Source organism: Belnapia arida, from assembly GCF_016773205.1.
GTDB classification, from domain to species: Bacteria; Pseudomonadota; Alphaproteobacteria; order Acetobacterales; family Acetobacteraceae; genus Belnapia; species Belnapia arida.
Map to the genome: position 1 here is coordinate 1 of NZ_JAETWB010000008.1, position 54,623 is coordinate 54,623.

Below are 54,623 nucleotides of genomic sequence, written 5' to 3' on the forward strand. Positions count from 1 at the left end.
CTGCGCATGCTGCTTGATCAGGAGATGGAGGCGCGAGGGATCAGAGACCCGGTTGAGATTGGGGCCGTGGCCGGGCTGTCAGCTATGGATGCTGAGAAGCTGTTGACCCGACGGCAATGGCGAGCTGGCGACCTGGCACTGCTGGAGCGGATCGCAGCCCGGCTTGGGGTGCATGTGCCGGAGGCGTAGCTCCTGGACGAAGGCTTTGAGAGGAGGCCATCCGGCCCCGGCCTGCCCTGACTGCAAATGGCCGGGGCGGTATCATTTGCAGCCAACACGCCCCTTCCGGCTCTCGAAGAGGTGGATAGCCAGCGACCCATTGACCGTAAATGGATCGTTAAGTTCGGAGAGCCACACCTCGCTACATGGCCCTCTTCCCGGATCCATCCCCGCCAGCCGCACGCCCTGAGCTCGAGCTGACCTCGGCCGAGAGCACGCTAAGCCTGCGCAGTCTCGTTCCCTGCGACAGCGCTTTGAAGGAAGCCAAGTGGCCGCTCTGGCGCCGGTAGATCGGGTGAGCAGCAGCATGGTCTATCTCGACAAGGCGACCTTCGATGCCGAGCTCGACCGGCTTACCGGCGTCTACCTCAAACTAAGAGTGGCGGCGCAGAAGCAGGGCATCGAGATCGAGATGGCCGTCCAGCAGGCTTTCGAAAGCGGCCAGCTAGCCGCCGAGGATCATGAAATGCTCCGGCTGCTGCTGCTAGGCGGCCTCCGCGACGGCGCCAGTCCGAACGACTGAAGTGCGATAAGCGGGAGCGTTTACCGCATGTGAGGCCCAGCATCAGTCGCATGACGTAACTTCGCTTGGTAACGCGGCAGCCCTTCGCCCATCTGACGCCAAAGCTGCGGAGGCGCGCATGACTGGGCCAAATCCTCGCTTTAGCCAGCAGAATAGCCGCGCGCAGGGGGCCGCCCAGGCGCTATGGCACCACAAGGCGATTGAGCGCTTTGCTGCCGCCGAACACGTCATACCGCCGCAACCCGAGGCGCCTCGGCTGCGCGTGCTGCGACCGGCGATGCCATGGGATCTGGTCGGACTGTGGCGAACACCGCAGGACGAAGCGCTTGAGATCCAAGCCGGGCACTAGCAGGGCCTATCGCATGCGAGGCAAGGGGTGTTGGCGAGTTGTTGGACTTCCTCCCTAACCTCAAGGTCGCCCAGTCGCCTGGGTGGCCTTCTCTTTGCCCAAACGCTGAATGCAGCCGCCGCTTAGCCCTTCGCCAGCACCGCCCCGCACATAGCCAGCGGCTAACCTGCGGAGCGCGGGAGCGCTTAACACAAGGGAGCTGGCGCTGCCGCAATCAGGCTGCGGGCAAGGAAAAGGCCGCCCCCACCCCCGTTGGGCGGCCTTAGTAGGGAAGAACAAAGGGATTTTCCTGCCAACGCCTTTCCAGCCGGGCGGGTTTGTGAGCGTTCCACCATCAGGCTGCGCAACGGGCAGAAAGAGGCCCGCTCTCCTCCCCCGAGGAAGAGCGGGCTAAGGACGCTACCGAAGGATGAGGTTGTAGGAACCTCGCTCTCTACAACTACAAATAGTCCTTTGCGTTTCATGTAATATTATTGGTTGCATACACCTGAGCAAATCACGCATCGCAGGCGAACAGTGCTGCCGCATTCCTCTTAGCGGCACAAAAAGAAGCCCGCCCTCTGACACGGATGAGGGCGGGCCAAGGTTGGACCCCTATGGGGAGGGAGGGCGGGATACGATGCCCGCTTCCATAACTTATGGTTTAAAGTCCGGTTCCAAAAAATTGCGCCTATGGCGTGCCTACACCTATCGCAGGTCAGCCATACGCCGCCGCTAGGAGCGGCGTCTCACACCCGGCGCCATGCCCGGAGAGCGTCCAGTGAGGGTCGCCAAGGCCGCCGGAGGAAGCCTCAAACGGTTCCTGCTACTCCCTGACGACCATGCCCATCGTCTGCGGCAGTCGGCCCTCGCGCTCGATCGTCTCCAGCGACCGATCGTCCACGGCTAGGCTTAGGGAAACCCTGCCTCCGCAGCGGCATTTCAGGCGCTGCTCGAGCTCGCCGGCCGTCGCCGTGCCCGAGCCCATCATCTGGATGGCCGGCTGAATGCCGATCATGACGCGGCGCTGGCACTGCCGGCAGCTGCCCGAGAAGTAGTGGATGTGGACGTGGGGCAGGTAGCACCGGAGGCGAACCGTGCCGTCTGGGCCGAGAGGGTCCGGGTCGGGGACAGGAGCAGGCATTGGGGAACGGTAGGGGAACGCGGGCGGGAGCGGCAACACCGCAGCCTATCGGTCCTGGTCGGACCAGTGTGGCCCCTTACACCACCGACGAGGCGGCGGCGCGGGCCCTGCCGCCAGGTTTCGAGAGGATGCCCATCACCCCCCCACGGGCTGGATCTACGCGCCGTGCCGCCGCTCTGGCGTCAGCGAGGACGGGCAGATCTATCCGCACCACGGGCAGTGGGGGCGGACCCTGCTGTTGTCCATGTGCGGCGGCGTGGTGCGGGCCTGGGCGATGCTGGCGAAGGGCTGAGGAGGCAAAGGAAGGTAGCGGCGCCGCCACCTTTCGCAACGTCACGGCGCTATGACGATCTGCCGTTCTGCGTTCCCAACCTCGCGCCGGCGCAAGGTTTCTATAGCGTCAGCCGCCCTTCTGGAGGGTGGCGTGCCTGCGCTGGTAGCGGAGGCGCTTTCGGGCGGTCTTTCGGCTGTGTTTTGGTCTGACGCGCACGGCGGTACATCTCCTGCATAAGTTGGAACGTCAGAAATCAGCAAGGCAGTCTTCGTTCCCAACCTCCCGGCGCCGGGAGGCTCTGTCATTCACGGCGCACCGCGTGGCTGACCGCGCCTTAGTCCCCTTCAACCTGCCAAGTGCCCCGGCCGGGCTGCTCGCCACACCGGTCGCGGAACCTGTAATCCGGTCGGTACGTTGCATTGCAGCATGCAGGGCGAGGCCGGCTACGCGAAACCATCTCAATCCAGATCGAACTCCGGCGCGCCCAAGGGCGAGTGAACGCCGGTGTCGCGCCATGGCGGTCCGCGACCTCGTGCTGCCGTTCATCCACGCGAACGGGAAAAAGCACCAGTATGGGTGCGCAGGGATGGTGGGGCCGTGCCACCTAACAACCTGGGAACATGAAGCGCTCCGCTTTGTGCACCGTGAGCCGTTCGACCCGTTCGGAATGCGTGCGGCACCTCAAAACGGCGCGGCACGGCCGCTCGTGACGCATACAAACTCGTTGCCTTTCGGCCTGGACGTCTGGAGATCTGGCCGAATGCTCAACCTGGCGTGGGATGAGACTTCCATCGTCGTGTTCAGCTTCCGGCTCGGTGTATGGGAGGCGGAGGCTCTGGCCTTAACTGGGCGCGACGCCGATTAGCTCGGCCAGTGGCTGGTTAGTCCGGCACCTTCACCCTCAGCCAAGCCGCCGCAGCCTCGAGCAGCGCCACATCGCCCTCGCGCCATTGGTGCCGGGTCAGCAGCTTGGTTGCCGCGGCCGTCGGCATCCCCAGCGCGGCGGCGATCGCGGCGGGCGTGGTGATGCCCCGCTCATCCAGCTCGCGGCCGATCGCCATCTTCAACCGGATCATGGTCAGTCGATCGGCAGTCCGACGCCGGCGCTCCTCAGGCGAGATCTTCGGCTTCGGGGTCGGCATCTGGTCGGGCGGCAGGCTCATGTCGTGGGTATCGACCGCCGTCACAACCAGCGCTAGCCCACCACGAGCAACGGACCAGCCTTAACCCTTACTGCCCGCAACAACCGTCATCGAGAGCGCTGCCATGCGCTCTGCCACCGTCAAAGGCTGTGGTGGCGGCGGCAGGAGCCAGCTCAGGCTCATCAAGCCGATCGACACCAAGGCTGTGTGGCACCATGCAGCCAGCTGCCATTGCTGCAGTTCCCGGAGCCAAGCGAGATGCGCGTGGGTGAGGCGGATACTGGCTGGACCGGGCAGTAGGTCGATGTATGGATTGGCCAAAGCGCCCTCCAAGCTTGCATCGGGCACCAAAGGAGAAGGTGCCCCTATTCGCCTATACGCACCAGCGACCGCGGCTTGGCTGGCGAAAAGCACAGGGCGTGGTGCGACGGGCAGTAGGCGCTGCCAGGCTTCACCGGCCTGCGGCACATTCCTTCCGCCGTCAGCTTGTCACCCTCGATGTATTGGCATTCTTTCACCCATGCAGGCGTGGGCGACGACGCAGGCGGGAAGGTTGGGGGCAATGCCATCGAACACCTTGTCGGTTAAGCCTCGGTCAGATCGTTGGCGCTGCAGGCTAAAAGGTCTAGTCACGACTGCTCATAGATCCAGCCAAACGATAGGTAGCTTGGTACTCCGGATGCAATCTGAAGGGGGGGCGATACTGTCGACACCCCCCGCCCTACGATTTGGCCGTCATGGCATAACCCATTGATTTCGCCGGATCTGTTCGTTCTGCCGGATCCGGGTCGTCAAAAGAAAGCCGCCCTCCTATGGAGAGGGCGGCTCAAGGCGACAGAACTGCTTGGAACACCCCTCCAACGTGGCCACCGCTGGCCAAGCTCAGGAGCGTTCCGCCAGCAGGCTATGAGGTCGGAATTGCCGACCCCATCCGCCGCGCCGCCCTCCAGGACAGGGCCAGCTTGGCGACGTGCAGCGCCAGCCACTCGGCCGAGACGCCGGCTAGGTCGCACCAGCGCGCCCGGAAGGGGCGGCGGCTCACGCCGCTCCTCTGACCGCTTTCGGCACCCGCACCCCCAGCCGAGCCGCTACTGCCTCGAGCAGCGCCACCTCACCCTCTTTCCAGAGGTCCCGGCTCAACAAGGCGGATGCTTCGTCGGGCAGCATCCCAAGGGCGTTGCCAGTCGCCTCGGGCGTGGTGATGCCCCGGGCTTCCAGCTCGCGGCGGATCGCCTCCCGAAGGTTGTCGGCCTCGGCCAGCTCCACCCGCCACGTGAAGGTCTCCACGCGATCCCGGATGTCCCTCAGCCGGTGCCAGAGCTCGCCGGCCAGGTAGTTGAGCGCGATCGCCTCCGGGCTGGTCTCGCCGGCGCTGGCCTTCACCACCAACTCCAGGGCGTGCACCGCGCCCCAGGCGTCGTCGACCACCTGGGACATGTCCTCCACGTCCGAGCGGGAGATGTGTGCACGTGCGTTCATGCCCTCCCCCTGTTCAGCGCCCGCAGGTCGCGCAGGCAGGACCGCAGCAGGTCCGCTTCCTCGCCACAGAGCGCGGTGGCGCCGTTGGCCTCGAACCACACCATCGCCGCGGCGAGCTTGGTCTCCAGCTCGGGCAGGGACCGCGCTGGCGCCTCGGCCAGCCGCTCTGTCGCCTCGAGCTGACGCTCGCACTAGGCCTCGCAGCCCGCGTCGCCGAGGCCGTTGCTGAGGCTGGGATGCCGATACGGCTGGTAGGCCTGCCAGGCCGTGGCGAAGGCCTCAGAGGCGGGTGCGGCCACCACGGCGCCGGCGGCCGCGGTAGGCAGCGCAGCGGCGCTGGCGAGCAGCGCGCGGCGGGATGCGGTGCTCATGCCGCGCCTCCTGTCAGCCGGGCTATGTCCAGCGCCACGTCCAGGGCGAGGCGATGATGCACTTCGGCGTTCTCGTCGAGGCGCTCGGGGTGCGTGGGGTCGCCGGTGATGACGCGGAGGACGGCCGCCATAGCCGCCGCCTTTGCAGCCAGCCCCTCGGCCGTGGTCGGGGCGATGCCGCAGAGGGCCCGGGCGGCCTCGTGCCAAGCCGCACCGGTGGCCTCGATCTCCGGCCAGGGCGTCGCGGCATTGGCCTCCTGGGCCAGCACGGTGGCGTGGATGGCCTGGAAGCGGTCGATGGCCTGCAGCAGCCCGCCGTCGGTCACGGCGGGCGCTGTGGTGCGTCTTCTGGCGAGGAAGGCCGCAGGCTCATAGCGGGGGCTTGCAGGCTGCTAGGCGCCTTCCCCTTGGATGCCTAGCCTAATGCACCTCAAGACCACCAGCGAGGCCATGCTGAGGCGGCCAGGGCAATTGCCGGGTCCCGGGGGCCCTCATTGTGTTCCAAAGGCGCTGGCGGGCTCCATAGCGGCCCCAGCGTGGTTACGGCAGGGCCTCGACACGCGCGTACGCGATCGCGCGTAGTGGTGCCGAAACTCCGCGGCGTAGTCATGCCAGAGCGGCGCCAGGGCGGAGAGGCACCACCTCGGCCGAGGCCGGCGGGGGGATCACTCCCGCCTCGCGCAGCGCCTTCAGCGTGGCGCGGTCCATCTTCCGGAGGTCAGGACCGAACAGGTGCTCGCGCGCTGCTTGGTCGAGCATGACGGCGCCGATGGTCGCCTGCTGGCTCGTGTCCCAGGTCGCCGCGTCCGCCTCAACCGCCGGCACGCCCCCCTCGCCCATCGGCAAGCGGACGGCCAGGCCGGCCTTCCGCAGGCGCGACACCGGCAACAGTAAGGTCAGCGGCCCGACCGCCAGCCGGACCATGGCGACGGGGTTGCGGCGCTCCCCGGGCGGCACGTGGACGGAGAGGACGCGCGGCGTCCAGCTGTACGTGGCGTTTAGCGAAAAACGTATCAGCCTGGGTGTCGGATGTGGCTCAATCCCTTGGCCCAACGTGCGGCGCAAACCAAGGGAGGACCGGAAGAATGCTTTCGAGAAGGTTTTTCGGTTCCTGCGCTGTCTGTAGCGCCATCGGTCTCGTCGCCTCCCGGGCGGAGGCGCAACCGCAGCCTCGCGGGCAAATTCCTGCCGAGACTGCCGGCTTGAAGGCGACGATCCTCCGGCGGGCGGACCTTCCTGGTGGTGCCCACGAGGTCGTCCAGATGCTCGTCGAGGTCGCCCCAAACGTGGCTTCCCCACGCCACACCCATCCGGGCGTTGAGAGCGTAGTGGTGCTGGAGGGGAGTGGCGAACAGATGATTGACGGCCAAGCCCCTATTCCGCTTTCAGCGGGCGCCACTTGGCAGGTCGCCGCCGGGGTGCCGCACGCCGGGCGCTACGGACCTCAAGGATGCAAGTTCATCGTCCATCTGTCGGTCGAGAAGGGCAAGCCTATGAGCGCCCCGGCGTAGAGGCGCAGCGGGACAAGGACGAACAGGCTCTAGGGCGAGCGTGGTTTGCGGCGTCCCCAGCAGGACCCTGGCCCTGGCTGCTGCCTCCGGGTGGTTGTTCCTGTCGATCTCTTCGATGCCGGCCGGCTTCAGAGCAGGTGCTGGACAAACCAGTCGCGCGCCGCCGCGCTCGACACCTCGAAGCCGGAACCCGTGTAGGGGTCGAAGTGCCCGCCTGGCATCAACACCAGCCGCTTCGGCTCCAGTGCCCGGTTGTAGGCATCAAGCGCCAGGTCGGTGGGAGTTAGCGTGTCCTCTGTCGCCACAATCATCAGCAACGGGGTCGGGCTGATCCGCGTCACCCAAGTGCCAGGCTCATATTCACGGAGCATCTCAGCACTGCGCAACGTCACCTCGTTGCGCCAAGCAGGGGCGATGTCCCGTGTAGCTGCGAAAAAGGCCCATGCATCCGGCCCCGGCAATGCACAAGGGGCGGTCGGATCTTCGGCTACGACGGGGAGCACGGTCGGCGCTAAACCGCGGAAACGGGCTTCCCGGTCAGCGTCAAAGCGATTGCGTAGAGCCGACACGAGATCCGATCGGATGCGGCGGCTCGATCCCACTGGGCCACTGATTGCCGGCACCTGCGACACGACACAGCGCACACGCCGGTCGATGGCGCCGAGCATAAGGACATGCCCCCCACTGTAGCTAGTGCCCCAGGCGCCCACGCGGCCCCGATCCAGCTCCGGCATGGTTCTGGCGTAGGTGATGGCGTGTCGGTAGTCGCGGACCTGCTGAACGGGGTCGATCTCTCCGCGCGGCTCGCCGTCGCTGGCGCCGAAGTTGCGGTTGTCGAAGACAAGCACGGCCAACCCCGCGGCAGCCAAGACCTCCGCGTAGCGGTCTAGGTACTGCTCCTTCACGCCCGTGAAACCGTGCGCCATGACAACGACAGCGTGCGGCCCGGTTGCGCTATCAGGAAGATGTAGCCAGCCGCGGAGGATCGTCCCCTCGGCGTCGAACGCGATGTCACGCCGCATCGGTCCCTCCCTACGTCTTCCCATGCAGCATCTCACGCCATCTCGCGTCGGCGGCGCAAGCATCTAAGGCACAGGGGGCCGGCGCCTACATGGCTCCGGCATCGTCACCCCTCGCCACCAGCGCCGTCCAGCCTCCAGCCTCGGCATCAGCCGGTCGGCCTGTGAACAACGGTGCAACAATGCCTCTTGCACCTCCGTTCTGACTTCCGATAAGAGAACGAACGCGCCTTCTTGATCTGCCTGTCGGCGCTGGTCGGGCCGCTTCTAAAGCGTGTTAGCGCCTCCTGTTTGGGAATTGGCCGAGGTGTTAGAATGCCGCTTCAGCCCTGGCGAACGGGCCTTCGATACCTTGTTCAGCTTCCGCAGCTCCGGCCCGAACAGGTGCTCCTGCGCCGCCGGATCCGTCATCACCGCGCCGACGCGCCGCCGCGCAGCTACCCGCCGGCGAAGGCCGCTCGCCACAGTCCATCCAGCCACTGCACCTGGTCCGCCGGCAGCCGCACCGATCCCGCCTGTCCATGGAGCCATTGCCGGAGCCGCTCGAGCCGCACCCGGTCTTGCAGCGTCACCGTCGGCCGCGCGGCCAGCAGCGCGATCTGCTTCCGAGCCGTGCGCGGCGCCAGGTTGGCGAAGGTGAAGACCGGCGCCGCCTGCCGCTTCGCCGCGCTGGTGACCAGCGCCGCCAAATCGTGCCAGTCGAGGCCGCCGCGCTTCAGGGTCAGGCCGATCGCCCGCGCCGTCGCCACTACCTCGCCCGGTTGGTCGCTGCTGAGGAGCGGCAACAGCTTGGCCAGCCGCGGGCCAATCGCTGAAAGGCTCGCCGTCATGGCGTGGCTCCCTCCTGAGCCAGTTCGTCGAGCTCGCGCAGCAGGGCGTTGAGGGCTGCCATCTCGCGCCGAGCGGCACCACGCTCTCGGGCGGCTTGGCGGGCCTCAGCGTTGCGGCGGCCGTGCACGAGCCGGGCCTTCTGGCTGCGATCCAGACCAGACGCCGTAACCGGCCCGCGGGAGGCACCGCCATGCTTGTGGCACCGTCCGTTCCACATTGCTGGGGCGCAGCAGGGTCGCCCGTCGCGCCTGCGTCTGGCGCCGCATCGGGGAGCAGCATTAGCCGCAGCCAGCCGCTGAATGTTCATTGCCGTACAGTGCATACAGGAGTGCGGTTCCTGAGGTTGATTGCTCATTTCCGTTCGCCCCCCTGGTTCACCGTGCCAGCCACCACCGCCTGCCCGCCCTCCGACACCGCGACGTGCTGCACCACCACCGTCTGCCTGCCACCGTTCCGTAGCCGCTCCAGGGTGAGGGCAGCGCGCCCGAAGGCATCCATCATCCGAACGGAGGCGGTCGCCATGCGGGCAGCTTCGATGCTCTGCACCTGCTGCCGCCCAGTTTTGTCCCAGGACTGGCAAAGGCTGGCAAAGTAATCCGCCTTGGCCGCGAGGCGCAGCGCCATGGCATGTGCCGTCGCCATCTGGTGAGCCAGCATCCGCTCCACCCCGTTCTAGGAGCCGATCGTCTCGGCCGTGTCCACCGCGAGCGCGAGTGTATTCACCTCGCTGACCAGTTCGAGGCGTTGCAGACTGGCCTCGGCCGACAGCATGTCGCCACGCTGGTAAACCGTGTCGCGCAGGCCAGGCCGGCTGGTCAGGGCACCCCCGCGGTTCACCAGGAACTCGCCGCCGTTGCCCGCCCGGAGGGCGTGGGTTACGTGCATGGTAGGTTCGAGCAGATCGGCCGCGCCTGCCTCCAAGGTAGCGACCTCCTGTTCCAGGCACGCGGCCTCCCGGCTGTCCTCTGCCCGCGCCAAGCCGAGATAGCCTGAGCCGATGATTTGGCGTCCACCGAGGATGCCACACCAAGGTGCTAGGTTGCTTATTCCGCTAGCGTGTGGTGGGTGCTTTCTTCTGCTCCTCCACACTTTGCTTACACTAGGGTGCATCAGCAAGGGTCGCCGGCAACACCGTAGAGCACGCCCAAACGGCAGTGAAAGCAGTATTATGCCGATTTCGATACATGAGGCCGTGGGGAGCCGCGGCCATGCGTATGTGACGGCTGATTTTGCCCGCGTACCCAGCCTAGTTGCGCCAGAGGCTGTCGAACTGGATCTTCCGATGCTAAGACGACATGCTCAACCACTGCTGCCATGCCTGGAACAAGCTCAACGCGCAGCCCTGGACCGTCATGGCCATCGGACGGTGCGCAGGGGTTTTGGTCAGCAGGACTTGGTATTAGAGTGGCTTCTGAGCCCTCTATTGGCACTTTCTCGGGAATGTATCGCCAGTAGGAACAGTTGTTGCAAGAGGACGAACTATGCCCATTGAGAGAACAGACGCTGGGATTTGGGTTGTAGTCGGGGATACACTTCGGACGCCTTGGGTTAAAGAAAAGGGTAAACTTGCAGTTGATCACTTAATACCGCACATTTGCGCTCTAATTCGTCCAGGCGATACAGTTATAGACGTAGGAGCTAATATAGGTGATCACACGATTTCGTATCTTGATGCAGTTAATAAAAATGGAACAGTAATTGCATTTGAGCCCGACCCAGAATGCTATGCATGTTGTGTTTTGAATTGCGGTAAGTTTGAGGATTTCTACTGTGCCGCGGCCACTGATCGACGTCGAAAGGTCGCTTTGAAAACTGTTTCCAATCGAGGTGAAAATCACATTGAGCTTGATGGCGCTGGGGTTGATGGCTTCCCTATAGACGATCTAAAACTCGCACGATGTGATCTCATTAAGATTGATGTGGAAGGTGCCGAACTACTGGTTCTCAAAGGATCAGTTGAAACTATCGTAAAAAACAAGCCGATCATTGTATGTGAGTTGGTTGAAGGTCAATTATCGCGGTTTAATACTTCAATTGCTGAAGTTAAACATATGCTTGATCTTCTTGGATATTCTGGATGTCCGCTCATCAGCGGAGAGGATAGGGACTGGGTGTTTCGTCACACTAACCCTATTTGACGTGGATTGTGTAATACCGCTGAGCCTTCGAAAGTGAATTTCGTAATCCAGGGAATGCGGTGAGTGAGCGGATGCGCTTTGGCGTCAGCGCATTCCAAGCCTCGCAGCAGACCTGGAGAATGGCGTCGTAGCTGTCGAGCAGGCGATGGAGCCCGGGCTGCGGCCCTGGACTACAGCCGGATGGGCGCGGCGGAGGCCGAGCTGGCCACCGAGGCCGAGGGCTGGCTGGTGCAGGCCGAGAGCGCCGAAGCCGCGGAGGACGCCGCCCTCGCGGCTGACCGGCGCGGCTACGACATGCCGGCTTGGATGCGCGACAAACAGCGACGCCTGGAGCGGATCCGGGCTGCCAAGGCGGCGCTCGAGGCCGAGGCGCAGGCTGCCGAAGCGGCAAACCTGGACCGCGGCACCAAGGCCGACGGGTCGCCGTGGCGGCGCCGCGGCCGCAAGCCGCAGCACCAACCTGGCGTGCCGAAGCCCAGCGTTCAGCGCAACTTCACCGATCCGGAGATCTGGATCATGAGGGACCGCGACGGCTTTGTGCAGGCCTACAACAACGCCCAGGCCGCGGTGGGGACGCCAAGGCGCAGGTCATCGTGGCGCATCACCTGACCAACAACGCGTCCGATCACGACGTGCTGGAACCCCTGCTCGATGCGGTCCCGCCAACACCGAAGCCATGCCGACCGAGGTCTCCACCGATAACGGCTACTGCTCCGAAGCCAACCTGGCCGACTTTGCCGAGCGTGGGATCCGCGGCTACGTCGCCACCGGCCGTGCCAAGCCCCCGACGACGGCGAGGACCGACGTCGAGGTCTATTGGTCTCGGCCATGCGGCTCAGACACGCCGGCCGGCGCAGCCGCTACTGATTATGCAAGCAGGTCGTCGAACCCGTTTTTGGACAGGCCAAGGGATCACGTGGGTCCCGGCAGTTCCTGCTCCGCGGCCTCCAGAAGGTAAAATACGAATGAGCGCTGGTCTGCACCGCCCATAACCTCACCAAGCTCGTCAGGGCAGCAGCAGCCTAACGCTGCAGCGGCCGCGCGCTTGCAATGAGTGCCTATCGGTCCCCAGCGGCGGCAGTCCGACATGGAGTTACCGGGACGGTCTTCTAACGCTTGCCCTCGCTTGAAACCATCGTGGCGAGGTCGTGAAATCCATGCCCTTATGCTGCAGGGTCTGGCAGATGGCCCGCGCTGTCGCCATCGCTTCACCGGGCTGGTCACTGCTCAGTAACAGCAAGATTTTGGCCAGCCGCGCGCCGATGGCTGAAAGGCCAGCATTCATGGGCTGGCACTTCCCTCCTCCAAATCCTCGAGTTCGCGTAACAGGGCACTCAGGGCTGCCATCTCGCGCCGGGCTGCACCACGCTCTCGGGCGGCTTGACGGGCCTCGGCCGCGCGAAGGCCGTGCACAAGCCGCGCCGCACGGCTGCGCTCACGGCCCGCCGGGGTCGTCTGCCCCTTGGCCTTCCCGCCATGCATCCGGCACCGGCCGTTGAGCATCGCTGGGCCAGCGCAGGGTGTGCAGCGTCGGGTCTTAGCCCCGCAGCTAGGCGCCAGACGAGCTTGCGTCAATCGGGACAGGCAGGTGCACGTCGCATGGGGTTGATTGCTCATTTCCGCTCGCCCCCCTGGTTCACCGTGCCAGCCACCACCGCCTGCCCGCCTTCCGACACCGCGACGTGCTGGACGACGACGGTCTGCTTGCCGCCGTTCCTGAGCCGCTCCAGCGTCAGCAGGCCGCGCTGGAAGGTCTCCATCATGCGGGCTGAGGCGGCGGCCATTCGGGCGGCCTCGATGCTCTGCAGCTGCTGCCGGGTCTGCGGATCCCAGGATCTGATCCCGCCGGCAAAGTCGCCCGCCCGGGCTGCGAGGGTCATGGCCAGTTGGTGCGCGGTCGCCATCTGGTGTGCGAGCATGCGCTCGAGGCTGTTCGCTGCCTGGATGCTCTCCGCCGCGTCCACCGACATCGTCAGGGTGTTGGCGCCGGCGGCGAGGTCGAGGCGCGCCACGCTGGCGTCGGCTGCCAGCATGCTAGGCCGCTCCTTCACGGTATCGACCAGCCAGGGCCGCTCCCGGCGGTTGGCCGCGCTCTCGACCACCATCTCGCCGCCGTTGCCCTGCGCCGGCGGGGTGCTGGCGTGGTTCCTCGGATCCAGGATCGCATCGGCCCGGGCCTCCATCCCGTCCGCCTCGAGCTCCTCAAACCGGGCGCCGGTGTGGTCGGCCCACTCCTCCCGCATGATCGGCGCCATGGCTCGCTTGCGGCGGGCCTGGGTCTTCAGCCGGACCGCATCGGCGGCCGTCGGCTGAGGCGGTGCTGGCGGCGGGCTGCCGCCATCCTCGGACATGATGAGGGACACGCTGGGGTCAGGGGCTTGGGTCATCGGAAGGTTCCCATCGTGACCTGCAAAAGGGCGGGCAGGGTGTCCGGCTGCAACAGGTCCGGCCCGGCCGGAGTGGCGTAGAAGTCGGCCATCACCGTGCGCTCGGCATCCAACTCGGGGTCCGGGGCCTGTAGCGCGTCGAATGCCTCCTCAGCCGCCCGTAGGAGGAAGGCGACGCAGGCTTGGATTTTCGGATGCGGACCCTGCCCCCTGCTAAAGTAGCTAATCCTGCTAATCCGGCAGGCGCCGAGGGGGTTGGATTAGCAAGTTTAGCAGGATTAGCAGGGGGGTACCCCTGCTGAACCAAATCCAGCGCCGCCCAGGCATCGAACACGACAGCGCTCACGGCAGCATCTCCCAGGCGTCACGCCGGGGCGCACCATCGAGTTCAGTACCGGCCGGAAGCCGCCGGACTAGGTTATGGTCCTCCAGGATACCGATGATCCGTCGCGCCGTGCCGTTGTCGCGCACCGCACTCGGGCCCCGCTGGTAGATTTCCGCCAGATGGCACCGAAAACCTGGCCGGGCCTGCCACCACTCGAGCAGCCGCGCCGCAAGCCGCAGGTCCGTCGACACGGTGCTCGCCCCCTGCAGTCTCAGCATCTCGGCCGCATAGTGCTGGGCCAGGGTGATGCCGCACGCCATCATGGCGGCTGGCACCTCCACGGCGTCCGGATCGTCATAGACGGTCAGGACCGCTGCGAGGCGCCCGGCATGCTCCCCGATTTTGGCGCCGAAAGCCTTGATGGGGGCGTATGCTCCGCCGGGCAGCAGCGCGACCTCGGCCACATCGTGGAATTGGATCCAGATCCGGGCGGCGTCCGGGTGCAGCCGCAGCACCGGCGGGTCCAGCACGCTGGCGTCGTCGGCCTTGGTCGCAGGTGGGCGCCGCAGCAGGTGATCCAGGCGTTGGCCGTAAGCCTCAAGCGCCGCCCGGCATTCCGCTGAGGCATCCCGGAACAGCCGATGGCCCGCCGTGCTTTCCGGGGCCACCAGGAGGGTGCGAGCCAACATGCCGATGCCGTCCAACATGGGATCACCGAACAGCTTGTCGGCCACCACCGGCTGCAGCATGACATGGGCGGTGCAACGCCGGCCGGGAAGGAACGACGAGCCGGTGCCCACCCGGGTGCGGCGGATCGGGTCGCCGTCCCAGAGCGTGTTGAACAGCGCGCCGGTCCGCATCCGGCTTTCGTCGTTGAAAGCTGCCCCGCCGAGCAGGATGCCGCCTTCAGCCGTGAACACGCCGGCCCAGGGGCGACTGTCGCGCAGATGTAGAACCAACGCCTCGGGCGTTGGATCGGCCACCAGCAGCATCGGGTGCGGCGGCGGCTTAGGCTCCGATCCGACCTGGTCGAGCCCGGCGCGGATCGCGGACCGGTCGCCCTTCGACTTCTTCTTCGCCGCCTCGCGCGCCTCCTTCCAAGCCTCCTTGTCGTTGACGAAGCTCTGCATCGCGGCGTCATGCTCGCCCCGCCATGCCTCCTCTATTCGATAGACCGGCGCGAGCGCCAGCTTATCGACGCTGGTCTTCCGCTCGCCGCTGTCCGCCACCGACACGAAGATGGCGGTGAGGGGCTTTCGGCCGCCACCCGGCAGCTCGACATCGCGCTGGGCCTGGGTTGCTAAGGCCGCAGCCGCCAGCACTGAATTGGCACACATGGCGAGCGGCGCCTGCGTCCGCATCTGAATGGCCTCGGCTACATCCCGAAGCGGTCCAAGGGCGGCAACAGGGAATTCAGGCGCCGGTGGTACCGGCCGGAACAGCGGCAGCTTGTCACGCGGCGCGAGGGCTGCACGGGCGGCGGCGACGTACTCGTCGTGGAAGCCGCGGGGTCCGGTGGTGCCGTCCATCATGCGCACTCCACAATGCCGCGGGCGATGCCAGCGGATGCCGTCTTGCGGGCGTTCGCCGCGTCTTTGCCGCCGCCGCTCATCGCCGCATGGGCCAGTGCATCGGCCGCGGCTGCGCGCCCCAAATCGCCCGATGCGACCATCTCGCCTGCGCGGCAGGCGGCCCAATAGAGCGTGCAATGACGGGTGCCCTCGGCTGCCTCGGCCACGGTCCGCAGCAGCGCGGCGAAGCGCGCCACGGTCCTTTGCTGCCCGCCGTTGCTCCATTGCCGCATTGCCGCACCGGGCGGTGGAGGCGGTGGTCGCTGGTACATTTCCAGGAGTGGTGGGATCGCCGCGGTGCCGGGTACCGTCAGCAGCCGGGACGGCATCGGGTCAACGGCGCCATCGGCGAAGATCGGGGGCGCGGTGTAAATCACTTGCGCCGGCCGGAAGCAGGTCGGGTCGAGGCCTGGCACCTCTGCCAACCATGCAGCGAGGTCGGCGCCCCAGCACGGCCGATCCAGCAGAAACCACAACCGGATGCGGATGCCCGGCTTGATGCCGTGCGATCCGGTGGCTTGCACCACGCATCCAGCGCAGCGCAGCTCGGGCGGCAGTGTCGGGACGACCGCCGCATAGCAGGCGGCGAGGTCGCGCGGGTCGCATCCGTCCGGCAGCGGCGTGCCGTCGATATCGAGTGCGACGAGGGCGCGCGGCACGTTGCGCAGCGTCGGCACCTCGCCCGTCTCCGGGTCAAGGTGTAGCAGCCGCCGGACCTTCAGCATGCGTGACAGATTGGCGGGCGCGGCGCGGACGATGCAGCAATCCCTCGCCTGGACGAGATGGGCCAGTAAGCTCCTCACCTCGCCCAGCGTCCGCACGGCTGCGGGGTGCATGTCATAGAGGAGCGGAAGCTGCGCCGGCACTGGATCAGCACCGGGGTGGATGATCTTGCAGAGACGCGCGCCGGGGGCGTGCAGCAGGTTCGCGCACCAGGGGTCCATCGGGTCGATGGCGGTTACCTCGGAGTTCATGGACGGCTCCCGAGGTTGCGGAGCGCAGCCAGCGCCTCCTCCATGGACGTGAAGGCGATCGGCACGGCACGGGGGCCTGGTGGGAGGATTGCGATGCGGGCCTCGCCATCCGTGCCGCACAGGGTCTCCAGCAGGATCAGGCGAGCCTGCGGGACGACAGCCTGCTGCGGGGCGCTCATGACCGCACCGCGCCGGGATGGGAGGCTTCGATGAGGTCGATGACCGCGGCGGAGAACCTGTCGGCGGTCGGACGGTCGGTCCATTCGAGGATTGGGTTGTACTTGGGCTTCCCCGTGGTCGGGTCGCGCATCACCTGGCCGTCGCGGCCAATCATCGGCTTGGACGGCAGGTTCGCCCACGCTTTGCCGTTCGCGGCATGGACGACGATCTCATGGACGATCAGGCCGCTCGACAGCTTCACGTCGGCGAAGCCTCGTAGCGAATTCTGCACCCTGGGCTTCCAGCCGATCAGGGCGAGGCCGGCGGGACGGGTTTTAGTGTCAGACATAGTCGCCTCCTACAGAGGCGGCGCTGGATTTTCGGACTGGATCGGCTAAAGTGCGGGCGGTCCACCGCATCTAGAGCCTTCCGTGGCCCGTTCAGCGCCGCCGCTTATGCGGTTGTTGAACGGGTTGCGGGGCTTTGGTGATGGCGTGGGTCACGGCTCGGCACCCACCAGCGCGCGGAGGCTGGCCGCATCCACCAGCGTCCTCCCCCCAACCCTCACCAGCCGCAGCCGGCCGGCATGAGCGTGGCGGTAGAGCGTGCTGCGGGACAGGCCGGTGATATGGGCCGCATTATTGAGCGTGTGGGTCAGCGGGGGCTGCAAAGAGCTTGGCTGGCGCTGGTGTGGTTCGGCAGGTCGAAGCTGCATGGTGTTGCCTCACTGGACGTGGCGCGGCATGTGCCGGCCTGGGCAGCGTTGCGTCAGACCGCACCAATGTCCCGGCGGATCTCAGCGGCGGAACCGGCGGAACTCAGTCGGGGATTGCGCCGCCGCTTGGCGCCAGTACGTCCACTTGCTTTTCAATGGTGCGGTCTTCGGGGTCGGTTTCCATGTTCTCACCGACCCATTCCTTCATGTGCCGGTTCAGCGCACTCCGCCGTGTTTGCCGACCGTGGAGAAACACGAACCGCACAATCTCTCGGTGGAAGGGCGGCCAGTGATGGGTTGGTTTGCGGCCGCCTGCACGTCGCATGCCGGCCGGTACGGCGATTTGCGGCATTGGCGCCTGATCGCCCGCCGCAGGTTCCGCCTGGGGGCGCAATCTCAGCAGCGCATCGGCGGAAATGACGACGCCGTGGAATAGCGGCGGCGCCGAGTGCCGCGCATCGGATCGCAGGCAGGGCAGCAGCGCAAGGTCGCGGTCGAAGGATACCGGCGCCGCGCACAGCTCGGGCGAGATGCGCTGCCGCGGAGCGATAATCGCCTGCGGTTCCGCCTCGGGGCGGCCGGGCCACCCAAACAGGAGAGCGCTGCCATCGGCACCCCGCCGCAGCAACTCGCGCTCCGCCGCAGCCAATGCCTCCATGTCGGCATCGACGTAGCCGTCCCAGCGCGGATCGGCACCAAACATCCGTACGTGACGCTTTTTCAGCAGCCTTGCGGCGCATCGGATGAAGCGGTCGAGGTCTGCCGCGCTACCGCGTTGGGCCGCTCGTGCTCCCAAACGCGCCGCTAGGGTCCTAACCTCATCCCTCACGCTTGGTGGCACCTCGTCAGGTCTGAGGCCATTCTCAGGCGCACCTGCAAGGAAGCTATCGAGGCTGCCAGGTTCGGCACCTAGCTGCTCCAGCCATTGCAGCACCTCAGCCCGGGTTAGGCGGTCGCTAGCCCCGATGAACAGGTATTGATCCCATTCCGAACGCGGCAGCGAAGTACCGAAGGCCAGCCATGCCAGCGCCGCGTCCACCGTCTCCCAGCCATACGGCAAGTAGATCGGGGTGTAGGGGGGCAGCAGGAAACGCGGAGTGGGTGTGCTATTGGCGTCAGCAACCATGGTCGTGCCCCTCCTTTGGGCGCGGGTGTGGCCAGGCCGTGGCGGGTGGGCTCAACACCCGCTTCGGCCGCTTCATCGCCGGGAACCGCCGGGCCCGGATCACCTCAGGCCGGGAGCAAGGCGCCCAGATTGGTCGCCTGCCTTGCGGGTCGCCGTGTCCGGGACAGCCCCGCCGCACCATTCGGCCCACGCGTTCATCAGCGGCACCCGCCGGTCGAACAGGTCGGAACGGCGGTAGGCCCCAGCCACCTTGTTCGCGTCCTCATGCGCCAGCGCTTTTTCCGCCGCCTCGGCATCCTCTGGCCGGGTGTCATCCACCCAGGTGCGGAAGGTGGCGCGGAAGCCATGCGGCACCGCTCCCCGCCCGTCCGCGTCGCGCCATGGCAGCGGGACACTCTTCGGCCGGTCGGCGTTCATGCGGCGGATCACGGCGGACAGCGCCATGTCGGATAGTGGCGTGTCGCGCTTGGCGCTGGGGAAGATCAACGCATCGCCCATGAGGCCGGCGATTTGCGGCACAGCCTCAGGTGTGGCCGTTGCGCCTGTCATCGTGGCATAGGCTCTTGCCAGCACAGCCACAGCGGCTGGCGATAGTGGCACCCGATGCGGCTGCACATCGGCTGCCCGCTTCGCCTTCATCCGCTCGCCCGGCACCGTCCACACCGGGCCGCCGTCGAATGAGAGTTCCGACCACCGGGCTCCACGCACCTCGCCAGAGCGCAGCGCCGTCAGCAGGCAGAAGCGCAGCGCCAGTGGGGCCAACCCCTCCATGCCGTCCAGGGCCTTGAGGAAGGCCGGCACCCTCTGCCAGTGCAGCGAAGGTTGCTTGCGACCACCGGGCAGAGCGGACAGGCCGGCATGGCGCAGCATTCGGGCATCAGCCGGGTTGTCGCTGGCTCGCCAGCCATGGGCAGCGGCGTACCGCAGCACCGTGCCGATCCGGCGCAGCACCTTGCGGCCGGTGGCAGGGCGGGAGGTCCACACGTCATCCACCGCCCGCAAGACGGCCGCCCGATCCACCGCGGCAACCGGCAGGTCGCCTATCGTCGGGAAGGCATGGCGCTCAAGGGAGGTTCGCCAGATGTCAGCGGTGCGGCCGTGCTTCCAGCCTGGCGCCTGTGCTTTGATGCAGGCTTCCGCCACCGCCTTGAAGGTCCGGGCGTTGGCGTTGGCGACTGCAGCCTGTGCCGTCTTCCGCTCGGCGGTCTCCACGTTCCGTTTGACGACAGGGTCGATGCCCTCTCGCGCCAGCCTCCGGGCAGCAAGAGCAGCGGCTCTGGCGGCGGCCAGCGTCACCACCGGATAGCCGCCCAGCCCCATGTCCCGGCGTCGGCCGTCCACCGTCAGGCGGCAGAGCCATATCTTCGCGCCGCTGGGCCGCACCTCCAGCAGCAGGCCATCGCCATCCGAGACGCGGTAGAGCGTGGCACGCGGCTTCAGCGCCTCCAGCGTCTTAACGTCCAGAGCTTTGCCGTTGCGCTTCATGGTCGGAGCCTTCATGGGGGCTAGTCCCCACATCCAACCACACTAGACCCCACACTCCGCGCGCACCAACCTGAAACAGCGTGAACCGGCACGACCCAATGGCTGGAGTGTGTGACTAGGTTCTAGAGCGGTCGGAGCTCCATGTTGAGACAGCCTGAACCTATGCTTTGGTGTCCCTATGGGACGCCAGCGAGCTTTCCATCTGAAACCAGATAGTCGGTCGGCGCGAGCTTCGAGGGTTGCAAGCGGTCTTGCAGCAAACTCGCCGCCCGGCGAGAGCCTTCGGGCTGGTTCAGCGCGCGCTCCTAAGCCAGCCGTAATACACCCAAGGCCACCGCAGCAGGGCGATGGTTGCAGGATGCAGCAGCTATCCCCGCCAGCATGAAGAATGCGCCGCGGCAGACGAATGCCGGCACTCGGCCCTCCCGCCGCATCCGCTTTTCAAAGGCTGCTCACGGAGCAGATAATTGGCAGGCAGAATACAGCTTGAGTAAACATCTACCACTCCAGACAATCGGCGTATTTTGTCGATTGACATACCAGTCGGCTCGAAGAATATCGTTGTTCATTCTGGGGTTGAAGACTGTGCGCCTGCCGCTTGCTCGATCAATGATAACAGCTTTTGTAGCCATCCTTGCTGTTCCGCCAGCGCTGGCGCAGGAACGTCCACCGGCCATGCCGGCCCGTGACGTGACCGTTACGTACAAGGTCGATGAGACGCCGCCTACAGTAGACACTGTTGCCTGGCTCGCGTCCGAAGGTCGTATCCGGACGGATGGCCGGAGTTTGATCAACCGTGTAGCCCACATCATCGACACCCGAAGCGGCAATGTCGTTGTTCTCGTCGATGCGGACCGTACCTACCATGACCTGGGCAGAATGGCGGCCGTGATGACCCAGGATATCGTCCTGATCCGCCTGGACAGGAAGATAACACGCGAGGGCGTCGATACCGTTGCCGGGCATGCCTGCACTGTTTGGCGGATCGAGACGGACGACGGAAACGACCCGGACGAAGCACGGCGTGCCTGCATCACGGCAGACGGGGTACCGTTACGGCTCATCGAGGGCAGCGGTGCAGATGCATCCACGCTGTATGTCGCAACCCGCGTCACTTACGGGCCGCAGGACCCTGCGCGATTCCAGCGACCGGCAGATTATCGACCGATCGGGGCGGTTCCGGCGGCGCCGAGGCGGTAGCCAGGCCTGCTGATAAGGCGCCGCCGCCGGCGGTCAGTCCGGGTTTGCCTGGAAGCGGCACCGCAGCCGGACCATGGCGCAGAGCCCTCCTTCGCTCAGTCGAAGCAAGCATCCCTTCGGCGGGCGACTGGACCCGGTTCCGGGACAGGTGGTGCCGTTTAGGGACGACGTAGCGCAAGGCGAAGCGCGGGTGCAATTCTCCTGCACCCGCGCCGCAGGGGCCTCTGCCGGCAGCTAACGACGCATACCTGTAATGTCCTGCTTCGCCTCGGTCGTCATCCGGGCGAGACGCCGCGGCACCGCATGGCCCAATGATGGCGAGGTACCAACTCCCCATTCCGGAACCCGGATATCCGATGCCACCGAACGCCCAACATTCCCTGCCCTCCTAGGTACCAGCGAGCTTTCCCCTTCCCCAGAGCCCCTGTGTGAACCGGCCCCGCGGGGCCCGGCTCATGGCCGGGCCGCCTGCGCCGCGCCCTCTACCGGCCGCTCCCGGCGGCGCGCCAGCGCCCGCGCCACCACGTAGAAGACCGGCGTGAAGACCAGGCCGAACAGCGTCACCCCCAGCATGCCGTAGAACACGGCGACGCCGAGGCTCTGGCGCATCTCCGCCCCCGCCCCCGTCGCCACCGTCAGCGGCAGCACGCCGAGGATGAAGGCGAGGCTGGTCATCAGGATCGGCCGCAGCCGGGTCCGCGCCGCGGCGACGGCCGCATCCCAGCGGCTCATCCCCTCATCTTCCGCCGCACGGGCGAATTCGACGATGAGGATGGCGTTCTTCGCCGCCAGCCCGACCAGCACCACCAGCCCGACCTGGACCAGCACGTTGTTGTCGAGCCCGACATGCTTCACGCCGATCAGCGCCGCCAGCACCGACATCGGCGCGATCAGCACAACGGCCACCGGCAGCAGCCAGCTCTCGTACATCGCCGCCAGAACGAGGAAGACGAAGACCACGGCGAAGCCGAAGGCGATGGGCGCGGTATTGCCGGCGATGCGCTCCTGCAGGGCCAGCTCCGTCCACTCGTAGCCGAAGCCCTCCGGCAGGCTCGTCTTCAGCACCTCCTCCATGGCGGCGATCGCCTGGCCGGTGGAGACGCCCGGCAGCGCCGCCCCCTGCAGCTCGGCCGCCGGATAGAGGTTGTAGCGCGGCACGCGGTAGGGGCCCGAGGTCTCGCGGAAGGTGGCGAGGCTGCCGAGCGGCACCATCGACCCGTCATCGGCACGGGTGCGGAGCCGTGCGATGTCCTCCACCGCCATGCGGTGCTGCATGTCCGCCTGGGCGGTGACGCGCCAGGTGCGGCCGAGCAGGTTGAAGTCGTTGACGAAGGCGGAGCCCATATAGACCGCCATCGCCTCATGCACGCGGGAGATCGGCACGCCGAGCATCTCCGCCCGCGTCCGGTCGATCTCCGCGTGGATCTGCGGCGTCGCCGTGTTGAAGAGGCTGAAGGCGAAGGCGATGCCCGGCGTCGCGTTCGCCGCCATCATCACCTGCTGCGTCGCCGCCTCCAGCGCCTGCGGGCCACGGCCGGCACGGTCCTGGATCATCAACTTGAAGCCGCCGCCCGTGCCGATGCCGGGCACCGGCGGCGGCGGGATGACGAGCACCTGCGCATCCGGGTCCGTCGTCAGCCGGCGCTGGAGGTCGGCGAGGATGCCGTTGCCGGTCAGCCCCTCATGCGTACGCGTCTCGAAGGGCTTCAGGCTGGCGAAGACCACGCCGGTATTCGGCGCGTTGGTGAAGGTCGCGCCGTCGAAGCCAACGAAGGCGACGGCGCTCTCGACGCCCGGCGTCGCCAGGATCGCATCCGACGCACGCCGCACCACCGCATCCGTCCGGCTGAGGCTGGCACCCGGCGGCAGCTGGAAGGCGGCGATGAAGTAGCCGCGGTCGAGCGGCGGGATCAGCCCGGTCGGCGTCGTCAGCACGGTCTGCCCGGTGAAGGCCAGCAGCCCGCCATAAACCAGCAACAGCAGCACCGGCAGCCGCACCAGCCGCCGCGTCAGCCCTCCATAGCCAAGCGAGAGCCGGTCGAAGACCCAGTTGAAGCCGCGGAAGAACAGCCCGACGGGCAGCAGCCAGCGCGAGCGCGGCCCATGCCCGTGCGGCTTCAACAGCAGCGCCGCCAACGCCGGTGACAAGGTGAGCGAGACCAGCGCCGAGAGCAGCGTGGCGACCGAGATCGTCGCCGCGAACTGCTTGTAGAAGGCCCCGGCAATGCCGGTGATGAAGGCCGTCGGCAGGAAGACCGCGACCAGCACCAGGGCGATGGCGATGAGGGCGAAGCCCACCTCGTCCATCGTCAGCCGCGCCGCCTCGAGCGGCGACATCCCCTCCGCCATGTGCCGCTCGGCATTCTCGACGACGACGATCGCGTCGTCGACGACGATGCCGATGGCGAGGATCAGGCCGAACATGGTCAGCGAGTTGAGCGTGAAGCCGAGCGCCAGCAGCACGCCGAAGGTGCCGATGATGGAGACCGGGATGGCCAGCAGCGGGATCACCGCCGCCCGCCAGTTCTGCAGGAACAGGATCACCACCAGCACCACCAGCGCCACGGCCTCGGCGAAGGTGTGCACCACCGCCTCCATGCTCTGGGCGATGAAGCGCGTCGGGTCGTAGACCACGCTGTAGCCGATGCCCGACGGGAAGCCCGGCGCCGCCTCCTCCATGGTCGCCCGCACCGCGGCCGCCGTCTGCAGGGCATTGCTGCCCGGCCTTTGGAAGATGACGATGGCCGTCGCCACCTGGTTGTTCAGCAGCGCGTTGATGGTGTAGTCGGCCGCGCCGATCTCGGTCCGCGCCAAGTCGCGCAGCCGCACCGGCGCGCCGCCCGCCCCCGTCGCCACCACCTGCTCGTCGAACTGCTCGGGCGAGGCAAGCCGCCCCTGCGCCTGCACGCTCACCTCGAAGGCGCCCGCCTCCGCCGCGCGCGGCGCCTGGCCGATGGCACCCGCCGCGACCTGCGCATTCGCCCGCTGCAGGGCCTGCACCACGTCGCCCGGCGAGAGGCCGCGCGCCGCCGTGCGGTCCGGGTCGAGCCAGACGCGCATCGCATAGTCCCGCGCGCCGAAGACCTGCGCGTCGCCCACGCCGTCCAGCCGGGTCAGCCGGTCCTTGATGGCGAGCGTCGCGTAGTTGGAAACGTAGTCGGGGCTGCGGCTGCCATCCGGCGAGATGAGGTGCACGACCATCAGCAGGTCGGGCGAGGCCTTCTTCACCGTGATGCCGAGGCGCCGAACCTCCTCCGGCAGCCGCGGCTCGGCGATGGCGACGCGGTTCTGCACCAGCACCTGCGCCTGATCGACATCGACGCCCTGGCGGAAGACGACGCTGATCGTCACACGCCCGTCGCCGGTCGATTGCGAGGAGAGGTAGAGCATCCCGTCCACCCCGTTCACCTCCTGCTCGATCGGCCCGGCGACGGTGCCGGCGATGGTCTCGGCGGAGGCGCCGGGATAGAGCGCCGTCACCTGCACGGTGGGCGGCGCGATCTCGGGATACTCGGCGATGGGCAGCCTCAGCGCGGCCAGCGCGCCGATGAGGGTGATGGCGATCGACAGCACCGCGGCGAAGACCGGGCGGTCGATGAAGAAGCGGGCGAGGCGCACGGCACGGGGCCTTTCAGGGTGCGGTTATTGCGCGGCGGCGAGCGGGCTCGGGCCGATGCGGCCCTGCTCGATGGCGACCTTGGCGCCTGGCCGGGCGCGGTGCAGGCCGCCGATCACCACGCGGTCCTCCGGCGCCAGCCCGCTGCGGACGACGCGCAGCCCATCGACGAGCGGGCCGAGCTGCACCGTGCGCGGCGCGACGGTGCCGTCCGCGCCCACGGTCAGCAGCATCCGGCCGGACTGGTCCGCCATCACGGCGGCATCCGGCACCATCAGCGCCGGCACCTCCCCGGCCTGCAGCCGCAGCCGGGCGAAGCTGCCCGGCGTCAGGAACAGGTCCGGGTTCGGCACCACGGCGCGACCGCGGATGGTGCCGCTGCGCGCGTCGAAGGCGGTGTCGACGAAGTCGAGCCGCCCCTCATGGCCGAACTCCGCCTCGTCCAGCAGGCGGAGCTGCACCGTGGCGCTGCCCTCGCGCAGCCCGCCCCGCGCCGCCCGGGCGAAGCGAAGATACTGCGCCTCACTCGCATCGAAGCTGGCATAGACCGGGTCGAGGGTGAGCAGCGTCGTCATCAGCGTGGTGCCCTGCTGCACCAGGTTGCCGGCATCGACGCGGCGGTCGCTGATGCGGCCCGGCCGCGGCGCGCGGATCTCGGTCCATTCCAGCTCCAGCTCCGCCTGGTGCAGGGCGGCGCGGGCGGCGGCGATGCCGGCCTGCGCCTCGCGCAGCGTGCTGCGGCGGGTATCCATTTCGGATTCCGGCGCGAAACGCTGCTGCACCAGCGGCGCGTAGCGCTGCACCTGCTGCTCGGCGAGGGTCAGGCGCGCCTCGTTGCGCGCCAGCTCGGCGCGGGCGGTCTCGACCGCGATCCGGAAGGGCCGCTGGTCGATGGTGAAGAGCAGGTCGCCAGTCCGCACCAACGCGCCGTCGCGGAAATTCACCTCCGCCACCTGCCCCGAAACCCGCGGGCGGATTTCGACCCGTGCGGAGGGCTCGATGCGGGCGGTGTGCTCGGCCCATTCGGTGATCTGCCGGGCGAACGGGGTGGCGACGACGACGCCCGGTGCCGGCGGGCTGCCCTGGGCGAGGGCCGGGGCGGACAGGCCGGTGCCGGCAATTAGGGCAAGGGTGGCAGGGGCAGGAAGAGTACGGGCCAGCCAGCCGAGCCAAGGGCTTGTGCCCTTTATCGCAGCAGGGGCCTTGCGGGGATCGGGGAGCATCACTTATCTCCGGGGCCGGGTATGTTACCGACCGGTTCGTCCCTTATAGTAAGTGACCGGTCGGTATCATCAAGAGGCGATTTTGCGGTGCCGCATGGTTCCGGCATTGCGAGAATGGGAGTGACCATGTCCACCGCGACCGCCGACAGGCCGAAAGCCGCCCAGCGCATCCACAGCGCGGCCAAGGACCTGTTCCACCGCCAGGGCATCCGCGCGACGGGGATCGAGGAGGTCTGCCGCGTCGCCGAGGCCACCAAGATGAGCCTCTACCGCAGCTATCCGAGCAAGGACGCGCTGGTCGCCGCCATCCTCGAGGAGGATGCCGCCGCCTACGACGCCTGGTTCGCCGAGGCCACCGCCCTCGCCACGACCCCGGCGGAGAAGCTGCGCGCGGTGATCGCCGCCATCGCCGACAAGCTGGAACGCCCGGATTATTGCGGCTGCCCGCTGCTGCTGGCCCAGGCCGAGTTCCGCGACCCCGGCCACCCGACCTTTCGCCTCGTCGCCGCCTACAAGTCGCGCATCCGCGACCAGCTCGCCGGGCTGGCGCGCGAGGCCGGCGCCGCCGACCCGGTGCTGCTCGGCGACACCCTCGCCATGCTGATCGACGGCGCCTGGTGCAGCCTGCCCTATATGGGCGGCCCGCAGGCCGCCATCGTGCTGCGCCAGAGCGCGGCGGCGATCCTGGGCGCCTTCTGCAGGCCTGCCTGAGGCGGGCCTGCCCGGGCGCCTACTCCGCCGCCGCCGCCAGCCCGCCCCGCGCGGCGATCGCCGCCCGCGTCGCCGGCAGCAGCTCGCGCCCATAGGCCTCCGCATCCTTGAGCGGATCGAAGCCGCGGATGAGGAAGGTCGTCACCCCGAGCGCATGGTAGTCGGCCAGCGTTTCGGCGATGCCTTCCGCCGTGCCGACCAGCCCGGTGGTGTTGGCGCCTGCGCCGACGGCGGCCGCCACCTCGGTCCAGAGCCGCGTATCGCGCACCCGGCCGCCCTTCGCCGCCTCCAGCAGCCGCTGCGAGCCGACGCTCTGCGGCTTCGGCCCGCCGCCGCCCACCGCATCGGCGCGCAGCTCGCGGATGCGGGCGATGATGCGGTCCGCCCGCGCCCAGGCCGCCTCGTCACTCGCCCCCAGCACCGGCCGGAAGGACATGCTGAAGCGGACCGAGGCCGGATCGCGCCCCGCCCTGGCGACGCTCGCGCGCACCCGCCCGATCGTCTCCCGCGCCTGGTCCAGCGTTTCGCCCCAGAAGGCATAGACATCGGCGATGCGCCCGGCGATGTCGATCGCCACATCCGAGGAGCCGCCGAAGAAGACCGGGATATGCGGCCGCTGCACCGGCTTCACCTCGGAGAAGCCGCCCTCGAAGCGGTAATAGGTCCCCTCATGGTCGAAGGGTTTGCTCTCCGTCCAGAGCCGCTTCAGCAGCGTCGTGTATTCCTCCGAGCGCGCATAGCGCTGGCCGTGGTCGAGCCAGTCGCCATCCTTCCGCTGCTCCGTCGGGCTGCCGCCGCTGATGACGTGGATCGCCGCCCGCCCGCCGGTCAGCTGGTCGAAGGTGGCGAACTGCCGGGCCGCCAGCGTCGGCGCTATGAAGCCCGGCCGGTGCGCCACCATGAAGCCGATGCGCTCCGTCCCCGCCGCCGCATGGCTGGCCACCAGCAGCGCATCCGGCGAGGTGCTGCCCCAGGCGACGAGGATGCGGTCGAACCCTGCCGCCTCATGCGCCTGGGCGAAGCGCCGGATGTAGCCGGGGTCGACCACCGGCCCCTGCGGCGGATGGATCTCGGACTGTGCCCGGTGCGCGATCATCCCGATGAATTCGAGCGGATGGGTCATCCTGGCGTCTCCCGTTCAGGCGATGTTGAGGCGGCGCAGCACGCGCCCGATGGCGGCATGGTCGGCAGCGACGCGGCGGCCGAGCTCCTCCGGCGCCACCGCCTCCGGCTTCAGGCCGAAGCGGCGGAGCGCCGCGGCAACCTCCGGCTCCGCCAGGCTATCATTGAAATCGCGGTTGATGCGGGCGATCACCGGCGCCGGCGTCCCACCCGGGGCGAAGAGGCCGAACCAGGTTCCTCCCGGCCAGTTCCGGCCGATGCCGAGCTCGGCGAGGTTCGGCAGGTCCGGGAAGGCATCCCAGCGATCCGGCCCGAGCGTCGCCAGCGGCCGCAGCCGCCCCTCCAGCGCATGCGGCGCCGCGATCGGGTCGATGATGACGTGGGAGTCGCCGGCGACCACGCTCATCGCCGCGGCGGCGCTGCCCGGGAACGGCACGTGCACCGCCTCGATCCTAGCCTCATCGGCCAGCAGCGCCCCGCGCAGGTGCCCGGCCGAGCCGATGCCGGCCGAGGCATAGTTGAGGAAGCCCGGACGCCGCCGCCCGAGCGCGATCAGCTCGGCGATGCTGTGGACGGGAAGGGCCGGATTCACCGCAACGAGGCCGTAGGCCTCGCCGGCCAGGGCAACCGGCGCCAGGTCGCGCAACGGGTCGTAGCCGACATGCGACAGGTGCGGCGCGATGGTGAGGTTGCCGGCCGAGGCGTTGAGCAGCACGTGCCCGTCCGGCTTCGCCTCGGCCACCATCCGGCTGCCGACCGCGCCGCCCGCCCCGGCCTTGTTCTCGACGATGACGTTCACCCCGAGCCGCGGCGCGAGCGCCCTGCTCATGGTGCGGGAGACGTTGTCGTTCGTCGCCCCCGGCGGGAAGGGGCAGACATAGCGGAGGGCGCGCTCCGGGAAGCCCGGGGAAGAGGCGCCCGCATGGGCGATGAAAGGCGCGGCGAGGCCGGCGCCGAGCAGCAGACGGCGGGAGATCATCGGAGAATGTCCTGAAGCAGCGCGGGTGGGCGGGCGAGATTCGCCGCCGCCAGCCCGCCGAGTACGATGGAAAGGGCGAGGAGGAAGCGCAGCGCGAGGCTCGTCATGCCCGCCCCTCCCCGAGCGCCGCGCGGCCGGCGGCGAGATGCGCCGCATCCTCGGCCGGCGCGTGCATTCGCGCGCATTGCACGTCGCGCCAGTGCCGCTCCAGCGGCAGGGCCCGGTCATGCGCGTGGTTGCCGGCGAGCAGCGTCGCCTCCTCGACGGCGCGCACCGCATTGCCGGCCAGCACCACCTTCAGCACACCCGCCTCCGTGGTGGCGGGCGGCAGCCCGGCATCCGCCGCGGCGGCCAGCGCCCCGGTGATGCGCGCATTGGCGGCGAGCAGCCCCTCGATGCGCCCCACCGCCTCCTGCACCCGCGCCAGCGTGGCGAGCGGCGCGCCGAGGCTGCCCGGCGCCCGCGCCCTGACGAAGCCGATGATCCAGTCCCGCGCCGCCCGCGCCACGCCGGTATAGACCGCCGGCACAAGCACCGCGTTCCAGAGCATCTGCACCGCATCCGGCGCCGCCCGGCCCTGCGGGGCGAGGCCGATCGCGTGGTCCTCCGGGATCTCCACCTCGTCGAGCACCACGTCATGGCTGCCCGAGGCGCGCAGGCCGAGATGGTCCCAGGTCTCGACGATGCCGACCCCCGGCGCCTCCGCCGGCACCAGGAATCCGCCGACCCTCGGCTCATCCTCATCGGTGCGGGCGAAGACCTCCATCCAGCGCAGCCCCGGCGCGCCCGTCGCATAGCGCTTGCGCCCGGAGATCACCCAGCCCTTCGCGGTCCGCCGCGCGACCGTCGCCGGCAGCCCGCCCCGCGTCGGGGAGCCGAGTTCCGGCTCCACCCGCAGCGCGTTGATGAGCGCGCCCTCGGTGACGGCCTCCCGCTGCACCCGCTCGCGCAGCGCCTCCGGCCAGGCCGGACTGCGCGCCAGGGCGGCGTGCTTCAGGTACTGCATGGCGAGCACCAGCGCCGTCGCCGGGCAAGCGGCGCCGGCCTGCTCCACCGCCTCAGCGGCCAGCCGCAGTCCGCCGCCCCCGCCGCCGAGCGCCGCCGGCACGGTCAGCCCGAGCAGCCCTGCCCCGCGCAACGCGGCGAGGCTGTCATGCGGGAAGCTCGCCCCCCGGTCATGCCGGACTGCGGCCTCGGCGATGCCCGGCAGCAGCCTCGGCAGCGCGGCGAGCGGATGCGGCGCCGCCGTCATCGCTGCATCGCCCCCGGGCGCCCCACGGGCCGCGCCCCGCTGTTGCGGCCGACGACGAGGCCGGCGACGCGCTCCGCCTCGGCCGGGCTCGGGAAGGTGGCGCCGTCGATGTCCTCGACGACCGGGTCGGTGGCGATGAACCGCCAGGCGGCGGCATGGGCGACGGCGACGCCGAGGAAGCGTCCCTGCACCTCGATGGGGCGTGACGTATGCATGGATATGACTCCCGGCGCGCAGGCACGCGCCGATCGGGATGGCTAATGGAAAGGCGAGAGGGGCTGGTGCTCAGCGCCGACAGCGCATCCCGGGACAGGATCCGGCGGGGTGGCGCTTTAGCCCTTGGTGACGCGGTGCAAGCTGCATCGTTCAAAGTCCGCGGGGCCGTCGCGGGATGCGCCGGCCACGGGCTTATTTAGCGATAATCAAAGGTTATTAGTCAATCACAAGAACCACTATTCATGACGCGTCTTTTCAACTCCGCGCGACCTGCACTGGCCCATCCGGCCGTCGCGGCATCGAAGCGGTCCTCGCTGCCCATCACCATGCGCAGACTTGTCCAGGGCCATATAATCTCTTGAATTGCAGGCACTTCGGAAGGACCGGACCAAGCAGGCCATGACTTTCGCACGCTAATCCAGGCTTACATCCGCCGCCCGCGCGACCGCGGTGAATTTCACCAGCTCGCTGCGGATATAAGCCTTGAACTCCTCCGGGCCGAGCGGCGCCGGCGTGCCGCCCTGCTCGGCGATCCGCGCCCCGAGCGCCTCGCTGCGGACCAGCGCCAGCACCTCCTCCGCCAGCCGGCCGATGACCGGCGCGGGCGTCCCGGCCGGCGCCACCAGCCCAGCCCAGCCCAGCATCTCGAAGCCCGGCAGCCCGGCCGCCTCCGCCACCGTCGGCACCTCCGGCATCTGCGGCATCCGTGCCGGCGAGGTCACGCCGAGCGCCCGCACCCGTCCCGCCTGCACATGCGGCAGGGCGGAGGCCAGGCTGTCGAACATCAGCCCCACATTCCCGGCGATGAGGTCCGCCATGGCCGGGGCCGAGCCACGATAGGGGATGTGGTTGAGCTGGATGCCCGCCCGCTGGCAGAACCCCTCCGCCGCCAGATGCAGCGAGCTGCCCGGCCCGCCGGAGGCGTAGTCCAGCGCCCGCGGCGCCGCCCTGGCCCGCGCGACCAGCGCCGCCAGCGAGTCGATCCCGGTGCCGGGGTTCACCACCGCCACCAGCGGCGTGGTGAAGACCAGAGCCACCGGCGCGAAATCCCGCTCCACGTCGTAGGGCAGCCGCGCTATGACCGCCGGGTTGATGCTGAGCGGGCCGGAGCTCGCCATCCCCAGCGTGTAGCCGTCGGGCGCCGACTTGGCGATCATCTCCATCCCGGGCAAGCCGGCGCCGCCGCTGCGGTTGTCGACCAGGCAAGGCTGGCCGAGGCGCGGGCCGAGCTGGTCGGCCAGCAGGCGCGCCATGAGGTCCGTCGCCTGGCCGGGCGGGAAGGGCACGATGATCCGCAGCGATCGAGCCGGCCAGGCCGGCTGGGCCTGGGCCGGGCAGGACAGCAGGGCGAGGGCGGCGAGGGCATGGCGGCGGTGCATCCGCTCATGCTCCCGCAGCGCCCAGACGGTTGCAACCGCGCCGGCCGTTCCGGCCGTGTGCTCGGCCTGGGGCCGCCGCCCGCCCCATGCCAGTCTCCTGCCATGCCGATTCGCCGCCGCGCCGCCCTCGCCCTCCCCTTCCTCGGGCTCCTTCCCGCAGGCTTCGCCCGCGCCCAGCCCCCGGCCGCGCCGCCGCCCGTGCTCTTCCTTCACGGCAATGGCGACCACGCCGCGCTGTGGCAAACGACCCTCTGGCGCTTCGAGTCCAATGGCTGGCCGCGCGAGTACCTCCGCGCGGTGAACCTCCCCGACCCGCTCGCCCGCGACGACGACGCCGTGCCGCAGCCCATGCGCAGCGGCAGCGTCGAGCAGACCGAGCGCCTGGCGGAGTTCGTCCGCATCTTCCGCGCCGAGACGGGCGCCGCCCGCATCGCGCTGGCCGGCAACAGCCGCGGCGGCAACCCGATCCGCGACTTCACCGTGCAGCAGGGCGGCGCCTCGCAGGTCTCCCATGCCATCCTCTGCGGCACGCCGAACCGCGGCGTGATGGACTGGCCGGAGCGCGCCGGCAACGAGTTCAACAGCCGCGGCCGCTTCCTCAGCCGCCTCAATGCCGGGCCGGAGGACGTGGTGGAGGGGACGGCCTTCCTCACCCTGCGCAGCGACAGCAACGACCTCTACGCCCAGCCCCGCGCCATCTGGTCGCCGACGCCGGACCGCCCGACCGGCACCGATGTCGACGGGCCCGAGCTGCGCGGCGCCACCAACTTGGTCCTCCCCGGCCTCGACCACCGCGAGGTCGCCTATCACGGCCGCGCCTTCGCCGAGATGGCCCGCTTCGTCGCCGGCCGCGCCCCCGCGCGCATCGCCGTGCTGCCCGAGGCGCGGCCGACCCTCGACGGCCTCGTCACCGGCACCCCCGGCGGCGTGCAGACCAACCGCCCGGTCGAGGGCGCCCTCGTCGAGGTCTTCCGCACCGACCCCGAGACCGGCGCGCGGATGGGCGAGGCCATCCACCGCCGCACCACCGCCGCCGACGGGCGCTGGGGGCCCGTCACGGTCGAGGCGGGCTGGACGCTGGAGGTGGTGGTGGCCGCCCCCGGCCACCCCATCACCCACATCTACCGCTCGCCCTTCCCGCGCTCCTCGGCGGTGATGCATCTCCGCCCCGCCCGGCCGCTGACCGAGGCCGACCGCGCCGCCGGCGGCGTGCTGCTCCTCACCCGCCCGCGCGGCTATTTGGCCCTGCCGCGCGACGCGATCCTGCTCGACGGCGCCGTGCCCGCCGACATCCCCCGCGGCATCGCCCGCGCCGCGACGGCAACCCTCCGCCTGCCTGCCGGCGAACTCGGCCGCCCCATCCCCGCCCTCTTCAACGACGAGCGCATCGTCGCCCGCGCCTGGCCCGCCGCCGAGGGCCGCATCGCCGTCGCCGAACTGACCTGGTAGCCGCACCGCTTGACATAGATAGCGATCGCCATCATTAATCGGGGCGGAGGTGGCGATGCGCGTCAGCAAGGCCCAGGCCGCGGAGAACCGGGCGAGGATTCTCGCCGAGGCCGCACGGATCATCCGCGAGACCGGCATCGCCGGCGCCGGCGTCGATGCCCTGACGCGGGCCGCCGGCCTTACCCATGGCAGCCTTTACAGCCAGTTCGGCTCGAAGGAGCGGCTGGTGGCCGAGGCGCTGGAGACGGCCTCCGCCGCCAGCGGCGCAAAGCAGGAGAAGGAGTTGCCCCCCGGCCGCGGCATCGGCCGCTTCGCCGCCCGCTACCTCTCGCCCGAGCACCGCGACCGGCCCGGCCAGGGCTGCGCCCTCGCCGCTATCGGCCCGGAGGCCGCCCGCCAGGGCGAGCCCGTCCGCGCCGCCTATACCGCCGGCCTCCGCCGCATGGCCGGCCGCCTCGCCGCCGCCCTGCCCGAGGGCACGCCCGACCGCGAGACGGAAGCCCTCGCCGCCGTCTCCACCCTGGTCGGGGCGCTCATCCTCGCCCGCGCCGTGGACGACCCCGACCTCTCCGACCGCATCCTCGCCGCCGGGGTGGAACACCTCGCCGCCCCCGACCAGGGATAGGCCCGGTGCTCGCCGCCCGCCTCGCCCCGGCGCTCGCCCGCCGCGGCATCCATTATGGCTGGGTCATGGTGGCGCTGACCTTCCTGGTCTCGCTCTCCTCGGCCGGCGCCATGGGCATCCTCGGCGCGCTGCTGCTGCCCTTGCAGCGGGAGACGGGCTGGGACACCGGCGCCATCTCCGGCGCGCTGGCGCTGCGCCTGCTGCTCTTCGGGATGATGGCGCCCTTCGCCGCCGCCCTCCTGCAACGCTACGGCCTCCGCCGCATCGTGCTGGCGGCCCTTTCCTTCGTGATCTTCGGCTGCCTGGTCTCGACGCGGATGACCGCCCTCTGGCAGCTCTGGCTCTGCTGGGGCGTGCTGACCGGGCTGGGCACGGGGATGACCGCCCTCGTCCTCGGCGCGACCGTCGCCAACCGCTGGTTCGTCCAGCGCCGCGGCCTGGTGCTGGGGATGCTGACCGCAGCCAACGCCACCGGCCAGCTCGCCTTCCTGCCACTCGCCGCCTGGCTCGCCCAGAGCGAGGGCTGGCGCGCGGCCATGATGCCCGGCCTCGCCGCCTGCGCCCTCTCCGGCCTGCTGATGTGGCTGCTCGGCCGCGACCACCCGTCCGAGCTCGGCCTCAACGCCTATGGCGAGACGGCCGCCGCCATCGCCCCGCGCCCCGCCGCGCCGGCCGGCAACGCCGTCCGCAACGCCTTCGCCGCCCTCGCCGACGCTGCGGGGACCCGCACCTTCTGGATCCTCTTCGCCACCTTCCTGATCTGCGGCCTCTCGACCAACGGGCTGATCCAGACCCATTTCATCCCGCTCTGCTCGGATTTCGGCATGGCGGAGGTGGAGGCCGCCTCGGTGCTCGCCATGATGGGCGCCTTCGACTTCGTCGGCACCATCCTCTCCGGCTGGCTGTCGGACCGCTACGACAACCGCAGGCTCCTCTTCTGGTACTACGGGCTGCGCGGCCTCTCGCTGCTCGTCCTGCCGATGAGCAGCTTCTCGCTCTACGGCCTCTCGCTCTTCGCCGTCTTCTACGGCCTCGACTGGATCGCGACCGTCCCGCCGACCGTGAAGCTCGCCGGCCAGGCCTTCGGGCGGGAGCGGGCGCCGCTGGTCTTCGGCTGGGTCTTCACCGCGCACCAGCTCGGCGCCGCCGTGGCCGCCCTCGGCGTCGGCCTCAGCCGCGACGCGCTGGCGAGCTACCTGCCCGCCTTCTACACCGCCGGTGCCGCCTGCCTGGTCGCGGCCCTGCTGGCGCTGACGATCCGGCGCCCCAGCCCCGCCGCGGCGCCGGCCGCCGCCTGACCGCCGATGCGGGGACAGGCGCCCAGGCTGCGGCCTCAGCGCGCCGTGGCCAGCCCCGCCATCGTATCCGCCAGCTGCCCGAGCGCCGCGCTCATCGCCGCGACGAGGTTCGGCATCCCCTCGCCCGCCAGCGGCACCTCCGCACGCTGCACCCGCGCCGCACGCGTCGCCCCGCCCGGCGGGCGCAGCGCGAACTGCGCCAGCAGCACCACCCGCGGCCCCGGCCCCGCCTCGAAGCGCTGGATCTCCGTCTCGATGATGAGCCCGGCCTCGCCGCGCAGCGACCCCGTCTCGGTCAGCACCGTGCTGCCGGCCAGGCGCTGCATCAGGTCCTCGGCCAGCACCCGCGTCACCATGTCGCCGAAGGGTTCCGCCCAGCGCGCGCCGAGCGCCTGGAGCTGCGACTCCGCCAGCGCCCGGATGATCTGCGAACGGTCCAGATAGGCCGGCACGCCGACCCGCCGCAGCTCGATCAGCCCCGGCGCCCTGGCACGCGGCACGCCCGGCACCGCGACCAGCCGGTACAGCTCCGGCTCGGGCGAGGCGCAGCCCGCCATCGCCAGCCCGGCGAACAGGGCCTGGCGACGCCTCATGGCGCGCGGCTCCCGCTGCGGCCACGGATCAGCGCCTCCGGGTGCCGGTCGAGCAGGTCGGCAAGCTGGCGGACGGAGCGCGCCGCGTCGCTCGCCTGGTCCAGCACCCGCGCGACCTGCCGGTTGATCTCGCTCTGCGCCCCGTAGCCGCGCTCGATCGAGGTCATGGCGCTGGCGGCCCGCCCCACCGCCTGGTCGAGATTGCCCGCGATCCCCGGAAGCCGCCGCAGCAGCGGCGCCAGCCCCTCATCCGCCCGGCGCAGCAGTCCCTGCGCCTGGTCCAGCACGCCGGCCAGCCCCTCCACGGCCCCGCGCAGTTGCGGGCTGCCCGTCACCGCGTTCACCGAGCCGAGGATGCCGTTCAGGTTCCGCCCGATCTCGTCGAAGGGGATCGACTGCAGCTTCGCCGCGATCCCGCCCGCGCTCGCCAGCACGCTGTCCGCCCCCATGGTCGGCATGACGATCTCCTCGCCCACCAGCCGCACCTCGTCCGGCGGCGCGTCGGCGAAGAAGTCGAAGGCGATCACCACCTGTCCCGTCACGTAGCTCACCGTCTGCAGCCGCCCGCGCAGCCCGTTGGCGACCATGCGCCGGGCGAAGGCGATCACCTCGTCCTGCGAGCGCCCCGTCCGGCCGGAGGGATAGGCGATGCGGTCCGGCTCGATGGCGATGTGGACCGGCACACGGAAGGTATCCGTCGCCTGGTCGTATTCGAGCGCCCGGTCGAGCACGCTGCCGATGCGCAAGCCCCGCATCTCCACCGGCGTCCCCGGCTGGACCCCGCGCACGGACTCGTTGAAGTAGAGCAGGAAGACCAGCCGGTCCTTGGTGGTGGCGGATACCGCGGCCTCGAGGCTGTCGTAGAGCTCGAAGCGCGTCGCATCCGGCGCCGGCGGCTCGTCGCGCACCTCGTGCGGCGTGTCGAAGGCGATGCCGCCGGCAAGCAGCGCGCGCAGGCTCTCCAGCTCCACCTTCACCCCCGACCCGCCGAAGCCGATGGTCACGCCGGAGATATTCCAGAAGCGCGAGCCCTCGCGCAGGTAGCCGTCGAAGGGCGCGCGGACGAAGGCCTGGACCGTGACGTTGCCGTCGAGCCCCGGCGGGTCGATGTCGAGGATCTCGCCCACCATCACGTCGCGGAAGAACACCGGCGAGCCGCGGTCGAGCGAGCCCACGCGCCGCGCCTGCAGGGTGAAGACCCGCCCCGGCTCGTCCGAGCGCACGCCCGGCGGGTTGTCGAGGCCGCTGAACTCGCGCCGCGCCTCGCCCTCCCCGCCCGGGTCGAATTCGATATAGGCGCCGGAGACGATGGTCTCGAGGCCGGAGACATTGCCCGCCGTCAGCCGTGGCCGCACCACCCAGAAGCGCGCCGCCTCGGTCAGCCGGCCCTCCACCGTCCGCGTCATGCGCAGCCGCACCTGCACCTGCTGCAGGTCGCCCGAGAGCTCGATGCCCTCCACCGTGCCGACCTGCACCGCCTTGTAGCGCACCTGGGTCTGCCCCGCCGTCAGCCCCGCCGCGTCGCGGAAGATGACGGTGACGAGCGGCCCGCGGTCGGAATAGGTCCGCCAGCCGAGATAGCCGGCGATCAGGATCGCCGCCAGCGGCACCAGCCAGATCGGCGATATCCTGCGCCGGCGGCGCCGCAGCTCCGCCTCGGCCGCGCCGTCCTGCGCCCCGCTCATGGCCTGCGCTCCTCCGCCGCATCCCACATCAGCCGCGGGTCGAAGGCCTCCGCCGCCAGGATGGTCAGCACCACGACGCCGGCGAAGCAGGCGGCGCCGAGCCCGGCACTGATCGAGGCGACGCTGCCGAAGCGCACCAGTGCGATCAGCACGGAGACGACGAAGATGTCGATCATCGACCAGCGCCCGATCGCCTCGACCACGCGGTAGAGCCGCGTCTTGCCGATGAGGCCGTGGTCGGAGCGCCGGTGGATGCCGAGCAGCATGATGGCGAGGCCGATCAGCTTCAGCAGCGGCACCGCGACGCTGGCCAGGAAGACGACGAGGGCCAGCGGCCAGAAGCCGGACTCGACGAACTCCCAGGCCCCGCCGAGGATGGTATGCGGCCCGCCGCGGCCGAAGGTGACGATCTCCATCACCGGGAAGGCATTGGCCGGGACATAGAGCACCACCGCGGCAACGATCAGCGCCCAGCTCCGCGCCACGCTGTTCGGCTTGCGCACATGCAGCGGTGCGTCGCAGCGGAGGCAGGCCTCGCCCGGCCGCGCCGGCACCACCACCCGACAGCAGTCGCAGCCGATCAGCCCGGCTTTCTCCTCCGGCCTGCGCTCCGGCGCGGAAACGGCCCCGCGCGCCTCCAGCGCCTCCCACACCCGGTCGGCATCGAGCCGCGCGTTCAGCGCCACCTGGGCGAGGGCCAGCGCCGCCAGCCCATAGGCGGCCGGCCCGATCTCCACCTGCGCCAGGTCCGCAAGCCGCGTGTAGGAGACCAGCACGCCGAACAGGAAGACCTCCAGCATCGCCCATTGCGCCAGCCGCTCATGCCAACGGAATGGCTTGTAGAGCCAGCGCGGCGCCTCCCGCAGCCGGAGGCCGCCGAGCACCGTCAGCAGCAGCAGCAGCCGCATCAGCGGCACCGCCACCAGCGTCAGCAGCACCAGCACGGAGAGCAGGCCGTAGCCGTCCTGGAGGAAGGCGAAGGCCCCCGTCTCGACATGGCTGGAGCGCAACTGCCCAAGCAGCTGCAGCCCGAGGAAGGGCATCGTCATCGTCACCGCATAGAGCACCAGCCCGGCAATGCAGAGGGCGAAGGGCACCTCCAGCGAGGCCGCCGCATGTCGCCGCAACACAGTCTCGCAGCGCGGGCAGCGCGCCTCCTCGCCACGGGCGAGCGGGCCGATCCGCACCATGCTGCCGCAACCATCGCATTCCCGGAGGGTCCGGGGCGGCTCGGTCGCCTGCGCCGCCGTCACCGCTCGGCCTGCGCCGGGGTGGGGTGGGGCTCGGGTCGGGATCGGAGGCGCATCGAGGTCAGCCTGAGGCAGGAGGGATCGGCAGGCGAACGGTTCGGCGCCGCAGGAGTTGCAACGGGGGCATCGCCTGAACCACTGGGTTACTATACGCAACCCGATGCCGCCATGGCCGCGCCCGCCAAGCCCGGCGGCACCCGGTCAGGACAGGTCGTGCAGCTCGCGGCCGAGCGGCGGGCCGAGCCGGAAGTCGAGGAAGCGCACCACCAGCCCCGCCCGCTCCGGCGTACAGCACATCGGGCCGACGACATAGGAGGCCGCCCGGGGGAAGGGCGCCAGCCGCACCAGGCCCCAGCGCCGCCCATCCGCCGAGGCCTGCAGCCGCAGCACCCCCGCCGCCACCGTCAGGCGCAGGCGGAGATCGGCCGGGTCGCCGGCATAGGGCCCCGTCGCCCAATCCGAGCGGCCGATCGTCAGCACGCTGCCCAGCATCGCCTGGCCGTCGGACAGCTCGATCCCGGCCTTCAGCCAGTGTTGCTCGTCAAGCCGCAGCATGATCCCGGCCTGGTCGTAGAGCGCCCGGTAGTCGGCCTGCACCCGGAGCTCGGCGGTGAAGTCGCCCGCCGTTGCGAGGCCGAGGAAATGGCCGCTGTCCCGGGTGAAGCCGTAATGCGTCTCGCGCCAGAAATCCGTGCCGTGGTCGGTGACGACGCGAAGCCCGCCCGCCTCGAACCCCCACTCCGCCGGCTCGTTCAGCCAGGTGCCGCGCTCCAGCATGAGACCTCCCTTGCCGCCCGTCCCGGCGCCGAGGGATAGTCGCCCCCTCGCTCAGGATCATCGTGATGGATACGCACCAGCCTCCCTCTTTCCTCACCCATGCCGAGCGCCTCGACCGGCTGGCCGCGCTCGCGGTGCGGGTCGGCCTCAACCTGGCGCCGGGGCAGGAGCTGGTGATGACCGCCCCGGTCGAGGCCCTGCCGCTCGCCCGCCGCATCACCGAGCAGGCCTACAAGGCCGGCGCCTCGCTCGTCACCTGCCTGCTCGGCGACGACCAGATGGCGCTGGCCCGTTACCGCCACGCCCCCGACGAAGCCTTCGACACCGCCCCCGGCTGGCTGTTCGACGGCATGGCGGAGGCCTTCCGCCGCGGCGCCGCGCGCCTCGCCATCGTCGGCGACGACCCTTCCCTCCTCGCCGCCGAGGACCCGGCGAAGGTGGCGCGGGCCAACCGCGCCCGCTCCGTCGCCTACCGCCCGGCGCTCGAGCTCATCACCGCGACGGCGATCAACTGGACCCTCGTCGCCAGCGCCACCCCCGCCTGGGCCACGACCGTCTTCCCGGACCTGCCGGAGGAGGCCGCCCTCGCCCGGCTCTGGGACGCGATCTTCGCCGCCTCCCGCGCCGACGCGCCGGACCCGGCCGCCGCCTGGGCCGCGCACAACGCACGGCTGATGACGAAGCGCCGCGTGCTGAACGAGCGCCGCTACGCCGCGCTCCGCTTCCGCGGCCCGGGGACCGACCTCAAGGTCGGCCTCGCCAAGGGCCATGCCTGGATGGGCGGCCTCTCCACCGCGAAGAACGGCATCACCGGCAACCCCAACATCCCGACCGAGGAGGTCTTCACCACCCCGCACCGCGCCGTGACCGAGGGCGTCGTCGCCGCCACCAAGCCGCTCTCCTACCAGGGCACGCTCATCCGGGACATCCGCGTCCGCTTCGAGGCCGGCCACATCACGGAAGCCCATGCCAGCACCGGCCAGTCCGTGCTGGAGCGGATGATCGGCACCGACGAGGGCGCCCGCATGCTCGGCGAGGTGGCCCTCGTCCCCGCCTCCAACCCCATCTCGCAAAGCGGCCTGCTCTTCTACAACACCCTCTTCGACGAGAACGCCGCCAGCCACATCGCCCTCGGCCAGGCCTACTCGAAGTGCTTCGTCGACCAGAACCTGGACAAGGCCGCGCTCGATGCGGCCGGGGCGAATACCAGCCTCATCCATGTCGACTGGATGATCGGCTCGGCCGAGACCGACGTGGACGGCATCGATGCCGGCGGGAATGCCGAGCCGCTGATGCGCGCGGGCGAGTGGGTCAATCCAGGCTGAGCCCCAGCCCCTTGATCAGCGGCCAGTAGATCGCCCGTTCCGCGGCGATCATCGCCCGGTGCTCCTCCGGCCCGCCGGTCAGCGGGTCGAGCCCGATCTCCCGCATCCGCGCCTGCACCGCCGGCTCCGCCACGCTCGCGGCAAGATCCGCCGAGAGCCGCCCGGCGATGTCATCCGGCGTCCGCCCCGGCGCCGTCAGCCCCTGCCAGGCATAGGCCTCGAAGCCGGCGAGCCCATAGGCCTCCCGCGCCGTTGGCAGGGTCGGCAGCCCCTCCAGCCGCGCCGCCGAGAGCAGCGCAAGGGGCTGGACCTTGCGGGTGCGGATCACCTCCGCCCCCGCCGCCATGTCGAGCACCGCCGCTTCCACGGTGCCATTCATCAGGTCCGTCATCGCTGGCGCCAGGCCGCGATAGGGGACGTGGTTCAGCCGGATGCCGAGGTCCCGCGCCAATCGCTCCATCGCCAGGTGATGCGGCGAGCCGATCCCCGGCGAGGCATAGTCGACCATCCGCGTCCTGGCCGCGGCGAGGAAGTCGGCCGGCGTCGCCGCCCCGCCCTGCGGCCGGGTGCAGAGCACCAGATGAAACCGCGCCATCAGCCCGAGCGGCCGGAGCCCGGTATCCGCGTCGAAGGGCAGCCGCTTGTAGAGCGCCGGGTTGAAGACCAGCGTCTCGTTCCCGGCCGTGAAGACCGTGGTTCCGTCCGGCGCCGCCTGGGCCGCTGCCTCCGCCGCGATATTGGTCGCCGCTCCCGGTCGGTTCTCGATGATCACCGGCACGCCGAGCCGCGCGCCCATGCTCTGCCCGACCAGCCGCGCCAGCACATCCGTCCCGCCCCCCGGCGGATAGCCGACCAGCCAGCGCACCGGCCGGTCGGGGAAGGCGGCCAGCGCCGGCGCGGCCGAAGCGGCAAGGCCGGCCGCCAGCGCGGCACGGCGGGTGATACGGGTCATGCGGCGAAGCTCCATCCCTTGCCCCTTCGTATCATGCCACCCGCACCGGCAGCGAGAGGAAGCCCCGGAACCGTGCCCGCCCGCCCCGCACCGCCTCTCCCACCGGCCCATACCCCGGGAAGCGTCGGAGGAAGGCGCCGATGGCGATCCGCCCCTCCAACCGCGCCAGGGTCATGCCTGCGCACATATGCGGCCCGCCGGCGAAGGCGAGGTGCCGGTTCGGCTGCCGCCCGACATCGAGCCCGTCGGGATTCTCGAACCGCGCCGGGTCCCGGTTCGCCGCGCCGATGCAGAGGGTGAGCAGCGTCCCAGGCGCCACCGCCACCCCGCCGACCTCCGTTCCCGCCACGGCCCGCCGGTTGCCGAGCTGGTTCGAGCTTTCGTAGCGCAGGAATTCCTCGATCGCGGTCCCGATCAGCCCCGGCTCCGCGAGCAGCCGCGCCCGTTGATCGGGGAAGCGCATCAGCAGCTCCAGCCCATTGCCGATGAGGTTCGTCGTCGTCTCGTGCCCGGCATTGAGCAGGAAGATGCAGTTGTGCAGCAACTCCGGCTCGGTCAGCCGCTCGCCATCCGCCTCGCCCTCGATCAGCCGCGTCAGCACATCGGTCGCGGCATCCCCCGGCCGCGCCCGCCGCCGCGCGACGAGCCCGCGCAGGTAGTCGAGGAAGTCGCTCACGGCGGCATTCCCCCGCGTGGCCGCCTCCGGCGTCACCACCGGCTCCAGCGCGCCGAGGATGGCGAGCGACCAGCCGCGCAGCGGCCCCCGCTCCTCCACCGGCACGCCGAGCAGATTGCCGATCACCTCGATCGGGATGGCCGCCGCGAAATCCTCGATCAGGTCGGCCTCGCCCCGCTCGGCCACCGCATCCAGCAGCCGCCCGACCAACGCATGCAGCCCCGGCTCCATCGCCGCAATCGCCCGCGGCATCAGCGCCCCCGCGATCAGCCGCCTGACCCGCGTGTGCAGCGGCGGATCGTTGAAGACGAGGCTTGTCGTGTGATGCTCGTAGAGCGGGCTCGCCCCGTATTTCGGCCGGAACTCCTTATGCTTATCGGAGGAGAAGATCCTGGTGTCCCGGTAGATGCGGTCGAGATCCGCCCAGCGCGTCAGGAACAGCGAGCCATCCGCCAGCCGCTTCACCGGCTGGTGCTCGCGCAACGCCCGGTAGACCGGGAAGGGGTCCGCATAGAAGGCAGCATCGAGGCGGCGAAGGTCGAAACCCTCGGCCAGGGCAGGATCGGCGGTCATGCCCAGAGCTTAGAGCCCGCTCCGGGAGGCAGGAAAACGGTTTGATGGCCGGGGACCGCGGAAAGCCGCATCCCCGGTTCACGCGAGGCGCATCTGGCGCGGCTGGCTGCCCCAGACGGACCAGCCAGGGGATTCCGGAGCCACGGGGCGGCTGGCGGTGCTGTTGGGGAACCGAACCGCATCGCAACACTTATGGTCTGCGGCCGGCGCAATCGGTCTCTATAGCGAACAATGGAGCATTAGCATGAACAATATCATCTACATCGTTGGCCTCGTTGTCGTTGTCGTGGCGGTACTATCCTTCTTCGGGCTGCGGTGAACGCCTGAAGTCCAAACGGGACCGCAGACACCGGATCGGCGCCTCGAATGCGACAGCAGGCGCGGGATCGGGTTTCTGCCTCGATTTATGACTTGGGACTAATTGAACGGTATTCGTGAAGCGGCAAAGCGGGACTGACAGGAGACGTTGACGGCCCGCCTTCGTCGCTCCAAATGTCCCGCGCGAGGCCACGTCCTCCCCCTTCGTGGGTTCAGGTCCGGGACGGCCCGGCAGCTTGTTCGCAGGAGGCTGCCGTGGCTTGGATCATTCTCTTCATCGCGGGTCTTTTCGAGGTCGTCTGGGCCTCCGCCATGAAGCAGTCGGAAGGCTTCACGCGCCTCTGGCCCTCCATCGTCACCCTGGTCGGAATGCTGGTGAGCTTCGGCCTCCTCGCCTGGTCCATGCGGGTGCTCCCGCTCGGCACTGCCTACACCGTGTGGACGGGCATCGGTGCGGTGGGGGCGTTCATCGTCGGCATCGCTTTTCTCGGTGAGGCTGTGAACCTGCCGCGTCTGCTCGCGGCCGGGCTGATCGTGAGCGGCATCCTGCTGATGAAGCTGTCCAGTCCCGCCTAGCGCATCGGGGCACGCGGCCACCGCCACGGGACGATGGGGACCGTCTGCCCCGCCGTCTGGATCGAGGCCGCAGCTGCCGGCGCACCGCCAGGCGAAAGGCGCTCGACAGGGAATCCATGCAACTTCAAGATTCTAGGCTCCTCCGAGTCGCGGTCCTGCATGCGATCCCTGCGCAGCCACCAGAGCGAGCTTCTCGCCATCGTCCAGGCCATCGCCGCGGGCGAGGCCGGGGGGCTGCGCGACATCCTCGCCGCGGTCACGCCGGGCGGCGGCAAGTCGCTGCTGCCGGTGCTGGCCGCCAATGCGCTGATCGGCGCCGGCCTCTGCGAGCGCGTCTGCTGGGTGGTGCCGCGCGACAGCCTCCGCCTCCAGGCGGAGGAAGCCTTCGCCGACCCGGCCTGGCGCACCGCCCTCGGCCATGACCTGTCCGTCCGCGCCGCCGACAACAGCCCGGGCGACCCCTGCCGCGGCCTCGCCGGCTATGTCACCACCTACCAGGGCATCGCCGCCGCGCCCGACCTCCACCTCGCCGCCTTCCGGCGCCACCGCTACCTCCTCGTCGTCGACGAGGTCCACCACCTCCCCGCACTGGCCGAGGCCGATGCCGCCGGCGGCCGCGACAACGCCGCCGACGCGGCCGCCGCCTGGTCCGCCCCGATCGAGCCGCTGCTCTCCCTCGCTGGCGTGCGCCTGCTGCTCTCCGGCACGCTGGAGCGCGCCGATGGCCGCCGCATCCTCTGGCTGCCCTACCGCCGCGCCGCCGGGGGGAAACAGGAGGTGGACCTCGCCGCGCCCGGCTGGGCCGTGGTCGGCTACAGTCGCGCGCGCGCCTTGGCCGAACGCGCCGTCCTGCCCGTCTCCTTCGGCGCCCTCGACGGCGAGGCCGCCTGGCTCGGCCCGGAGCCGGAAGGCGGCGGCGAGCGCCCGCGCCTCGGCCCGCACCGCCTCCGCGCTCCCGCCCCGCATGAGGCGACGCGCCCCGCCCTCTTCACCGCGCTCCGCACCGGCTTCGCCGAGGGGCTGCTGCGCCGCGCCTTCCTGGCGACGCGCAGCCTCCGCGCCGAGCGCCGCAGCGCCCTCGGCGCCGCGCCGGGCGAGACGCCGCGCGGCCTTGGCAAGCTGCTGGTCGTCGCCCCGGACCAGCGCGAGGCGCGCCGCTACCTCGACCTGCTGCGCCACTGGGTGCCGCCGGGCCAGGGCGGCAGCGTGGCGCTCGCCGTCTCCGACGAGCCAGGCGCGCAGGAGACGCTCGCCGCCTTCCGCCTGACGCCGGAGCCCTCCATCCTCGTCACCGTCGCCATGGCCTATGAGGGCCTGGATGCGCCGGAGGTCGCCGTGGTCGCGGCGCTCACCCATATCCGCTCCCGCCCCTGGCTGGAGCAGATGGTCGCCCGCGCCACCCGCGTCGATCCGCGCGCCGGCCCCTACGAGTCCCAGCGCGCCCTGGTCTTCCACCCGGACGACCCGCTCTTCGCCCGCTTCCGCTGGCGGATGGAGCGCGAGCAGGGCACCCGCGCCAAGCCCGACCGCCGCCCGCCCCGCCAGCCGGCGCTGGCCCTGCCCGACTGGCTGGAGGACGAGCTGGCCGAGGCCCGCGAGCGCCAGGGCATCATCCCGCTCGAGAGCAATGCGCTGACCCTTCGCCTCAGCACGCTCCGCCCCGGCCCCGACCTCGCCGCCGGCCTCGCCGCCGCGCGCACCCCGGAGGAGGAACAGGGCGACCTCCTAACCCCCTCCCGCGCCGAGCGCCAGTTGCGCCACCAGCTCGGCGACCTGGTCGCGGCCCAGGCGGTGGAGGATTCGGCCGAGGGCCTGTCGGGCGCCATCCCGCGCGGCGCCAGCCTCTACCACGCTTACAATGCCGCCTTGAAACGCGTGCTCGGCAAAGGCCGCGGCGAGATGTCGGTGGAGGAGCTGGAAGCCGCCCGCGCCTGGCTCGGCCGCAACCGTCTGCGCGAGCATCTGCACCTGCTGGAGGGCGACCACCGCTTCGGCTGGGCCGCGCGCCAGCGCCGCGACTGGCGCCCGCCGGTCGGCCGCAGGGCGGCGCAGTGACCACCTTCTTCACCGCCGACACGCATTTCGGCCATGCCGGCGCCCGCGCCCTCTACCGCCGCCCCTTCGCCTCGGTCCCGGAGATGGACATGGCGATGGCCGAACGCTGGAACGAGGCCGTCTCCCCGGATGACGAGGTCTGGCATCTCGGCGACTTCGCCATCGGCCCGAAGCCCGAGGCGCTCGCCGCCCTGCTTGGCCGCCTGCACGGCCGCAAGCACCTCGTCACCGGCAACAACGACGGCCCGTCGACCCTCGCCCTGACGGGATGGGCCAGCATCCAGCCCTATGCGGAGCTTTCGCTCGAGGGCCACAACCTCGTCCTCTGCCACTATGCCTTCCGCACCTGGCGGAACATGAGCCGTGGCTGGCTGAACCTGCACGGCCACAGCCACGGCCGCCTCAAGCCCCTGCCGCGGCAGGCGGATGTCGGCGTCGACGCCTGGGACTTCCGCCCCGTCACCCTCGCTGGGATCCTCGAGGCTGCCCAGCGGAAGCCGGCCCGGCCGAAGTCCTGAACAAGGCCCCCGGCGGGACATTTGCGACAATCAGCGCGGTATTTGTGACTTGCATCACATCGCCCCGCGATGACCCGGGCTTACCTTCCCCGCCATCGGAACAGGCGGCGGGCAACAGGCCGGTCGCACCAATAACGGAGAAGACCCATGTCCGCCTTTCGCCGGGTGCTGATCGTCGAGGACGATGCCATGCTGCGCGCCACCCTGGCGGAACAGCTAGGCTATGGCTGCGAGTTCGTGGCCGACCAGGCGGAATGCCTCGCCGAGGCCGAATGCCGCCTCGCCGCCGACACGCATTACGACCTCGTCCTGCTCGATGTCGGCCTGCCCGACGGCGACGGCCGCGACTTCTGCGCCACCCTCCGCCGCGAGGGCCGCCGCATGCCGATCATGATGCTGACCGGTGCCGATGCGGAGTCCGATGTCATCCGCGGCCTCGATGCCGGCGCCAACGACTACATCGCCAAGCCCTTCCGCATCTCCGAGCTGATGGCCCGGATGCGCGCCCAGCTGCGCGTCTTCGACAACAGCGAGGATGCGGTCTTCCCGATCGGGGCCTACATCTTCCGCCCGAGCGCCCGCCTGCTGCTGGAGCCGAAGCGCAAGCGCAAGGTCCGCCTGACCGACAAGGAGACGGCGATCCTGAAATTCCTCTACCGCGCCGGCGGCCGCCCGGTGCCGCGCCAGATCCTGCTGAGCGAGGTCTGGGGCTACAACGCCGCCGTCGCCACCCACACGCTGGAGACGCATATCTACCGCCTGCGGCAGAAGATCGAGACCGACCCGGCGGACAACCGCCTCCTCGTCACCGAGAGCGGCGGCTACCGGCTGAACCCGGTCGCCACCTCCCGCATGATGGCCCGCCGCGCGGCATAGCCGTCACCGCCCGAGGCGGAGCCCGGCCCGCTCGACGATGCCGGTGAATTTCTGCCGCTCCGCCACCAGGAAGGCCCGGGTCGCCGCCGGCGTCCCCGGCCCGGCCGGATCGACGCCGGCCGCCGCCAGCCGCCCCGCCGCCACCGGGTCGGCCAGCACCGCCCCCGCCGCCGCCGCCAGCCGCGCCACCACCGGCTCCGGCAGGCCGCGCGGCCCGACCAGCACGTTCCAGGTCGTCACCTCGAAGCCCGGCAACCCGCTCTCGTCGAGCGTCGGGATGTCGGGGAAGAGCGGATGCCGCCCGAGCGAGCTCACCGCGAGCCCCCGCGACAGCCCGTCGCGCAGATGCGGCGCCACCGAGGCCAGCACCTCAAGCGAGTAATCCACCTCGCCCTTCGCCAGTGCCTCCATGACCGCCGAGCCGCCGCGATAGGGCACGTGCTCCGCCCGGAGCCCTCCGGCGCGAAGCTTGAGATATTCGCCGGTGAGATGGCCGATGCCGCCCGCCCCCGAGGTGGCCCAGGTCATCTGCCCCGGCTTCGCCCTGACGGCCTCCAGCAGCCCCCGAACGTCGCGGAAGGGCGAGGCGGCCGGCACCACCAGCACCATCGGCCCGCCGCCGATCAGCGCGATGGCGGTGAAGTCCTCCACCGGATCATAAGGCGTCTGCTCCGGCAGCGCCGCCGGGTTGGTGCCGAGCGCCGAGGCGCTGGCCAGCAGCAGCGTATGGCCATCGGCCGGCCGGTGCCGCACCCAGTCGGACCCGACCGAGCCCCCCGCCCCCGCCCGGTTCTCGACCACGATCCGCGCCGAGGGCCCGAGCTGCGGCGCCATCCGCTCCGCCATGATCCGCGCCGCGATATCGGTCGAGCCGCCGGCGAGGAAGGGCACGACCAGGCTGACCGGCCGCTCCGGCCAGGCCGCCCGCGCCCCGGCCGGCGGCAAGGCGAGGACCGGGGCGGACAGCAGCCATCGGCGTCGCAGATGCATCGCGCACATCCTCCCGTGCATGGCTGCCAGAAGGCCCCTGAATCACCGCGAGCGCAATTCGCGATGGGCCGGGCACCCAAGCGCCATCGGCGCGTTCACCGGTACGACATCCGATCCTTGGAGAGCCGACATGCGGTCCGACTCCCAGCCCAACGCCATTCTCGCCACTGCCGTCGCCCTGGCCGCCGGCGCCACCCTGCTCTTCGGCGCCGGCCGCCCGCAGGGCCAGCCGCAGCGTACCCGCCGCCCTGGCGCCCCCGCGCCCGCTGCCGCCACCCGCGCCGATGACCGGGGCCGCCTCGCCGCCCACCCGGCACAGATCCCCGCCCGCGGTTGGTGGGACATCCTGAAGCGCACCGTCGCGCAGATCTCCGAGGACCGCGTGCTGACCGAGGCCGCCGGCATCACCTTCTACACCCTGCTCGCGCTCTTCCCGGCGATCGGCGCGCTGATCTCCATCTACGGCCTCTTCGCCGACCCGGCGACCATCGGCGAGCATCTCCGCGCCGTCGCCATCATCGTCCCCGAAGGCGGCATGCAGATCATCGACGAGCAGGTGAAGCGCATCGTCTCCAAGGGCGGCACGAGCCTCGGCATCGGCGCGGTGATCGGCATCGCCACCTCGCTCTGGTCCTCGAACCAGGCGATGAAGGCGCTCGTCGACGCGCTGAACGTCGTCTACTCGGAGAAGGAGCGCCGCGGCTTCTTCCTTCGCAACGCGGTGACGCTGGCCTTCACCCTCTGCGGCATCCTCTTCATCCTGCTGGCGATGGCCGGCGTCGTCGTCCTGCCGATCGCGCTGCATTTCCTCGGCATCGAGGGGCCCATCGCCACGCTGCTCGGCTTCGGCCGCTGGCCGGTGCTGCTGGCGGCACTCGGCCTCTTCCTCGCCTTCGTCTACCGCTTCGGGCCGAGCCGCGACCGCGCGCAGTGGCGCTGGGTGAGCTGGGGCAGCGCCGTCGCCGCCATCGGCTTCGTCGCCTTCTCGCTCGGCTTTTCCTACTACGTCTCGAATTTCGGCAACTACAACGAGACCTATGGCTCGCTCGGCGCGGTGGTCGGCTTCATGACCTGGACCTGGCTTTCCTCCACCGTGGTCCTGGCCGGGGCGGAACTGGATGCCGAGATGGAACACCAGACCGAGCGCGACACCACCAGCGGCCCGGAGCGCCCGATGGGCACGCGTGGGGCGAAGATGGCCGACACGGTCGCCTGATGCCCTACCCCGCCGCGGTCAGCCAGCCGACGATCCGCCGCGCGAGCGGGATCGCCAGCAGCGCGGCGGGAAAGGCGAAGCACCAGGCAAGCACCCAGTTCACCAGCCACAGCAGGAGGAAGTCCGGCTGCGGGCCAAGGTTGACGAGGGTCAGCAGCGCCGAGACCACGCCGGCCATGAAGAAGGTCATGACCAGCGGGAAGAGCAGCGCCCCGTAGCGGGCCGGGATCACGCCGCCCGCTGGGCCGCGGCCACCGCCGGCGGCGCCGGCCCGCCCGCCATCCAGTCCAGCAGCTCGACCGTATGCACCACCGGCATCCGGTCGCCCGCCAGCTGCGTCAGGCAGCCGATATTCCCCGCCGCGATCAGGTCCGCCCCCGTCCGCTCGATGTTGCCGAGCTTCCGCGCCCGCAGCTGCCCCGCGATCTCCGGCTGCAGCAGGTTGTAGGTGCCCGCGCTGCCGCAGCAGATATGCGGCTCGGCCGGCTCCTTCACGGCGAAGCCCGCCCGCGTCAGCAGCTGCTTCGGCGCCGCCGTCACCCGCTGCCCGTGCTGCAGGGAGCAGGCCGCGTGATAGGCGACGGTCAGCCCCGGCGCCTCCCGGCTCGGCGCGTAGCCGAACTTCACCAGCGCCTCGGAGACATCCATCGCCAGCCCGGCCACCCGCGCCGCCGCCTCGGCCTCCGGCTCTGTCCGGAACATGAAGCCGTAATCCTTCACCGTCGTCCCGCAGCCCGAGGTGTTGATGACGATGCCGTCCAGCCCCTCGCCCTCGATCTCCCGGCTCCAGGTGGCGATGTTGGCCCGCGCCAGCCGCATCGCCGGGTCGTGCTGGCCCATGTGGTGGTCGAGCGCCCCGCAGCAGCCCTGCTCGCGGGTGATGACCACCTCGATCCCCATCCGCGTCAGCAGCCGGATCGTCGCCTCGTTGATGGAGGGCGCCAGCACCTGCTGTGCGCAGCCCGTCAGCAGCGCCACGCGCCCCCGCCGCTCGCCCTCCGCGCGATGCACCTGCGGCGCCTGCATCGGGCTCGGCGGCGGCAGCGCGCCGGGCGCCAGCCGCAGCATCGCCCGCATCCGCTGCGCCAGCACATGCGCGCCGGGGATCAGCCCCGCCAGCGGCCGCCCGAGCCGCGCCCCGGCAAGCGCCGCCCGGAACCGCTTCGGATAAGGCAGCACCCCGCTGAGCACCCGCCGCAGCGCCCGCTCGTGCCACGGCCGGTCATAGGTCTCCTCGATGTAGCGCCGCGCATGGTCGACCAGGTGCATGTAGTTCACGCCCGAGGGGCAGGTCGTCATGCAGGACAGGCAGGAGAGGCAGCGGTCGACATGCCGCACCACCTCTTCGGTCGCGGGCTTGCCCCCCTCCAGCATGTCCTTGATGAGGTAGATGCGCCCCCGCGGGCTGTCGAGCTCGTCGCCCAGCAGCAGGAAGGTCGGGCAGGTGGCGGTGCAGAAGCCGCAATGGACGCAGGTGCGGAGGATGCCGTTGCTCTCCCGCGTGTCGGGGTCCTGCAACTGCTCCGGCGAGAAATGGGTTTGCATGACACAGATATAGGCCGCCCCGTGCGCCCCCGAACAGGGCGAACGAACTCTGCCTCCGCCCCCTTATCTCTGCCCTGGCCGCCCCCGCGCCTCCGCCACCCCGTCGCGGATCAGCGCCTGCATCGCCTGCGCCAGGCAATCGTTGAGCTTGTCCGTCGCCGCCACCTTCTCGTGCCGTCCGGCCCGCTCGATATCGACGATGTCCGCCTCCGCCCAGGCCTGCATCAGGTCCCACCGCCGCAGCACCGGCACGCCATGCGCCGCCGCCGTCAGCCGCAGCGCATCCCGGTAGGCATCGACATTGGCATTGGCCCGGATGAAGCGGGAGAATTGCTGGTCCATCAGCACCGCATCCGCCCCCGCGGCGACGATCCGGCCGAGGCCCTCGTTCAGCTCCTCCACCATCTCGTCGAGGTCGAGGCCGCGCACCGCCTCCGCCGTCCCCGCCTGCCAGAGCACCAGGTTGAAGGGCTCCCGCGCCAGTTCGGCGGCGATCATCGCCCCGGTCTCCGCGGTGGTCAGGCCCCGCGCGCCCCGCGTCACCACCTCGAGCCTGATCTGCGGCACCCGCGCCCGGATCAGCGCCTCCAGCCGCGCCGGCCAGGCCGCGCTGGGCCCGCTCGTCCCCGGCCCCAGCACCGAGGCGCTGCCGACGACGAGGATGCGGAGGCTCCCCCCGGTCGCTGCCCTGGCCGTCGCCGGGAGGGCGGCATTGGCGGCCAGCAGATCCGGCGGCGCGTCGCAGGCCATGCCGCCGGCCCGCGCGGGAGGCGAGGCCAGAAGCAAGCCAAGCAGCAACAGGACACGGCCGGCGCCGAGGGTCATGTCACTGTCGTAGTAGACTCAACCGGCACCCGCAAGCCGACAGGCACCGGATTCGTTGCGTGCTGTGGCGAATCGCCCCGTTCCCGCATCCGGTACCAGGCGCCGACGACGCCGATCGAAACGAGCGATGCCAGCCCCGCCAGGTTCACCGCCAGCTGCATCGGCCAGCGGTCATCCATCTCCAGCGCCAGCCGGCCGAGGAAGGCGAGGAAGATGCCGGCGCAGAACACCGGCAGCCCGTGCTGCCCCATCAGCACGAAGGGCGTCGCCGCCCGGCTCCGCAGCCAATGCGCCCCCCGCGGCACCGCATGCCCGACCAGATAGGCCAGGGCGAGGACCGAGAGCAGCCGGAACGGGTGCAGCCCGGTCTTGTCGATGGTGGTCAGCAGGTCGGCCAGCGGCTGCGGCAGCGCCGCCAGCCACTGCTCGCCGTAATCCCCGAGCAGCACGATGCCGAGGCCGAGCACCAGCACCGCCACCGCCGCCCCGATCAGCAGCGGATGAAAGGGCACCGCCGGCGCCGGCCTCCGCCGCCGCGGCACATAGCCGAGCAACGCCCCGGTGAAGAACAGCAGCTGCCAGGCCAGCGGGTTGAAGAACCAGCCGCCCCCGGTCCAATTCGGCAGGTTGATGTCGAGCACCCGCACCCCGGCATAGGCCAGGCCGGAAAGCCCCAGCAGCAGCAGCGGCCGCCGCAGCAGCGGCAGCGCCGGCACCAGCATCAGCAGCAGCGCGATGTAGAGCGGCAGGATGTCGAGGAAGGCCGGCTGGAAGCGAAGTAACAAAGCCTGAAGCAACGCAAGATAGGGTTGTTCGCCGAATGCATCGAGGTGCATCTCGTCCAGGTAGGCCGAACTCTCCAGCGCCGCGGCGGAATAGCCGACCTGGGCGGTGAAAACGACGAAGAGGAAGATATGCGCGACGTAGAGGGTGCCGAGGCGCCGCAGCAGCGCCGCCGCCGCGAAGGCCCAGCCCCTGCGGTCCAGCACCGCCCCGTAGGCCAGCCCCGCCGCATAGCCGGCCAGCAGCACGAAGGCCTCCGTGGCGTCGCAGAGCGCGACGTTCCTGAGGGTCAGCCCGCCCAGCCAGTTGCCCGGGATGTGGTCGATCAGGATGAACCAGAGGGCGATGCCCCGGAAGACATCGGCCCGGAGGTCGCGGACCGGCTTGCCCGCCACCGGTTGCATGCCCCGGATGAGCCCCCGCATCGCCACCTCCGGGCCGACACATGGCTGCCCTGCGGCCAGGACGCAAGCCATGGCGTTTCGGCACTGGCGCGCCGCCCCCGCTTGCGGCAGCGTGGGGGGATGCGTGCCCTCCCCCCCGCCTTGCTGCTCGGCCTTGCCCTGCTGCTCACCGGCCCGGTTCCGCTCCGTGCGGAGGAGCCCTGCCCCTCCGCCCCGGCCCAGCGCCTTTCCCTCCCCGCCACCCGTGCCGCGCTCGGCCAGGGCCGGCCGGTGACGGTCATTGCCTTCGGCTCCTCCTCCACCGAGGGCTCCGGTGCCACCGGCCAGGACCGGACCTACCCCGCCCGGCTCGAGGCCGGGCTTCACGCCGCCCTGCCCGAGGCCCGGCTCACCGTGCTGAACCGCGGCCGCGGCGGCGAGGACGTCACGGAGATGATGGCCCGACTGGAGGCGGACGTGATCCAGGCCCGCCCCACCCTCGTCATCTGGCAGGCCGGCGCCAACGCGGTGCTGCGCGGCATGGCGCCCGAGGCCTTCACCGCCCTGCTGGAGGACGGCATCGAGCGCCTCCGCGCCCTCGGCGTCGACGTGGTGCTGATGGACAGCCAGCGTGCCCCCCGCATTCTCGCCAGCCCGAATTTCGAGCGCTTCGACCGCGCGATCCGCGACACCGCCGCGCGCCTGCACGTCCCGCTCTTCTCCCGTGCCGCGCTGATGGAGGCCTGGGCCGCGGCCGGCACGCCGAGTGCCGAGATGATCGGCCCCGACGGTCTACACCACAACGACCATGGCTACGACTGCCTGGCCCAGGCCCTCACCCATGCCATGGTGGACGCCACAGGCCCCCGCCGCATCGCCGGCCGCTGAGGCCGGGTTTCCCTTGCCCCCGGCGCCTCGCCGAGGCTATAGGAATATTGTCAAATTCCGGCAGGTGCCTCGGCTTCTCCGAACCCGGGCCAGAAGCACCCTCAATGCTTTAAATCCTCAAACCCCACCCAGAAGCCGAGGCAACTCAACGCCCTGGTCCTGCCGGCCCTCAACCGGTTGAGGGTTTGAAGGCCGCCGGCCTCCCTCGCCCCAGAGGCACCATGGCCCCGTCGCGGCATGATGCGCCTCGACCTCTGCCGCCAGCGCGTTCAAGTCGGGCATGAGCGCGCCCACCTGCCGCCGGGCCTGGTTGTTGAACACAGGGTGGGTGCCGCTCATCCCGCCTTCCCCTGGCGGCATCGCCGAAGCCGTCGGGATTACCGCATCCCCGGCGAGGTGGCGTCGAAGGCCACGTCCTTGCCATGGACGGCATCGAGCGCCGTCGCCACCCCGCAACACGTTCCCTACCCGGCGTACATCCTCCCCGGGCTGAGGATGCCCCTCGGGTCCATCACCGCACGGATGCGCCCGCGGATCGCGGCCAGCACCGGCGCCTCCTCCGGCAGCACCGGCACGGCCGCGCGCAGCGGCTCCGGCGCGCGGAACAGGGTGAAGCTGCCACCCGCCGCCCCCGCCGCCGCCATGACCTGCCGATGCGCCTCCGCCGTCGCCGGCCCCGCCAGCCAGACGAGGCCGCCGCCCCAGTCGAGTAGCGCCCGCGGCAGCCCCGCCGCCGCGACCACGCCCGGCCCCGCGCTTGGCTGGACGGAGACGCGCCACACCGCATCCTCGGCCGTGGCGCCGAGCGGCTCCGCCTCGCGGATGCCGCGCCACAGCTCGCGGCTCTCCGCATCCTCGATCAGCGCGGCATCGCCGAACCGCCCCAGCGCCTCGCGCAGCCGCCCGAGCCGGTAGGCGACGGACTCGGCGAACTCCTCGATCCGCAGCAGGGCGCGCGGCGCCTCGCCCGCCAGCAGCGCCGCGCCGCTCACCCCATAGGAGCTGCCGAGCCCGGCCGAGAGCGCCCG

General features: G+C 70.2%; 58 protein-coding genes (1 of these 58 running past the window's edge). 18 read left to right on the plus strand and 40 right to left on the minus strand.

The window, feature by feature from the left end; all coding sequences use genetic code 11:
- Together JMJ56_RS33885 and JMJ56_RS16815 are read left to right on the plus strand one after the other, a co-directional pair.
- On the plus strand, positions 1-189 hold a 189-nt coding region (locus JMJ56_RS33885; RefSeq protein WP_236037843.1), incomplete at its 5' end, for a hypothetical protein.
- Between the two features lie 325 nt (positions 190-514).
- A complete protein-coding gene (locus JMJ56_RS16815) occupies positions 515-742 on the plus strand; it encodes a hypothetical protein (RefSeq protein WP_202832931.1) in 228 nt (75 codons plus the stop codon).
- A 1,154-nt stretch (positions 743-1,896) separates the two neighbouring features.
- Here JMJ56_RS16815 and JMJ56_RS16820 read toward each other — a convergent pair.
- Positions 1,897-2,088 (minus strand): hypothetical protein, encoded by a 192-nt coding sequence (locus JMJ56_RS16820; protein WP_202832932.1) that lies wholly within the window; start codon positions 2,086-2,088, stop codon positions 1,897-1,899.
- A gap of 914 nt (positions 2,089-3,002) precedes the next feature.
- Between JMJ56_RS16820 and JMJ56_RS16825 the strand changes: the two genes are divergently transcribed.
- Positions 3,003-3,353 carry a hypothetical protein gene (locus JMJ56_RS16825; protein WP_202832933.1) on the plus strand — a complete coding sequence of 117 codons (351 nt, stop codon included), beginning with the start codon at positions 3,003-3,005 and terminating at the stop codon, positions 3,351-3,353.
- 16 nt (positions 3,354-3,369) lie between these two features.
- Here JMJ56_RS16825 and JMJ56_RS16830 read toward each other — a convergent pair whose 3' ends face one another.
- The 6 genes from JMJ56_RS16830 to JMJ56_RS16855 form a co-directional block, all read right to left on the minus strand.
- Positions 3,370-3,675 (minus strand): hypothetical protein, encoded by a 306-nt coding sequence (locus tag JMJ56_RS16830; protein ID WP_202832934.1) that lies wholly within the window; start codon positions 3,673-3,675, stop codon positions 3,370-3,372.
- An 859-nt stretch (positions 3,676-4,534) separates the two neighbouring features.
- Entirely contained in the window at positions 4,535-4,672 is a 138-nt protein-coding gene (locus tag JMJ56_RS16835) for a hypothetical protein (RefSeq protein WP_202832935.1), read from the minus strand.
- On the minus strand, positions 4,669-5,109 hold the full coding sequence (locus JMJ56_RS16840) for a hypothetical protein (RefSeq protein ID WP_202832936.1): 441 nt from the start codon (positions 5,107-5,109) through the stop codon (positions 4,669-4,671). The genes JMJ56_RS16835 and JMJ56_RS16840 overlap by 4 nt, the downstream gene beginning before the upstream one ends.
- Before the next feature lie 191 nt (positions 5,110-5,300).
- Positions 5,301-5,480, minus strand: a complete 180-nt coding sequence (locus tag JMJ56_RS16845; RefSeq protein WP_202832937.1) for a hypothetical protein — start codon at positions 5,478-5,480, stop codon at positions 5,301-5,303.
- On the minus strand, positions 5,477-5,806 hold the full coding sequence (locus JMJ56_RS16850; RefSeq protein WP_202832938.1) for a hypothetical protein: 330 nt from the start codon (positions 5,804-5,806) through the stop codon (positions 5,477-5,479). Before JMJ56_RS16850 ends, JMJ56_RS16845 begins: the two co-directional genes overlap by 4 nt.
- Positions 5,807-6,086: 280 nt before the next feature.
- Positions 6,087-6,437 carry a hypothetical protein gene (locus tag JMJ56_RS16855; RefSeq protein ID WP_202832939.1) on the minus strand — a complete coding sequence of 117 codons (351 nt, stop codon included), beginning with the start codon at positions 6,435-6,437 and terminating at the stop codon, positions 6,087-6,089.
- Between the two features lie 305 nt (positions 6,438-6,742).
- Here JMJ56_RS16855 and JMJ56_RS16860 point away from each other — a divergent pair, with 305 nt between their 5' ends.
- On the plus strand, positions 6,743-6,991 hold the full coding sequence (locus JMJ56_RS16860; protein WP_202832940.1) for a cupin domain-containing protein: 249 nt from the start codon (positions 6,743-6,745) through the stop codon (positions 6,989-6,991).
- Between the two features lie 128 nt (positions 6,992-7,119).
- Here the strand turns inward: JMJ56_RS16860 and JMJ56_RS16865 are convergent, their stop codons facing one another.
- The 5 genes from JMJ56_RS16865 to JMJ56_RS16880 all read right to left on the minus strand — a co-directional run bounded on the left by JMJ56_RS16865 (position 7,120) and on the right by JMJ56_RS16880 (position 9,762).
- A complete protein-coding gene (locus JMJ56_RS16865; protein WP_202832941.1) occupies positions 7,120-8,013 on the minus strand; it encodes an alpha/beta hydrolase in 894 nt (297 codons plus the stop codon).
- Positions 8,014-8,447: 434 nt separating this feature from the next.
- Positions 8,448-8,840, minus strand: coding sequence for a hypothetical protein (locus tag JMJ56_RS16870; protein WP_202832942.1), 393 nt, complete (start codon positions 8,838-8,840; stop codon positions 8,448-8,450).
- Entirely contained in the window at positions 8,837-9,196 is a 360-nt protein-coding gene (locus JMJ56_RS35290; RefSeq protein ID WP_328702409.1) for an HGGxSTG domain-containing protein, read from the minus strand. The genes JMJ56_RS16870 and JMJ56_RS35290 overlap by 4 nt, the downstream gene beginning before the upstream one ends.
- Complete coding sequence (locus tag JMJ56_RS16875; RefSeq protein WP_202832943.1) at positions 9,193-9,498, minus strand: hypothetical protein; 306 nt, start codon at positions 9,496-9,498, stop codon at positions 9,193-9,195. The genes JMJ56_RS35290 and JMJ56_RS16875 overlap by 4 nt, the downstream gene beginning before the upstream one ends.
- Positions 9,499-9,513: 15 nt before the next feature.
- Positions 9,514-9,762 carry a hypothetical protein gene (locus JMJ56_RS16880; RefSeq protein WP_202832944.1) on the minus strand — a complete coding sequence of 83 codons (249 nt, stop codon included), beginning with the start codon at positions 9,760-9,762 and terminating at the stop codon, positions 9,514-9,516.
- A 560-nt stretch (positions 9,763-10,322) separates the two neighbouring features.
- On the opposite strand from JMJ56_RS16880, the gene JMJ56_RS16885 reads away from it, so the two are divergent.
- Both JMJ56_RS16885 and JMJ56_RS16890 read left to right on the plus strand, forming a co-directional pair.
- Positions 10,323-10,979 carry an FkbM family methyltransferase gene (locus tag JMJ56_RS16885; protein WP_202832945.1) on the plus strand — a complete coding sequence of 219 codons (657 nt, stop codon included), beginning with the start codon at positions 10,323-10,325 and terminating at the stop codon, positions 10,977-10,979.
- Between the two features lie 180 nt (positions 10,980-11,159).
- Positions 11,160-11,588: a hypothetical protein gene (locus JMJ56_RS16890; protein WP_202832946.1), complete on the plus strand. Its 429-nt coding sequence runs from the start codon at positions 11,160-11,162 to the stop codon at positions 11,586-11,588.
- Positions 11,589-12,260: 672 nt separating this feature from the next.
- Here the strand turns inward: JMJ56_RS16890 and JMJ56_RS35295 are convergent.
- The 9 genes from JMJ56_RS35295 to JMJ56_RS16930 form a co-directional block, all read right to left on the minus strand.
- Positions 12,261-12,596 (minus strand): HGGxSTG domain-containing protein, encoded by a 336-nt coding sequence (locus JMJ56_RS35295; protein WP_328702410.1) that lies wholly within the window; start codon positions 12,594-12,596, stop codon positions 12,261-12,263.
- The gene (locus tag JMJ56_RS16895; RefSeq protein WP_202832947.1) at positions 12,593-13,366 is read right to left on the minus strand and encodes a hypothetical protein; all 774 of its coding nucleotides are present in this window, start codon (positions 13,364-13,366) and stop codon (positions 12,593-12,595) included. The genes JMJ56_RS35295 and JMJ56_RS16895 overlap by 4 nt, the downstream gene beginning before the upstream one ends.
- 342 nt (positions 13,367-13,708) lie before the next feature.
- Entirely contained in the window at positions 13,709-15,223 is a 1,515-nt protein-coding gene (locus tag JMJ56_RS16900; protein WP_202832948.1) for a YfjI family protein, read from the minus strand.
- Positions 15,220-16,236 carry a hypothetical protein gene (locus tag JMJ56_RS16905; RefSeq protein ID WP_202832949.1) on the minus strand — a complete coding sequence of 339 codons (1,017 nt, stop codon included), beginning with the start codon at positions 16,234-16,236 and terminating at the stop codon, positions 15,220-15,222. Before JMJ56_RS16905 ends, JMJ56_RS16900 begins: the two co-directional genes overlap by 4 nt.
- Positions 16,233-16,415, minus strand: coding sequence for a hypothetical protein (locus JMJ56_RS16910; RefSeq protein ID WP_202832950.1), 183 nt, complete (start codon positions 16,413-16,415; stop codon positions 16,233-16,235). Before JMJ56_RS16910 ends, JMJ56_RS16905 begins: the two co-directional genes overlap by 4 nt.
- Positions 16,412-16,744 carry a hypothetical protein gene (locus tag JMJ56_RS16915; protein WP_202832951.1) on the minus strand — a complete coding sequence of 111 codons (333 nt, stop codon included), beginning with the start codon at positions 16,742-16,744 and terminating at the stop codon, positions 16,412-16,414. Before JMJ56_RS16915 ends, JMJ56_RS16910 begins: the two co-directional genes overlap by 4 nt.
- A gap of 150 nt (positions 16,745-16,894) precedes the next feature.
- A complete protein-coding gene (locus tag JMJ56_RS16920) occupies positions 16,895-17,110 on the minus strand; it encodes a helix-turn-helix domain-containing protein (RefSeq protein WP_202832952.1) in 216 nt (71 codons plus the stop codon).
- A 103-nt stretch (positions 17,111-17,213) separates the two neighbouring features.
- Positions 17,214-18,236, minus strand: coding sequence for a hypothetical protein (locus JMJ56_RS16925; RefSeq protein WP_202832953.1), 1,023 nt, complete (start codon positions 18,234-18,236; stop codon positions 17,214-17,216).
- Between the two features lie 99 nt (positions 18,237-18,335).
- Entirely contained in the window at positions 18,336-19,736 is a 1,401-nt protein-coding gene (locus tag JMJ56_RS16930; protein ID WP_202832954.1) for a tyrosine-type recombinase/integrase, read from the minus strand.
- 336 nt (positions 19,737-20,072) lie between these two features.
- Here JMJ56_RS16930 and JMJ56_RS16935 point away from each other — a divergent pair, with 336 nt between their 5' ends.
- Complete coding sequence (locus tag JMJ56_RS16935; protein ID WP_202832955.1) at positions 20,073-20,921, plus strand: hypothetical protein; 849 nt, start codon at positions 20,073-20,075, stop codon at positions 20,919-20,921.
- Between the two features lie 453 nt (positions 20,922-21,374).
- On the opposite strand, the gene JMJ56_RS16940 is transcribed toward JMJ56_RS16935, so the two are convergent.
- A complete protein-coding gene (locus JMJ56_RS16940; protein WP_202832956.1) occupies positions 21,375-24,539 on the minus strand; it encodes an efflux RND transporter permease subunit in 3,165 nt (1,054 codons plus the stop codon).
- Positions 24,540-24,563: 24 nt separating this feature from the next.
- Complete coding sequence (locus JMJ56_RS16945; RefSeq protein WP_202832957.1) at positions 24,564-25,760, minus strand: efflux RND transporter periplasmic adaptor subunit; 1,197 nt, start codon at positions 25,758-25,760, stop codon at positions 24,564-24,566.
- Positions 25,761-25,886: 126 nt separating this feature from the next.
- Here JMJ56_RS16945 and JMJ56_RS16950 point away from each other — a divergent pair, with 126 nt between their 5' ends.
- Entirely contained in the window at positions 25,887-26,471 is a 585-nt protein-coding gene (locus JMJ56_RS16950; RefSeq protein ID WP_202832958.1) for a TetR/AcrR family transcriptional regulator, read from the plus strand.
- A gap of 19 nt (positions 26,472-26,490) precedes the next feature.
- On the opposite strand, the gene JMJ56_RS16955 is transcribed toward JMJ56_RS16950, so the two are convergent.
- The 5 genes from JMJ56_RS16955 to JMJ56_RS16975 form a co-directional block, all read right to left on the minus strand.
- Complete coding sequence (locus tag JMJ56_RS16955) at positions 26,491-27,594, minus strand: LLM class flavin-dependent oxidoreductase (RefSeq protein WP_202832959.1); 1,104 nt, start codon at positions 27,592-27,594, stop codon at positions 26,491-26,493.
- 15 nt (positions 27,595-27,609) lie between these two features.
- Positions 27,610-28,572, minus strand: coding sequence for a Bug family tripartite tricarboxylate transporter substrate binding protein (locus tag JMJ56_RS16960; protein WP_202832960.1), 963 nt, complete (start codon positions 28,570-28,572; stop codon positions 27,610-27,612).
- 103 nt (positions 28,573-28,675) lie between these two features.
- A complete protein-coding gene (locus JMJ56_RS16965) occupies positions 28,676-29,824 on the minus strand; it encodes an acyl-CoA dehydrogenase family protein (protein ID WP_202832961.1) in 1,149 nt (382 codons plus the stop codon).
- Complete coding sequence (locus tag JMJ56_RS16970) at positions 29,821-30,039, minus strand: hypothetical protein (RefSeq protein ID WP_202832962.1); 219 nt, start codon at positions 30,037-30,039, stop codon at positions 29,821-29,823. The genes JMJ56_RS16965 and JMJ56_RS16970 overlap by 4 nt, the downstream gene beginning before the upstream one ends.
- Before the next feature lie 414 nt (positions 30,040-30,453).
- Positions 30,454-31,419 (minus strand): Bug family tripartite tricarboxylate transporter substrate binding protein, encoded by a 966-nt coding sequence (locus tag JMJ56_RS16975; protein WP_202832963.1) that lies wholly within the window; start codon positions 31,417-31,419, stop codon positions 30,454-30,456.
- Positions 31,420-31,521: 102 nt separating this feature from the next.
- Between JMJ56_RS16975 and JMJ56_RS16980 the strand changes: the two genes are divergently transcribed.
- The 3 genes from JMJ56_RS16980 to JMJ56_RS16990 are packed head-to-tail and all read left to right on the plus strand — an operon-like array spanning position 31,522 to position 34,791.
- A complete protein-coding gene (locus JMJ56_RS16980) occupies positions 31,522-32,868 on the plus strand; it encodes a hydrolase (RefSeq protein WP_202832964.1) in 1,347 nt (448 codons plus the stop codon).
- 55 nt (positions 32,869-32,923) lie between these two features.
- Positions 32,924-33,493: a TetR/AcrR family transcriptional regulator gene (locus JMJ56_RS16985; RefSeq protein ID WP_202832965.1), complete on the plus strand. Its 570-nt coding sequence runs from the start codon at positions 32,924-32,926 to the stop codon at positions 33,491-33,493.
- A 5-nt stretch (positions 33,494-33,498) separates the two neighbouring features.
- On the plus strand, positions 33,499-34,791 hold the full coding sequence (locus tag JMJ56_RS16990) for an MFS transporter (RefSeq protein WP_202832966.1): 1,293 nt from the start codon (positions 33,499-33,501) through the stop codon (positions 34,789-34,791).
- Positions 34,792-34,826: 35 nt separating this feature from the next.
- Here JMJ56_RS16990 and JMJ56_RS16995 read toward each other — a convergent pair whose 3' ends face one another.
- The 4 genes from JMJ56_RS16995 to JMJ56_RS17010 all read right to left on the minus strand — a co-directional run bounded on the left by JMJ56_RS16995 (position 34,827) and on the right by JMJ56_RS17010 (position 39,096).
- On the minus strand, positions 34,827-35,384 hold the full coding sequence (locus JMJ56_RS16995) for a PqiC family protein (protein ID WP_202832967.1): 558 nt from the start codon (positions 35,382-35,384) through the stop codon (positions 34,827-34,829).
- The gene (locus JMJ56_RS17000; RefSeq protein ID WP_202832968.1) at positions 35,381-37,069 is read right to left on the minus strand and encodes a PqiB family protein; all 1,689 of its coding nucleotides are present in this window, start codon (positions 37,067-37,069) and stop codon (positions 35,381-35,383) included. Before JMJ56_RS17000 ends, JMJ56_RS16995 begins: the two co-directional genes overlap by 4 nt.
- Complete coding sequence (locus JMJ56_RS17005; RefSeq protein ID WP_202832969.1) at positions 37,066-38,322, minus strand: paraquat-inducible protein A; 1,257 nt, start codon at positions 38,320-38,322, stop codon at positions 37,066-37,068. The genes JMJ56_RS17000 and JMJ56_RS17005 overlap by 4 nt, the downstream gene beginning before the upstream one ends.
- 198 nt (positions 38,323-38,520) lie before the next feature.
- Positions 38,521-39,096, minus strand: coding sequence for a DUF1349 domain-containing protein (locus tag JMJ56_RS17010; protein ID WP_202832970.1), 576 nt, complete (start codon positions 39,094-39,096; stop codon positions 38,521-38,523).
- A gap of 65 nt (positions 39,097-39,161) precedes the next feature.
- Here JMJ56_RS17010 and JMJ56_RS17015 point away from each other — a divergent pair, with 65 nt between their 5' ends.
- Positions 39,162-40,421: an aminopeptidase gene (locus JMJ56_RS17015; RefSeq protein WP_202832971.1), complete on the plus strand. Its 1,260-nt coding sequence runs from the start codon at positions 39,162-39,164 to the stop codon at positions 40,419-40,421.
- Here the strand turns inward: JMJ56_RS17015 and JMJ56_RS17020 are convergent.
- Complete coding sequence (locus tag JMJ56_RS17020) at positions 40,408-41,373, minus strand: Bug family tripartite tricarboxylate transporter substrate binding protein (RefSeq protein WP_202832972.1); 966 nt, start codon at positions 41,371-41,373, stop codon at positions 40,408-40,410. The two genes, JMJ56_RS17015 and JMJ56_RS17020, sit on opposite strands and share 14 nt — an antisense overlap.
- Positions 41,374-41,404: 31 nt before the next feature.
- Positions 41,405-42,622, minus strand: a complete 1,218-nt coding sequence (locus JMJ56_RS17025; protein ID WP_202832973.1) for a cytochrome P450 — start codon at positions 42,620-42,622, stop codon at positions 41,405-41,407.
- 573 nt (positions 42,623-43,195) lie between these two features.
- Between JMJ56_RS17025 and sugE the strand changes: the two genes are divergently transcribed.
- The 4 genes from sugE (at position 43,196) to JMJ56_RS17045 (ending at position 46,965) form a co-directional block, all read left to right on the plus strand.
- Positions 43,196-43,516, plus strand: a complete 321-nt coding sequence (sugE, locus tag JMJ56_RS17030) for a quaternary ammonium compound efflux SMR transporter SugE (protein ID WP_202832974.1) — start codon at positions 43,196-43,198, stop codon at positions 43,514-43,516.
- Between the two features lie 159 nt (positions 43,517-43,675).
- Positions 43,676-45,571, plus strand: a complete 1,896-nt coding sequence (locus JMJ56_RS17035) for a DEAD/DEAH box helicase (protein ID WP_202832975.1) — start codon at positions 43,676-43,678, stop codon at positions 45,569-45,571.
- Entirely contained in the window at positions 45,568-46,089 is a 522-nt protein-coding gene (locus JMJ56_RS17040; protein WP_202832976.1) for a metallophosphoesterase family protein, read from the plus strand. The genes JMJ56_RS17035 and JMJ56_RS17040 overlap by 4 nt, the downstream gene beginning before the upstream one ends.
- 147 nt (positions 46,090-46,236) lie before the next feature.
- A complete protein-coding gene (locus tag JMJ56_RS17045) occupies positions 46,237-46,965 on the plus strand; it encodes a response regulator transcription factor (protein WP_043361736.1) in 729 nt (242 codons plus the stop codon).
- Between the two features lie 3 nt (positions 46,966-46,968).
- On the opposite strand, the gene JMJ56_RS17050 is transcribed toward JMJ56_RS17045, so the two are convergent.
- Positions 46,969-47,955: a Bug family tripartite tricarboxylate transporter substrate binding protein gene (locus JMJ56_RS17050; protein ID WP_202832977.1), complete on the minus strand. Its 987-nt coding sequence runs from the start codon at positions 47,953-47,955 to the stop codon at positions 46,969-46,971.
- Between the two features lie 130 nt (positions 47,956-48,085).
- Here JMJ56_RS17050 and JMJ56_RS17055 point away from each other — a divergent pair, with 130 nt between their 5' ends.
- Positions 48,086-49,171 (plus strand): YihY/virulence factor BrkB family protein, encoded by a 1,086-nt coding sequence (locus tag JMJ56_RS17055; protein ID WP_202832978.1) that lies wholly within the window; start codon positions 48,086-48,088, stop codon positions 49,169-49,171.
- A 4-nt stretch (positions 49,172-49,175) separates the two neighbouring features.
- On the opposite strand, the gene JMJ56_RS17060 is transcribed toward JMJ56_RS17055, so the two are convergent.
- From JMJ56_RS17060 to JMJ56_RS17075, 4 genes are all read right to left on the minus strand, one after another.
- Positions 49,176-49,403, minus strand: a complete 228-nt coding sequence (locus JMJ56_RS17060; protein WP_202832979.1) for a DUF2798 domain-containing protein — start codon at positions 49,401-49,403, stop codon at positions 49,176-49,178.
- Positions 49,400-50,716: a glycolate oxidase subunit GlcF gene (glcF, locus tag JMJ56_RS17065; RefSeq protein ID WP_202832980.1), complete on the minus strand. Its 1,317-nt coding sequence runs from the start codon at positions 50,714-50,716 to the stop codon at positions 49,400-49,402. Before glcF ends, JMJ56_RS17060 begins: the two co-directional genes overlap by 4 nt.
- 63 nt (positions 50,717-50,779) lie before the next feature.
- Positions 50,780-51,541 carry an SGNH/GDSL hydrolase family protein gene (locus JMJ56_RS17070; protein ID WP_202832981.1) on the minus strand — a complete coding sequence of 254 codons (762 nt, stop codon included), beginning with the start codon at positions 51,539-51,541 and terminating at the stop codon, positions 50,780-50,782.
- Positions 51,538-52,749, minus strand: coding sequence for an OpgC family protein (locus tag JMJ56_RS17075; RefSeq protein ID WP_202832982.1), 1,212 nt, complete (start codon positions 52,747-52,749; stop codon positions 51,538-51,540). The genes JMJ56_RS17070 and JMJ56_RS17075 overlap by 4 nt, the downstream gene beginning before the upstream one ends.
- A 99-nt stretch (positions 52,750-52,848) precedes the next feature.
- Between JMJ56_RS17075 and JMJ56_RS17080 the strand changes: the two genes are divergently transcribed.
- Positions 52,849-53,595: an SGNH/GDSL hydrolase family protein gene (locus JMJ56_RS17080; protein WP_202832983.1), complete on the plus strand. Its 747-nt coding sequence runs from the start codon at positions 52,849-52,851 to the stop codon at positions 53,593-53,595.
- Between the two features lie 464 nt (positions 53,596-54,059).
- On the opposite strand, the gene JMJ56_RS34880 is transcribed toward JMJ56_RS17080, so the two are convergent.
- Positions 54,060-54,623: the 3' end of an FAD-binding protein gene (locus JMJ56_RS34880; protein ID WP_202832984.1), read on the minus strand. It continues 600 nt past the right edge of the window; 564 of the gene's 1,164 nt are visible here — the last part of the coding sequence; its start codon lies beyond the right edge, outside the window — the gene reads right to left on this strand; the stop codon is at positions 54,060-54,062.

Excerpts from the sequence above, each read along its gene's own strand:
- JMJ56_RS16985 (WP_202832965.1), top strand. The coding sequence starts at position 32,924 with ATGCGCGTCAGCAAGGCCCAGGCCGCGGAGAACCGGGCGAGGATTCTC.
- JMJ56_RS16840 (WP_202832936.1), bottom strand. The coding sequence starts at position 5,109 with ATGAACGCACGTGCACACATCTCCCGCTCGGACGTGGAGGACATGTCC.
- JMJ56_RS16925 (WP_202832953.1), bottom strand. The coding sequence starts at position 18,236 with ATGGTTGCTGACGCCAATAGCACACCCACTCCGCGTTTCCTGCTGCCC.
- JMJ56_RS16920 (WP_202832952.1), bottom strand. The coding sequence starts at position 17,110 with ATGCAGCTTCGACCTGCCGAACCACACCAGCGCCAGCCAAGCTCTTTG.
- JMJ56_RS16950 (WP_202832958.1), top strand. The coding sequence starts at position 25,887 with ATGTCCACCGCGACCGCCGACAGGCCGAAAGCCGCCCAGCGCATCCAC.
- JMJ56_RS16900 (WP_202832948.1), bottom strand. The coding sequence starts at position 15,223 with ATGATGGACGGCACCACCGGACCCCGCGGCTTCCACGACGAGTACGTC.
- JMJ56_RS16915 (WP_202832951.1), bottom strand. The coding sequence starts at position 16,744 with ATGTCTGACACTAAAACCCGTCCCGCCGGCCTCGCCCTGATCGGCTGG.
- JMJ56_RS17045 (WP_043361736.1), top strand. The coding sequence starts at position 46,237 with ATGTCCGCCTTTCGCCGGGTGCTGATCGTCGAGGACGATGCCATGCTG.
- JMJ56_RS17000 (WP_202832968.1), bottom strand. The coding sequence starts at position 37,069 with ATGAGCGGGGCGCAGGACGGCGCGGCCGAGGCGGAGCTGCGGCGCCGC.
- JMJ56_RS16860 (WP_202832940.1), top strand. The coding sequence starts at position 6,743 with ATGCTCGTCGAGGTCGCCCCAAACGTGGCTTCCCCACGCCACACCCAT.
- JMJ56_RS35290 (WP_328702409.1), bottom strand. The coding sequence starts at position 9,196 with ATGAGCAATCAACCTCAGGAACCGCACTCCTGTATGCACTGTACGGCA.
- JMJ56_RS17020 (WP_202832972.1), bottom strand. The coding sequence starts at position 41,373 with ATGACCCGTATCACCCGCCGTGCCGCGCTGGCGGCCGGCCTTGCCGCT.
- JMJ56_RS16975 (WP_202832963.1), bottom strand. The coding sequence starts at position 31,419 with ATGCACCGCCGCCATGCCCTCGCCGCCCTCGCCCTGCTGTCCTGCCCG.
- JMJ56_RS16910 (WP_202832950.1), bottom strand. The coding sequence starts at position 16,415 with ATGAGCGCCCCGCAGCAGGCTGTCGTCCCGCAGGCTCGCCTGATCCTG.
- JMJ56_RS16955 (WP_202832959.1), bottom strand. The coding sequence starts at position 27,594 with ATGACCCATCCGCTCGAATTCATCGGGATGATCGCGCACCGGGCACAG.
- JMJ56_RS16980 (WP_202832964.1), top strand. The coding sequence starts at position 31,522 with ATGCCGATTCGCCGCCGCGCCGCCCTCGCCCTCCCCTTCCTCGGGCTC.
- JMJ56_RS17055 (WP_202832978.1), top strand. The coding sequence starts at position 48,086 with ATGCGGTCCGACTCCCAGCCCAACGCCATTCTCGCCACTGCCGTCGCC.
- JMJ56_RS17075 (WP_202832982.1), bottom strand. The coding sequence starts at position 52,749 with ATGCGGGGGCTCATCCGGGGCATGCAACCGGTGGCGGGCAAGCCGGTC.
- JMJ56_RS16970 (WP_202832962.1), bottom strand. The coding sequence starts at position 30,039 with ATGCATACGTCACGCCCCATCGAGGTGCAGGGACGCTTCCTCGGCGTC.
- JMJ56_RS16865 (WP_202832941.1), bottom strand. The coding sequence starts at position 8,013 with ATGCGGCGTGACATCGCGTTCGACGCCGAGGGGACGATCCTCCGCGGC.
- JMJ56_RS16905 (WP_202832949.1), bottom strand. The coding sequence starts at position 16,236 with ATGAACTCCGAGGTAACCGCCATCGACCCGATGGACCCCTGGTGCGCG.
- JMJ56_RS17010 (WP_202832970.1), bottom strand. The coding sequence starts at position 39,096 with ATGCTGGAGCGCGGCACCTGGCTGAACGAGCCGGCGGAGTGGGGGTTC.
- JMJ56_RS16995 (WP_202832967.1), bottom strand. The coding sequence starts at position 35,384 with ATGAGGCGTCGCCAGGCCCTGTTCGCCGGGCTGGCGATGGCGGGCTGC.
- JMJ56_RS16960 (WP_202832960.1), bottom strand. The coding sequence starts at position 28,572 with ATGATCTCCCGCCGTCTGCTGCTCGGCGCCGGCCTCGCCGCGCCTTTC.
- JMJ56_RS16875 (WP_202832943.1), bottom strand. The coding sequence starts at position 9,498 with ATGCTGGCTCACCAGATGGCGACGGCACATGCCATGGCGCTGCGCCTC.
- JMJ56_RS17035 (WP_202832975.1), top strand. The coding sequence starts at position 43,676 with ATGCGATCCCTGCGCAGCCACCAGAGCGAGCTTCTCGCCATCGTCCAG.
- glcF (WP_202832980.1), bottom strand. The coding sequence starts at position 50,716 with ATGCAAACCCATTTCTCGCCGGAGCAGTTGCAGGACCCCGACACGCGG.
- JMJ56_RS16945 (WP_202832957.1), bottom strand. The coding sequence starts at position 25,760 with ATGCTCCCCGATCCCCGCAAGGCCCCTGCTGCGATAAAGGGCACAAGC.
- JMJ56_RS16820 (WP_202832932.1), bottom strand. The coding sequence starts at position 2,088 with ATGATCGGCATTCAGCCGGCCATCCAGATGATGGGCTCGGGCACGGCG.
- JMJ56_RS17025 (WP_202832973.1), bottom strand. The coding sequence starts at position 42,622 with ATGACCGCCGATCCTGCCCTGGCCGAGGGTTTCGACCTTCGCCGCCTC.
- JMJ56_RS17050 (WP_202832977.1), bottom strand. The coding sequence starts at position 47,955 with ATGCATCTGCGACGCCGATGGCTGCTGTCCGCCCCGGTCCTCGCCTTG.
- JMJ56_RS16825 (WP_202832933.1), top strand. The coding sequence starts at position 3,003 with ATGGCGGTCCGCGACCTCGTGCTGCCGTTCATCCACGCGAACGGGAAA.
- JMJ56_RS16870 (WP_202832942.1), bottom strand. The coding sequence starts at position 8,840 with ATGACGGCGAGCCTTTCAGCGATTGGCCCGCGGCTGGCCAAGCTGTTG.
- JMJ56_RS16965 (WP_202832961.1), bottom strand. The coding sequence starts at position 29,824 with ATGACGGCGGCGCCGCATCCGCTCGCCGCGCTGCCGAGGCTGCTGCCG.
- JMJ56_RS17070 (WP_202832981.1), bottom strand. The coding sequence starts at position 51,541 with ATGACCCTCGGCGCCGGCCGTGTCCTGTTGCTGCTTGGCTTGCTTCTG.
- JMJ56_RS16890 (WP_202832946.1), top strand. The coding sequence starts at position 11,160 with ATGGGCGCGGCGGAGGCCGAGCTGGCCACCGAGGCCGAGGGCTGGCTG.
- JMJ56_RS16845 (WP_202832937.1), bottom strand. The coding sequence starts at position 5,480 with ATGAGCACCGCATCCCGCCGCGCGCTGCTCGCCAGCGCCGCTGCGCTG.
- JMJ56_RS17015 (WP_202832971.1), top strand. The coding sequence starts at position 39,162 with ATGGATACGCACCAGCCTCCCTCTTTCCTCACCCATGCCGAGCGCCTC.
- JMJ56_RS35295 (WP_328702410.1), bottom strand. The coding sequence starts at position 12,596 with ATGAGCAATCAACCCCATGCGACGTGCACCTGCCTGTCCCGATTGACG.
- JMJ56_RS16885 (WP_202832945.1), top strand. The coding sequence starts at position 10,323 with ATGCCCATTGAGAGAACAGACGCTGGGATTTGGGTTGTAGTCGGGGAT.
- JMJ56_RS17080 (WP_202832983.1), top strand. The coding sequence starts at position 52,849 with ATGCGTGCCCTCCCCCCCGCCTTGCTGCTCGGCCTTGCCCTGCTGCTC.
- JMJ56_RS16895 (WP_202832947.1), bottom strand. The coding sequence starts at position 13,366 with ATGACCCAAGCCCCTGACCCCAGCGTGTCCCTCATCATGTCCGAGGAT.
- JMJ56_RS16930 (WP_202832954.1), bottom strand. The coding sequence starts at position 19,736 with ATGAAGGCTCCGACCATGAAGCGCAACGGCAAAGCTCTGGACGTTAAG.